This window comes from Trueperella sp. LYQ143, from assembly GCF_046599595.1.
Lineage (GTDB): Bacteria > Actinomycetota > Actinomycetes > Actinomycetales > Actinomycetaceae > Trueperella.
Window position 1 is genome coordinate 1 of the sequence record NZ_JBKIWR010000004.1, and the last position, 57,671, is coordinate 57,671.

Annotated in this window: 56 protein-coding genes and 2 tRNA genes (1 of these 58 running past the window's edge); 11 read left to right on the top strand and 47 right to left on the bottom strand. The window is 53.6% G+C overall.

Annotated features, from left to right (window positions below; translation table 11 throughout):
* Nucleotides 1-469: 469 nt before the first annotated feature.
* Nucleotides 470-1,939, bottom strand: a complete 1,470-nt coding sequence (rpsA, locus tag ACLHIL_RS02455; RefSeq protein ID WP_411296364.1) for a 30S ribosomal protein S1 — start codon at nucleotides 1,937-1,939, stop codon at nucleotides 470-472.
* Nucleotides 1,940-2,147: 208 nt separating this feature from the next.
* A complete protein-coding gene (gene polA / locus ACLHIL_RS02460; RefSeq protein WP_411296365.1) occupies nucleotides 2,148-4,889 on the bottom strand; it encodes a DNA polymerase I in 2,742 nt (913 codons plus the stop codon).
* A 45-nt stretch (nucleotides 4,890-4,934) separates the two neighbouring features.
* On the opposite strand from polA, the gene ACLHIL_RS02465 reads away from it, so the two are divergent.
* Nucleotides 4,935-5,309, top strand: coding sequence for a PaaI family thioesterase (locus ACLHIL_RS02465; RefSeq protein WP_411296366.1), 375 nt, complete (start codon nucleotides 4,935-4,937; stop codon nucleotides 5,307-5,309).
* 176 nt (nucleotides 5,310-5,485) lie between these two features.
* Here the strand turns inward: ACLHIL_RS02465 and ACLHIL_RS02470 are convergent, their stop codons facing one another.
* The 10 genes from ACLHIL_RS02470 to hisF all read right to left on the bottom strand — a co-directional run bounded on the left by ACLHIL_RS02470 (nucleotide 5,486) and on the right by hisF (nucleotide 14,754).
* Complete coding sequence (locus tag ACLHIL_RS02470) at nucleotides 5,486-6,115, bottom strand: ANTAR domain-containing response regulator (protein WP_411296367.1); 630 nt, start codon at nucleotides 6,113-6,115, stop codon at nucleotides 5,486-5,488.
* Between the two features lie 199 nt (nucleotides 6,116-6,314).
* Nucleotides 6,315-6,396: transfer RNA gene (locus ACLHIL_RS02475), tRNA-Leu, on the bottom strand.
* 136 nt (nucleotides 6,397-6,532) lie between these two features.
* Complete coding sequence (gene pyk / locus ACLHIL_RS02480; protein WP_411296368.1) at nucleotides 6,533-7,960, bottom strand: pyruvate kinase; 1,428 nt, start codon at nucleotides 7,958-7,960, stop codon at nucleotides 6,533-6,535.
* Between the two features lie 38 nt (nucleotides 7,961-7,998).
* Nucleotides 7,999-8,997, bottom strand: coding sequence for a prolipoprotein diacylglyceryl transferase (gene lgt / locus ACLHIL_RS02485; RefSeq protein ID WP_411296369.1), 999 nt, complete (start codon nucleotides 8,995-8,997; stop codon nucleotides 7,999-8,001).
* On the bottom strand, nucleotides 8,998-9,837 hold the full coding sequence (gene trpA / locus ACLHIL_RS02490; protein ID WP_411296370.1) for a tryptophan synthase subunit alpha: 840 nt from the start codon (nucleotides 9,835-9,837) through the stop codon (nucleotides 8,998-9,000).
* Nucleotides 9,834-11,060 carry a tryptophan synthase subunit beta gene (gene trpB / locus ACLHIL_RS02495; protein WP_411296371.1) on the bottom strand — a complete coding sequence of 409 codons (1,227 nt, stop codon included), beginning with the start codon at nucleotides 11,058-11,060 and terminating at the stop codon, nucleotides 9,834-9,836. Before trpB ends, trpA begins: the two co-directional genes overlap by 4 nt.
* Before the next feature lie 104 nt (nucleotides 11,061-11,164).
* Nucleotides 11,165-11,977 carry an indole-3-glycerol phosphate synthase TrpC gene (trpC, locus tag ACLHIL_RS02500; protein WP_411296372.1) on the bottom strand — a complete coding sequence of 271 codons (813 nt, stop codon included), beginning with the start codon at nucleotides 11,975-11,977 and terminating at the stop codon, nucleotides 11,165-11,167.
* A 25-nt stretch (nucleotides 11,978-12,002) separates the two neighbouring features.
* Nucleotides 12,003-13,538 carry a chorismate-binding protein gene (locus ACLHIL_RS02505; RefSeq protein ID WP_411296373.1) on the bottom strand — a complete coding sequence of 512 codons (1,536 nt, stop codon included), beginning with the start codon at nucleotides 13,536-13,538 and terminating at the stop codon, nucleotides 12,003-12,005.
* Between the two features lie 30 nt (nucleotides 13,539-13,568).
* A complete protein-coding gene (hisI, locus tag ACLHIL_RS02510; protein WP_411296374.1) occupies nucleotides 13,569-13,994 on the bottom strand; it encodes a phosphoribosyl-AMP cyclohydrolase in 426 nt (141 codons plus the stop codon).
* A complete protein-coding gene (gene hisF / locus ACLHIL_RS02515) occupies nucleotides 13,987-14,754 on the bottom strand; it encodes an imidazole glycerol phosphate synthase subunit HisF (protein WP_411296375.1) in 768 nt (255 codons plus the stop codon). Before hisF ends, hisI begins: the two co-directional genes overlap by 8 nt.
* 57 nt (nucleotides 14,755-14,811) lie before the next feature.
* On the opposite strand from hisF, the gene ACLHIL_RS02520 reads away from it, so the two are divergent.
* Entirely contained in the window at nucleotides 14,812-15,480 is a 669-nt protein-coding gene (locus tag ACLHIL_RS02520) for a uridine kinase (protein ID WP_411296376.1), read from the top strand.
* A 284-nt stretch (nucleotides 15,481-15,764) separates the two neighbouring features.
* Here ACLHIL_RS02520 and ACLHIL_RS02525 read toward each other — a convergent pair whose 3' ends face one another.
* From ACLHIL_RS02525 to ACLHIL_RS02550, 6 genes are all read right to left on the bottom strand, one after another.
* Nucleotides 15,765-16,637, bottom strand: a complete 873-nt coding sequence (locus ACLHIL_RS02525) for an FKBP-type peptidyl-prolyl cis-trans isomerase (RefSeq protein WP_411296377.1) — start codon at nucleotides 16,635-16,637, stop codon at nucleotides 15,765-15,767.
* Nucleotides 16,634-18,019: a Pup--protein ligase gene (pafA, locus tag ACLHIL_RS02530; RefSeq protein ID WP_411296378.1), complete on the bottom strand. Its 1,386-nt coding sequence runs from the start codon at nucleotides 18,017-18,019 to the stop codon at nucleotides 16,634-16,636. Before pafA ends, ACLHIL_RS02525 begins: the two co-directional genes overlap by 4 nt.
* A complete protein-coding gene (locus tag ACLHIL_RS02535) occupies nucleotides 18,016-18,201 on the bottom strand; it encodes a ubiquitin-like protein Pup (protein ID WP_411296379.1) in 186 nt (61 codons plus the stop codon). The genes pafA and ACLHIL_RS02535 overlap by 4 nt, the downstream gene beginning before the upstream one ends.
* Nucleotides 18,202-18,305: 104 nt before the next feature.
* Nucleotides 18,306-19,988, bottom strand: coding sequence for a depupylase/deamidase Dop (gene dop / locus ACLHIL_RS02540; protein ID WP_411296380.1), 1,683 nt, complete (start codon nucleotides 19,986-19,988; stop codon nucleotides 18,306-18,308).
* A complete protein-coding gene (gene arc, locus ACLHIL_RS02545; RefSeq protein ID WP_411296381.1) occupies nucleotides 19,985-21,730 on the bottom strand; it encodes a proteasome ATPase in 1,746 nt (581 codons plus the stop codon). Before arc ends, dop begins: the two co-directional genes overlap by 4 nt.
* Nucleotides 21,714-23,030 carry a tRNA (adenine-N1)-methyltransferase gene (locus ACLHIL_RS02550; RefSeq protein ID WP_411296382.1) on the bottom strand — a complete coding sequence of 439 codons (1,317 nt, stop codon included), beginning with the start codon at nucleotides 23,028-23,030 and terminating at the stop codon, nucleotides 21,714-21,716. Before ACLHIL_RS02550 ends, arc begins: the two co-directional genes overlap by 17 nt.
* A 50-nt stretch (nucleotides 23,031-23,080) precedes the next feature.
* On the opposite strand from ACLHIL_RS02550, the gene ACLHIL_RS02555 reads away from it, so the two are divergent.
* Nucleotides 23,081-23,959 carry a RecB family exonuclease gene (locus tag ACLHIL_RS02555; RefSeq protein ID WP_411296383.1) on the top strand — a complete coding sequence of 293 codons (879 nt, stop codon included), beginning with the start codon at nucleotides 23,081-23,083 and terminating at the stop codon, nucleotides 23,957-23,959.
* On the opposite strand, the gene ACLHIL_RS02560 is transcribed toward ACLHIL_RS02555, so the two are convergent.
* Nucleotides 23,939-24,589, bottom strand: a complete 651-nt coding sequence (locus ACLHIL_RS02560; protein ID WP_411296384.1) for an HAD family hydrolase — start codon at nucleotides 24,587-24,589, stop codon at nucleotides 23,939-23,941. The genes ACLHIL_RS02555 and ACLHIL_RS02560 overlap by 21 nt on opposite strands.
* Before the next feature lie 218 nt (nucleotides 24,590-24,807).
* A complete protein-coding gene (locus tag ACLHIL_RS02565; RefSeq protein WP_411296385.1) occupies nucleotides 24,808-25,650 on the bottom strand; it encodes an undecaprenyl-diphosphate phosphatase in 843 nt (280 codons plus the stop codon).
* A gap of 51 nt (nucleotides 25,651-25,701) precedes the next feature.
* Here ACLHIL_RS02565 and ACLHIL_RS02570 point away from each other — a divergent pair, with 51 nt between their 5' ends.
* A complete protein-coding gene (locus tag ACLHIL_RS02570) occupies nucleotides 25,702-26,646 on the top strand; it encodes an aldo/keto reductase (protein ID WP_411296386.1) in 945 nt (314 codons plus the stop codon).
* Between the two features lie 329 nt (nucleotides 26,647-26,975).
* Here the strand turns inward: ACLHIL_RS02570 and ACLHIL_RS02575 are convergent, their stop codons facing one another.
* The 6 genes from ACLHIL_RS02575 to ACLHIL_RS02600 form a co-directional block, all read right to left on the bottom strand.
* Complete coding sequence (locus ACLHIL_RS02575) at nucleotides 26,976-27,350, bottom strand: hypothetical protein (protein WP_411296387.1); 375 nt, start codon at nucleotides 27,348-27,350, stop codon at nucleotides 26,976-26,978.
* Between the two features lie 48 nt (nucleotides 27,351-27,398).
* Nucleotides 27,399-28,736 (bottom strand): M20/M25/M40 family metallo-hydrolase, encoded by a 1,338-nt coding sequence (locus tag ACLHIL_RS02580; protein ID WP_411296388.1) that lies wholly within the window; start codon nucleotides 28,734-28,736, stop codon nucleotides 27,399-27,401.
* A gap of 66 nt (nucleotides 28,737-28,802) precedes the next feature.
* On the bottom strand, nucleotides 28,803-30,005 hold the full coding sequence (locus ACLHIL_RS02585; protein WP_411296389.1) for a glutamate--cysteine ligase: 1,203 nt from the start codon (nucleotides 30,003-30,005) through the stop codon (nucleotides 28,803-28,805).
* 121 nt (nucleotides 30,006-30,126) lie between these two features.
* Nucleotides 30,127-30,861: a glutamine amidotransferase-related protein gene (locus ACLHIL_RS02590; protein ID WP_411296390.1), complete on the bottom strand. Its 735-nt coding sequence runs from the start codon at nucleotides 30,859-30,861 to the stop codon at nucleotides 30,127-30,129.
* On the bottom strand, nucleotides 30,858-31,742 hold the full coding sequence (aroE, locus tag ACLHIL_RS02595) for a shikimate dehydrogenase (RefSeq protein ID WP_411296391.1): 885 nt from the start codon (nucleotides 31,740-31,742) through the stop codon (nucleotides 30,858-30,860). The genes ACLHIL_RS02590 and aroE overlap by 4 nt, the downstream gene beginning before the upstream one ends.
* A 197-nt stretch (nucleotides 31,743-31,939) precedes the next feature.
* A tRNA-Leu gene (locus ACLHIL_RS02600) sits at nucleotides 31,940-32,025 on the bottom strand.
* Between the two features lie 154 nt (nucleotides 32,026-32,179).
* On the opposite strand from ACLHIL_RS02600, the gene ACLHIL_RS02605 reads away from it, so the two are divergent.
* Nucleotides 32,180-32,842 (top strand): hypothetical protein, encoded by a 663-nt coding sequence (locus ACLHIL_RS02605; protein ID WP_411296392.1) that lies wholly within the window; start codon nucleotides 32,180-32,182, stop codon nucleotides 32,840-32,842.
* 48 nt (nucleotides 32,843-32,890) lie between these two features.
* On the opposite strand, the gene ACLHIL_RS02610 is transcribed toward ACLHIL_RS02605, so the two are convergent.
* The 3 genes from ACLHIL_RS02610 to ACLHIL_RS02620 form a co-directional block, all read right to left on the bottom strand.
* Nucleotides 32,891-33,637 (bottom strand): hypothetical protein, encoded by a 747-nt coding sequence (locus tag ACLHIL_RS02610; RefSeq protein WP_411296393.1) that lies wholly within the window; start codon nucleotides 33,635-33,637, stop codon nucleotides 32,891-32,893.
* Nucleotides 33,638-33,803: 166 nt separating this feature from the next.
* Nucleotides 33,804-34,262, bottom strand: a complete 459-nt coding sequence (locus tag ACLHIL_RS02615) for a hypothetical protein (RefSeq protein WP_411296394.1) — start codon at nucleotides 34,260-34,262, stop codon at nucleotides 33,804-33,806.
* A gap of 19 nt (nucleotides 34,263-34,281) precedes the next feature.
* On the bottom strand, nucleotides 34,282-35,496 hold the full coding sequence (locus ACLHIL_RS02620; protein WP_411296395.1) for an MFS transporter: 1,215 nt from the start codon (nucleotides 35,494-35,496) through the stop codon (nucleotides 34,282-34,284).
* 372 nt (nucleotides 35,497-35,868) lie between these two features.
* Between ACLHIL_RS02620 and ACLHIL_RS02625 the strand changes: the two genes are divergently transcribed.
* From ACLHIL_RS02625 to ACLHIL_RS02635, 3 genes are all read left to right on the top strand, one after another.
* On the top strand, nucleotides 35,869-36,399 hold the full coding sequence (locus tag ACLHIL_RS02625) for a YbhB/YbcL family Raf kinase inhibitor-like protein (protein WP_411296396.1): 531 nt from the start codon (nucleotides 35,869-35,871) through the stop codon (nucleotides 36,397-36,399).
* Between the two features lie 150 nt (nucleotides 36,400-36,549).
* On the top strand, nucleotides 36,550-37,026 hold the full coding sequence (locus ACLHIL_RS02630; RefSeq protein ID WP_411296397.1) for a tRNA (cytidine(34)-2'-O)-methyltransferase: 477 nt from the start codon (nucleotides 36,550-36,552) through the stop codon (nucleotides 37,024-37,026).
* A gap of 196 nt (nucleotides 37,027-37,222) precedes the next feature.
* Complete coding sequence (locus tag ACLHIL_RS02635; RefSeq protein WP_411296398.1) at nucleotides 37,223-37,522, top strand: helix-turn-helix domain-containing protein; 300 nt, start codon at nucleotides 37,223-37,225, stop codon at nucleotides 37,520-37,522.
* Between the two features lie 82 nt (nucleotides 37,523-37,604).
* Here the strand turns inward: ACLHIL_RS02635 and ACLHIL_RS02640 are convergent, their stop codons facing one another.
* The 5 genes from ACLHIL_RS02640 to glgA all read right to left on the bottom strand — a co-directional run bounded on the left by ACLHIL_RS02640 (nucleotide 37,605) and on the right by glgA (nucleotide 42,133).
* Nucleotides 37,605-38,426 (bottom strand): TrmH family RNA methyltransferase, encoded by an 822-nt coding sequence (locus ACLHIL_RS02640; protein ID WP_411296399.1) that lies wholly within the window; start codon nucleotides 38,424-38,426, stop codon nucleotides 37,605-37,607.
* Nucleotides 38,423-39,475, bottom strand: coding sequence for an SPFH domain-containing protein (locus ACLHIL_RS02645; RefSeq protein WP_411296400.1), 1,053 nt, complete (start codon nucleotides 39,473-39,475; stop codon nucleotides 38,423-38,425). Before ACLHIL_RS02645 ends, ACLHIL_RS02640 begins: the two co-directional genes overlap by 4 nt.
* A gap of 86 nt (nucleotides 39,476-39,561) precedes the next feature.
* A complete protein-coding gene (locus ACLHIL_RS02650; protein ID WP_411296401.1) occupies nucleotides 39,562-40,002 on the bottom strand; it encodes an NfeD family protein in 441 nt (146 codons plus the stop codon).
* A gap of 88 nt (nucleotides 40,003-40,090) precedes the next feature.
* Nucleotides 40,091-40,879 (bottom strand): ABC transporter ATP-binding protein, encoded by a 789-nt coding sequence (locus tag ACLHIL_RS02655; protein WP_411296402.1) that lies wholly within the window; start codon nucleotides 40,877-40,879, stop codon nucleotides 40,091-40,093.
* A gap of 24 nt (nucleotides 40,880-40,903) precedes the next feature.
* Entirely contained in the window at nucleotides 40,904-42,133 is a 1,230-nt protein-coding gene (gene glgA, locus ACLHIL_RS02660) for a glycogen synthase (protein WP_411296403.1), read from the bottom strand.
* A gap of 111 nt (nucleotides 42,134-42,244) precedes the next feature.
* On the opposite strand from glgA, the gene glgC reads away from it, so the two are divergent.
* A complete protein-coding gene (glgC, locus tag ACLHIL_RS02665; RefSeq protein WP_411296404.1) occupies nucleotides 42,245-43,492 on the top strand; it encodes a glucose-1-phosphate adenylyltransferase in 1,248 nt (415 codons plus the stop codon).
* Between the two features lie 76 nt (nucleotides 43,493-43,568).
* Nucleotides 43,569-44,705, top strand: coding sequence for a phosphoserine phosphatase SerB (gene serB, locus ACLHIL_RS02670; protein ID WP_411296405.1), 1,137 nt, complete (start codon nucleotides 43,569-43,571; stop codon nucleotides 44,703-44,705).
* Between the two features lie 10 nt (nucleotides 44,706-44,715).
* Here the strand turns inward: serB and ACLHIL_RS02675 are convergent, their stop codons facing one another.
* Nucleotides 44,716-45,387 (bottom strand): SixA phosphatase family protein, encoded by a 672-nt coding sequence (locus tag ACLHIL_RS02675; protein ID WP_411296406.1) that lies wholly within the window; start codon nucleotides 45,385-45,387, stop codon nucleotides 44,716-44,718.
* 9 nt (nucleotides 45,388-45,396) lie between these two features.
* Nucleotides 45,397-47,013: an ABC-F family ATP-binding cassette domain-containing protein gene (locus tag ACLHIL_RS02680; RefSeq protein ID WP_411296407.1), complete on the bottom strand. Its 1,617-nt coding sequence runs from the start codon at nucleotides 47,011-47,013 to the stop codon at nucleotides 45,397-45,399.
* 104 nt (nucleotides 47,014-47,117) lie between these two features.
* On the opposite strand from ACLHIL_RS02680, the gene ACLHIL_RS02685 reads away from it, so the two are divergent.
* Complete coding sequence (locus ACLHIL_RS02685) at nucleotides 47,118-47,993, top strand: neutral zinc metallopeptidase (RefSeq protein ID WP_411296408.1); 876 nt, start codon at nucleotides 47,118-47,120, stop codon at nucleotides 47,991-47,993.
* Nucleotides 47,994-48,179: 186 nt separating this feature from the next.
* On the opposite strand, the gene ACLHIL_RS02690 is transcribed toward ACLHIL_RS02685, so the two are convergent.
* From ACLHIL_RS02690 to ACLHIL_RS02740, 11 genes are all read right to left on the bottom strand, one after another.
* Nucleotides 48,180-48,503, bottom strand: coding sequence for a metal-sulfur cluster assembly factor (locus ACLHIL_RS02690; RefSeq protein WP_411296409.1), 324 nt, complete (start codon nucleotides 48,501-48,503; stop codon nucleotides 48,180-48,182).
* Nucleotides 48,500-48,985 (bottom strand): Fe-S cluster assembly sulfur transfer protein SufU, encoded by a 486-nt coding sequence (gene sufU, locus ACLHIL_RS02695; protein ID WP_411296410.1) that lies wholly within the window; start codon nucleotides 48,983-48,985, stop codon nucleotides 48,500-48,502. Before sufU ends, ACLHIL_RS02690 begins: the two co-directional genes overlap by 4 nt.
* A complete protein-coding gene (locus ACLHIL_RS02700) occupies nucleotides 48,982-50,292 on the bottom strand; it encodes an aminotransferase class V-fold PLP-dependent enzyme (protein WP_411296411.1) in 1,311 nt (436 codons plus the stop codon). Before ACLHIL_RS02700 ends, sufU begins: the two co-directional genes overlap by 4 nt.
* A gap of 4 nt (nucleotides 50,293-50,296) precedes the next feature.
* Nucleotides 50,297-51,055, bottom strand: coding sequence for a Fe-S cluster assembly ATPase SufC (gene sufC / locus ACLHIL_RS02705; protein WP_411296412.1), 759 nt, complete (start codon nucleotides 51,053-51,055; stop codon nucleotides 50,297-50,299).
* 31 nt (nucleotides 51,056-51,086) lie between these two features.
* Nucleotides 51,087-51,419, bottom strand: a complete 333-nt coding sequence (locus tag ACLHIL_RS02710; RefSeq protein WP_411296413.1) for a Rieske (2Fe-2S) protein — start codon at nucleotides 51,417-51,419, stop codon at nucleotides 51,087-51,089.
* The gene (gene sufD / locus ACLHIL_RS02715; protein ID WP_411296414.1) at nucleotides 51,412-52,551 is read right to left on the bottom strand and encodes a Fe-S cluster assembly protein SufD; all 1,140 of its coding nucleotides are present in this window, start codon (nucleotides 52,549-52,551) and stop codon (nucleotides 51,412-51,414) included. The genes ACLHIL_RS02710 and sufD overlap by 8 nt, the downstream gene beginning before the upstream one ends.
* Nucleotides 52,551-53,990 carry a Fe-S cluster assembly protein SufB gene (gene sufB, locus ACLHIL_RS02720; RefSeq protein WP_411296415.1) on the bottom strand — a complete coding sequence of 480 codons (1,440 nt, stop codon included), beginning with the start codon at nucleotides 53,988-53,990 and terminating at the stop codon, nucleotides 52,551-52,553. The genes sufD and sufB overlap by 1 nt, the downstream gene beginning before the upstream one ends.
* Nucleotides 53,990-54,733 (bottom strand): helix-turn-helix transcriptional regulator, encoded by a 744-nt coding sequence (locus ACLHIL_RS02725; RefSeq protein ID WP_411296416.1) that lies wholly within the window; start codon nucleotides 54,731-54,733, stop codon nucleotides 53,990-53,992. Before ACLHIL_RS02725 ends, sufB begins: the two co-directional genes overlap by 1 nt.
* A 384-nt stretch (nucleotides 54,734-55,117) precedes the next feature.
* Nucleotides 55,118-55,777 carry an NUDIX domain-containing protein gene (locus ACLHIL_RS02730; RefSeq protein WP_411296417.1) on the bottom strand — a complete coding sequence of 220 codons (660 nt, stop codon included), beginning with the start codon at nucleotides 55,775-55,777 and terminating at the stop codon, nucleotides 55,118-55,120.
* A gap of 5 nt (nucleotides 55,778-55,782) precedes the next feature.
* Nucleotides 55,783-57,372, bottom strand: coding sequence for a murein biosynthesis integral membrane protein MurJ (murJ, locus tag ACLHIL_RS02735; protein ID WP_411296418.1), 1,590 nt, complete (start codon nucleotides 57,370-57,372; stop codon nucleotides 55,783-55,785).
* A 6-nt stretch (nucleotides 57,373-57,378) separates the two neighbouring features.
* Nucleotides 57,379-57,671, bottom strand: the 3' portion of a protein-coding gene (locus ACLHIL_RS02740; RefSeq protein ID WP_411296419.1) for a hypothetical protein. 529 nt of this gene lie beyond the right edge of the window; the window shows 293 of its 822 coding nt (coding positions 530-822); its start codon lies beyond the right edge, outside the window; the stop codon is at nucleotides 57,379-57,381.

The window sequence follows — 57,671 nt, forward strand, 5'->3', positions numbered from 1 at the left end:
TTTGTTTTTTGGACCCCCCAATTGGAAAACCCCCCCCCCCCTCAAGAGAAAGGGGGGGGGGGGGGGGGGGTGTTTTCCCCCCCCCCCCCCCCCCTCGCCATACTGAGGTAACCATGCACACATAACATAGCTCAGCCAGCAGACACCCGATAGACGTGTAACGCGGCGCTGCCGCCCCCGCGCTGCGATCACAATAGCGCATAACTGCGGTTTTACTGCGTGTACTATAACTTATTGCCACGCCGATACATCGTTTTTATCCGTATTTACGCCTCACCATACGCCTTATTCGTCGTTAGGCTCGCGCGATCCGCCTATTTCTTCTTAGTTTTACAGTGATCGCAGTTCCGCGCCCTGTGGAATTACGCAGAGATATTGCGGAACTGAAAAAGAGAGCACATACAATGACGGGGAGCGAAAATTGTCTCCGCTCCCCGTCATTAGCGCTGTTTCACAACAGCGTTCAAAATTAGTTACCCGTCAGCTTCTCCCGCAATGCGGCAAGGGCTTCATCGGAGGCAAGCATACCGCTCGCTTCGTTGCCCGAGGAGTAAGAAGCCGGCGTCTCCTCAGCAGCGGCTTCTGCACCTTCACCGGCGGCAGCAGCTTCGGCGTCTGCCTCAAGGTGGGCGGCAACCTGAGCCTTGTGAGCAATCCAGCGCTCCTCAGCCTTGGCGTACTCCGCTTCCCAGGCAGCCTGCTGCTCCTCGTAGCCCTCAAGCCACTGGTTGGACTCAGGATCAAAGCCCTCAGGATACTTGTAGTTGCCTTCTTCGTCGTACTCAGCCGTCATACCGTACAAGGACGGATCGAAATCGGTCGAGTTCGGATCGACACCCTCATTAGCCTGCTTGAGGGAGAGGGAAATCCGACGGCGCTCCAGATCAATATCAATGATCTTGACGAATACTTCATCGCCGACCTTGGCAACCTGCTCAGGCAGCTCGATGTGACGATGCGCCAATTCGGAGATGTGAACCAAGCCCTCAATGCCGTCTTCAACACGCACAAACGCACCGAAAGGAACGAGCTTGGTAACCTTACCCGGCACAACTTCACCGATACGGTGGGTGCGGGCGAAGGTCTGCCACGGATCTTCCTGGGTAGCCTTCAAGGACAGCGAAACACGCTCGCGATCCATATCGACGTCGAGAACCTCAACCGTGACCGGCTGGCCAACCTCAACCACCTCAGACGGGTGATCGATGTGCTTCCACGACAGCTCGGAGACGTGAACCAGACCGTCAACGCCGCCAAGATCAACGAACGCACCGAAGTTAACGATCGAGGAAACAACACCCTCACGAACCTGGTTCTTCTGCAAGGTATCCAAGAAGTGAGCGCGAATCTCGGACTGGCTCTGCTCTAGCCATGCACGACGCGAGAGCACAACATTGTTGCGGTTCTTATCCAGTTCAATGATCTTGGCCTGTAATTCCCGACCGACGTATGGCTGCAGATCGCGAACCCGACGCATCTCAACCAAAGATGCCGGTAAGAATCCACGCAAGCCAATGTCAAGGATAAGACCACCCTTAACAACTTCAATGACCGAGCCAGTGACAACGCCGTCGGCGTCCTTGACTTCTTCGATCTTATCCCAGGCCCGCTCATACTGAGCACGCTTCTTGGATAGCTGGAGGCGGCCTTCCTTATCTTCTTTCTGCAGGACGAGCGCCTCGATTTGGTCACCAACTTCGACGACATCATCAGGGTCAATGTCGTGCTTGATGGAAAGTTCCTTAGAGAGGATAACGCCTTCGGTCTTATAACCGATATCGAGCAGGACCTCATCCTGATCGACTTTTACAACGGTGCCTTCGACGATATCGCCATCGTTGAAGTACTTGATGGTCTTGTCAACAGCGGCAATCAAATCTTCTTCAGAGCCGATGTCGTTGATAGCGACCTCAGGAGAGGTCTGATTGTTGATGGTCATAGAGTTGGTGACTCCAGATTGTGTACTAGTTCGGACAATTACGTGGTGCCCACGGTATGCGCGATGCGCACGAGCGATGCACCAAAAGCCAAGTTTACGGGCAAGACGTACTCTGGAGCAAGCGTGAAACAGCGACGCACATCGCATTTTTCCGCGCAGATCCGCCGCTATCTAACCGAGCTATCCGACCAAACAGCCTAGGCACTCCTTAATGTGCGGCCGCTCGCCAATTTCGCCCAATTCCAACCGAAACTTCTAAGGGCACCCGCAACTCAACCGCATTTCCCATTTCAGCGCGAACTAACGCCTCCAACTCCTGAGCCTCTGCCGCCACAACTTCAAACACTAATTCGTCGTGGACTTGCAATAACATTCGCGAAGCCATTGCCCGCTGCGTCATCGCCTCATCGACTCGAATCATAGCCAACTTGATAATGTCAGCCGCCGAGCCTTGAATCGGGGCATTTAAGGCCCGCCGCTCCGCCGTCTCCCGCTCCATACGATTCATACTCGTCAGTTCTGGCAAGTACCTGCGCCGCCCGGTAATCGTCGCCGTGAAACCGTCCTGACGTGCCTGCTCAACTACTTCATGCAGGTAATCTCGAATCCGACCAAAACGAGTGAAATAATCCGCCATAAGACGCTCAGCTTCCGGCACTGAGATATGCAACTGGCTCGAGAGCCCATACGCTGATAAACCATACGCCAGACCATAGCTCACCGCTTTAATATGCGAACGTTGCTGAGACGTCACTTCTTCTGGCGGAACATTAAAGATTCGCGAAGCGACGTACCTATGCAGATCCACCCCATCGCGAAATGCCGCAATAAGTTCCTCATCACCAGAGAAATGTGCCATGAGACGCATCTCAATCTGCGAATAATCCGCCGTCATCAGATAGTCAAATTCCTGCCCCGGAACAAAAACCTCCCGGACCTGCAAACCCTCCTCAGTGCGGGCATGGATATTCTGTAAATTCGGATCAGTGGACGACAGCCGACCCGTTTCCGTCACCGCCTGCTGATAGGTGGTATGAATGCGTTTATCGGACTCCACCGCACGGCGCAAACCGTCAATGGACTGCCGCAATTTAATTGCGTCCCGATGTAGCAGCAACGCCGATAGGAATTCCTGACCTGCCACAGATTTATCGTCCTCACGGAGCGCAATTTTCCGCAGCAAATCGCCCAACGCAGCAGCGTTTGTGGTGTATCCAGACTTTGTCTTTTTCGTCTTGGGCAACTCAAGCCGCTCGAAAAGCACCTCTTGCAATTGTTTCGGGCTAGATAGATTAACTGAATCATCACCAATTGCGTCCCACGCCCGACGTTGCGCATCTTCAACATGCACATTGAATGTTTCATACAGCGATTCGAGTACCGCCTCATCAACTGCGATTCCTCGATCTTCCATCTGGGCAAGTAACTGCGCCGTCACCAACTCCAAAGAAGCGAGATCTACAGCGTCAATCGCGGCTAAAGCCCGCTGGCAATACCCGTAAAGCGGATGCAATACCGCTGCTCGCTCTGCAGCCCCCTGATAGGAGTTTCCGGTTAGGCTAAAAAGCTGATCGGATTCATCTGCCGTCAGCTCAATACCCAGATAACGGCTCGCCAGATTCTCCAAAGAATAATCGCGCTGTGAAGGTGCCAAAACGTATGCCGCTAACTCAATATCCGCGATCATTCCCGCAAGGTCATATCCCACCCCATGCCAGGCATGCCACAGCCCTTTCGTTGCATGCCCGATTTTTGGCGTATCGCCGACGAGGAACTCTCGCAAAGTCTCCTCATCCTCCGGCGATAAACTCGCTCGATCCGCACAGAACACCACTTTATCTGCCCCCGCGATCGCCACCGTATCAACATTGCCCTTCCGTGGGCGTTGCTGACCAGTGGCGTACAGCCCATACGGGGCAGGATGTTCTGCTAAGAATTGTGCCAGCGCAACCTGCCCACCTGTAAGAATCTGAGCGATCAGCTCCTCTTTATCTGCGGTTAGGTCATCGCGCTCGTTACCCGATTCCCCGTCGAGGGCATCCGAAATGCCTTCGGAAGAATCCGCCGATAGCGCAAACGGAAACTCGCTCAGGACGCGCCGTTGCAAACCAACAAATTCGTATTCACTAAAGACGCGACGAACCTGCGCTGGCCCACCCCCAGATATGCGAAGCTCCGCCAGATCGTCTACCAAGGGTAAATCGCAAACTAACGCATTGAGCTCGCGATTGCGCCGGACAAGTTCGACATTCGCATGTAAATTTGCCCCAGCCTTACCAGAAATCTCCTCGCAATGATCCAGCAGAGCAGCTAAGGAACCATAGTGATTGAGCCATTTTGCGGCAGTCTTTGGCCCCCACAAGGGCACACCGGGGATGTTATCCGCGTCCTCTCCCACTAACGCCGCCATATCGGGATACATCTGCGGGGTAACGCCGGTTTTTTCTAAAACAGCTTTTGCGTCCATAGGGATTAAGGTCGTCCCGGATTTGGGATACATCAGCGTAATATGCTCACCTACCAGTTGGAAGGCATCGCGATCACCGGAGGCGATAACGACATTCATCCCCGCGGCACACGCTTGGGTCGATAACGTCGCAACAATATCGTCAGCTTCGTAATCCGGGTAGCTGAACCATTTAATACCCAGACTCTCCAGAACATGCTGAATACCCTCAATTTGGCCACTGAACTCTACCGGAGTAGCACTTCGACCAGCCTTATACTGCGGATATTCTCGGGTCCGGAACGTCCCTCCTGGAAGATCAAAGGCAACTGCCACGTGATCCGGTCGGTGATCCTTCATTAACCGCAACAAGGTCATAGTGAAGCCATGAATAGCGTTGGTGTACTGCCCGCGGGTGGTGCGAAAATTCGGCGCAGCCAGGGCATAGAAGGATCGGAAGGCCATAGAATGACCATCAATGAGAAGCAGCGTATTCGTTGTCACGCCCCTAGCCTATCGCGTCTGAGGAACACCGAGTAGGCTACAGCTATGGAGCAATGGACGACATTAGAGCAAACACTGGGTATTTTGATAGAAAAATCTGACGACGTTGAGTGTGTCATTTCTATGTCAACAACGGCAGCGCGCCAGCCCTTCGGGGTATTGCATGGCGGAGCAAATGGCGTGCTCGTCGAACATGCCGGCTCTATTCTCGCTAATTCCCGCGCGCCTGAGGGGCGCATCGCCATGGGTACGGAATTATCCGTCACGCAACTTGCCGCAAATGCCACGCCTCTGGCCCGAGCACACGCCCAAGTAATCCATCAAGGGCGCTCATCAATATGCCTGAGCATTAACGTTACCGACGCTAACGGCACAATCACTGCAGTTGGGCGTTTAACCTGTGTATTTGTCGCAGCCTAGCCTTCCATAAGAACAACACCTGCCCCCGCACGCTCTCTCGTCCTGTGCCCAGATAGCCGAGAAACGTCAATCTGGGCACAGCAACATACCTGGTAAGTACAGACCAAGCTACAGCAAATAGCCGGCAGGAGTGCAACAGCGGTTCCGCGAGGCTCTCCTACGCCGGCAGATAGGGATTATTCTTCTCCCCCGACCTGCTCAACAACTGCGTCAGCAACTTCCCGCATCGTTAAGCGACGATCCATTGAGGTCTTTTGAATCCAGCGGAATGCCTCTGGCTCCGTTAATCCCATCTTCTCTTGCAACAGACCTTTCGCCCGATCCACCCGCTTGCGCGTCTCAAACTGTTCGGTCAAGGAAGCAACCTCTGCTTCCAGTGAGGCAATCTCACGCGAACGTGACAGTGCGATTTCTACTGCTGGAATGAGATCTTCCGGGGTAAAGGGCTTAACGACATACGCTAATGCTCGGGCATCGCGCGCCCGTTCAACCAGTTCTTTTTGGGAAAAGGCCGTCAACATAACAATGGCAACTTGACGTTCTGCAAGAATAGCTTGCGCTGCCGAAATGCCATCCAAACCAGGCATCTTAATATCCATCACGATTAGATCAGGATCGTGCTCCTGGGCCAGCTCAATAGCCTCTTCGCCGGTAGCGCCTTCGCCTACCACGGTATAGCCGGCCTCCTGCAAGGTTTCGACAATATCTAACCGAATAAGCGTTTCATCCTCGACGACTAGCGCACGCACCGCCGCCCGGTCATCATCGCTGGTATCAAAAACCGCGCCTGCGATCAGATCACTCATTCGTTCCTCCGAGCTCTTTCGCTAAACCGCCATCGGTTAGCTTTACACCCTATTAACTATAAACTGACGAACACTTTACCGCGATAGGATATCCACAGTCTGCAAGACTTCTTGCACGGCGATCTCCATCACGGGGAATTTCCTCAACGCACATGAAACGTTAGTGCGGAATATCCGCAGTAACGCAGCAATGAAAAAGTGCTCCCGGCGGGATTCGAACCCGCACACCCGGAGGCACCGCATTTTGAGTGCGGCGTGTCTACCAGTTCCACCACAGGAGCAGCGCGTACCATCCTACATGCTGCACGAGAATTAATCATCTCCACATCGCAGCCACAAGTAGGACCATCATCACATTAACCGTGACGATCTGGTACGTTGCCGAGGTTTTCCACCAAAATAGCGAAACCGCGCTCCTTAGCGTTCGCCAGAAAACATCTCGCCCATCTTGTGAATACGAATCGTATTCGTCGATCCCACCTGCCCCGGAGGCATACCAGAGACGATGACAACGCGATCCCCGTCCACAGCTAGCTCCCGTTCATGCAAGATAACATCCACCTGCTCCACCATGTGATCGGTATGAGCAACTTCCGGCGTGATGATGGACTGTATTCCCCAGGTCAGCGCTAGCTGCTGGCGCACATCTGCCGAAGGAGTGAACACTAACAGTGGAATACGGGCACGCAACCGAGCCATCCGTCGTGCCGTCTGCCCAGAAGCAGTGAAGACCGCTAAATACTTCACGCCGAGTGCTTCGCCAATATCCATTGCCGAGCGAGTAATGACGCCGTTGCGCGTGCGGTGAAGATTGCCGATCTTCGGGATAGATTGCAGCCCGTGCTCTTCTGTGAACTCAATAATCGAGGCCATAGTGCGCACACATTCAACCGGATACGCTCCGACCGACGTCTCTCCAGAGAGCATCACCGCATCTGCGCCATCCAAAATCGCATTCGCACAATCTGAAGTCTCAGCTCGCGTCGGAGTGGGTGAAGAAATCATAGATTCCAGCACCTGGGTTGCCACAATCACTGGCTTAGCAGAACGACGGGCAATCATGATCGCTCGCTTTTGCACCAATGGCACCTGCTGCAGCGGCAATTCCACCCCGAGATCACCGCGGGCGACCATAATGCCATCGAAAGCATCGACGATCTCATCTAAAACAGTGATCGCCTGCGGCTTTTCGATCTTGGCAATTACCGGAATCCGGCGGCCAACCGCGTCCATAATCGCATGGACGTCCTTCACATCATCTGCCGAACGCACAAAGGACAATGCGCACACATCAACGCCGACGTTTAACGCCCACTCTAAATCAACCTTATCCTTTTCTGACAAGGCCGGAACGGACACCGCCACACCGGGCAGATTTACCCCTTTGTTATTGGATACCGTCCCGCCGATGAGAACTTCCGTGCGCACCTGCGGCCCAGTAACTGAAAGAACTCGAACCCGGACCTTACCATCATCAATCAAGATAATATCGCCCGGCTTGCAATCTCCCGGTAGCCCCTTAAAGGTCGTGGAGACAAGCTCTTTATCGCCGGGGACGTCCTCGGCTGTGATCGTAAAAATATCTCCCTGTTCCAACAGCACCGGCCCTGATTCAAATGTTCCCAGACGAATCTTCGGACCTTGCAAATCGACGAGCACCGCAACAGCTTCACCAAGCTCGTCAGCCGCCTCACGCACCCACTGAATACGCTTTTCATGCTCGTCATGGGAGCCATGTGAGGCATTAATGCGGGCAACATTCATGCCTGCTTTTACCAGTTCAACGATACGCTCTTTAGAGTCAACAGCCGGACCAAGAGTACATACGATCTTCGCTCTACGCATAGCACCACCATACCTGACCAGCTCGTAGGGAGTGAAAACTAGTGCTTGGTTTCATCGCGATCATCTCCCGCATTACCTGTGGATAGCGCTGAATTACCAGCTATCTCCTTGCCGTCGATTTCAGTTTCTACATCCGATTCCGCGTCAGATACCTCGTCATCTTCAAGCAGCTCGTCAGCCATTGTTTGCTTTTGGTTTTCTGCCGCCTGGCGAAGATAGATCCCTTTGGCTTGCGGATGCTGACGCAGATACCGAGTACGGCACACCAACCCAATCACGGCCGCACAGAAGACCAGAATCGACACCCATACATTCAACCGCAATCCCCAAAAGATATGGGCCGTATCAATCCGTAAATTCTCGATCCATACCCGCCCTAAGGTGTATAGCGCGATATAGACGTACACTAATTGACCGCCACACAGATGGAATTTCTTCTCCAGAGTCAAGATCACCAGCACCGCTGCTAAGCACCACAGCGACTCATACAAGAACGTGGGATGAAAAGTCGTTCCTGGCGAATACCCCGCAGGCAGATGGACCGCATCAATGCGCAAGCCCCACGGAAGATCAGTTGGCCGCCCGAATAACTCCTGATTAAACCAGTTCCCAAAACGACCAATCGCTTGAGCCAGCAATAAACCAGGGACAACCGCATCACCAAGCGGGCTAAATCGTAAGCCACGCCGACGCATCGTGATATACCCAGCTAATGCCCCGCCTGCAACAGCACCCCAGATTCCAATCCCGCCTTGCCAAACGTAGAACGCGCGAATTGGCTCTCCTCCAGGGCCAAAATACGGATCCGGAGTAGTGATAACGTGATAGATTCGCGCACCGACAATCCCCCAAAGGACCATCCAGACGGCAACATCTACCACCACGTTTTGTGGCCCACCCTTTTTTCTATACCGACGATCTGCCCAAAACGTCGCAATAATAATTCCGAGGATAATCACCAAAGCATAGAAGCGGAGACTCAGTGGCCCCACGGTGATTTCATGGATCGGCGGAGATGGGAGAGCCTGAAACATCATTCAGTTTCCTTTGGTAGTCGTCACAGCTACATCACCACGCAAGACATGCGCACCACTGGCAATCTCGGCAGCAATCCGTTCAATAGTATCCAAGGCAGTAGGGGTGTCGCCATCGTGGTCAATTAACGTGCGCACAAGCGCTGAACCAACAATCACTCCGTCTGCATACTGCGCAACATCACGGGCCTGATCGGCATTTGATACCCCAATTCCTAGGCATACATTGCGCGCTCCGGCGCGGCGCGTGCGCGCAACGAGATCTTCGGCGCCGCTAGCTACGCGATCCTGTACACCCGTAACCCCCATGCGGGAAGCCGCATACACAAAACCGCGAGTATGCCCGACCGTATATGCCAATCGTTCATCCGTTGATGAGGGGGCAACCAAGAAGATTCGCTCCAGGCCGTAATCATCCGAAGCCGCAATCCATTCAGCCGCCTCATCGGGTACTAAATCCGGAGTAATCAGACCGGCCCCTCCGGCATTCGCCAAATCCCGAGCATAACGTTCAATACCATAGCGGAATATCGGATTGTAGTAGCTCATAATAACGACTGCTGCCCCAGTATTCGCAACTGCTTCAACTGCCCGAAACATATCTGCCTGACGCACACCTCGAGCCAACGCAGCCGTTGTAGCCTGTTGAATGATTGCCCCGTCCATCGTCGGATCAGAATAGGGCATCCCTAATTCAACAATATCTACCCCCGCATCAACGATCCGACGAGCAGCCGCAATAGAATCAGAGACGGAGGGGAAACCCACCGGCAAATAACCAATAAATGCCGCTTGACCAGCTTTCCGGCGTTCGTCAATAACCTGTGCGGTATAGCGCGTCATCGCTCCTCCCCCTGAGAATGATTACCCAAATCGAAATACTCCATTGCCGTGTACATATCTTTATCGCCTCGCCCTGATAAACACACCGCAATCGTCGGCTGCTGGCCAGATTCGGCTGCCTGACACCCCACTTTCATGGCAACAGCTAGCGCGTGAGCAGATTCAATCGCCGGAATGATTCCCTCGCTACGCGCCAAAGCACGGAACGCCGTCATCGCCTCAGCATCTGTAACAGGCCAATACTCCGCTCGCCCGCTAGCAGCCAACCAGGCATGTTCTGGGCCCACCCCTGGATAATCTAAGCCTGCCGAAATCGAAACTGACTCAATCGTTTGCCCGTCATCGTCTTGAAGTAAATATGTTTTTGCCCCGTGCAATACGCCAATCTCGCCCTGGGTAATAGAAGCAGCGTGGCGTCCACTTTCTGCTCCTTCTCCTCCGGCTTCCGCACCGATCAGTCGCACGGTTGGATCATCAAGGAAGGCGTTAAACATCCCAATCGCGTTGGAGCCACCCCCGATACAAGCAGTAACAACATCCGGTAGCTCACCTGTTATATCAAGGATCTGTGCTCGCGCTTCCTCACCAATGATTTTCTGTAAATCACGGACCAACGTCGGGAAAGGATGCGGGCCAGCGGCTGTACCGAAAATATAGTTAGTGGTATCGACATTCGTTACCCAATCGCGGAAAGCCTCATTAATGGCGTCTTTTAAGGTGCATGACCCCGAATCAACTGCGACGACATTCGTTCCTAATAACTGCATTCGGGCAACATTCAATGACTGGCGTTGGACGTCTTTCGCCCCCATATAGATCGTACATTCCAAGCCCAACAAAGCCGCCGCTGTTGCCGTCGCGACTCCATGCTGACCCGCACCCGTCTCGGCAATAACTCGTTTCTTCCCCAGGGAACGGGTGAGGAGAGCCTGACCCAAAACATTGTTGATTTTGTGCGATCCGGTATGGTTGAGATCTTCTCGCTTTAGAAAAACCCGCGCGCCTGCACAATACTGCTCACCGAATCTCTCCGCCTGCGTCACAATTGAGGGGCGCCCGGAATAGCTCCGATGCAGATGGTCAAGCTCCGTGATGAAATTCGGATCGTCTTTGAGCGCTTCCCATCCGTTTTCTAGATCTGTTAACGCTTTTTTGAGGGCTTCTGGGACAAAACATCCCCCAAAAACATCAAAGTATGGACCATGTGCTTTGGAAAACAGCATTATGCCTTCTTCTTTTTATTGCGGTGAGACGGAATAGCCGACGCTACGTTCAATCTATAGCAACACGTTTATGCCGTCTTCTTCATCGTATGCATCTGGTGTTACTAAATCGAATCCAGCGAGGGATGCTGCCCGGCGGCAACCATATCCCGCACTGCCTGCAAGGGATCGCGATGGGTGACGAGGGCCTCTCCCATGAGAACCGCATCGGCTCCAGCTCGGGCATAGTTCAACACATCCTGCGGATGGGCTACTCCAGACTCCGCCACCCGAACGACATGGGAAGGAACAATATCAATCACCTGATCGAAAACCCGCATATCGACGTCTAAGGTCTTCAAATTCCGCGCATTGATCCCCACAACCTGAGCTCCAGCATCTAAGGCTCGCACGGCCTCTTCCCTGCTGTGGGCCTCCACCAATGCCGTCATGCCTAGTGAATGAGTGCGCTCGATAAGAGAGGTCAACACTGTTTGTTCTAAGGCGGCAACAATCAGGAGAACCAGATCTGCACCATGCGCCCGAGCTTCCCAGATCTGATACGGCGTAACAATAAAATCCTTACGCAATATTGGAATATCGACGGCGCGCCGCACGGCATCCAGATCGTGAAGCGATCCACCGAAACGGCGCTCTTCCGTCAACACCGAAATCACCGCAGCCCCGCCCTGCTCGTACAATGCGGCGAGCTGAGCGGGATCCGGAATATCTGCCAAAGCCCCCTTTGACGGGCTCTTTCGCTTCACTTCCGCAATAATCTGAACGCTGCGATGTTCGGCAGGCTTTAATGCGGCCAGAGCATGACGGGCTTGCGGCTGACGAGCCACGATTTCTTTGAGCATATCAAGGCTTACCGCAGCTTCTCGCACCGCAAGATCCTGACGAACCCCAGCAATGATGTCGTCTAATACCGTCATGTCTCTCACCTCATATATTGACAAACTAGCTGGCCGGACCAGATAACCGAGCGGCTAGCTCAATGGCCTTTAGAACTGCTCCAGCTTTATTCTGCGTTTCGTTGTATTCATAATCGGCATGCGACTGTGCAACAACACCGGCACCGGCCTGCACTTGAGCATGGTTCCCGGTAATAATCGCAGTGCGAATCGTAATTGCCAAATCCGTATTACCGGAGAAATCAAAGTAGCCCGTAACGCCGCCGAAGATTCCCCGCAGTGCTGGCTCAAGTTCGTCAATCATCTCAATGGCACGTTCCTTTGGCGCGCCGGAAAGCGTTCCCGCTGGGAATGTTGCCTGCAAGGCTTGCGGAATCGTCACATCCTCACGCAAGGTTCCCGTCACCGTTGAGGTCAAATGAATGACGTGCGAAAGCACCTTGATTGCTCGGCGATCCACAACCTCAATCGTGGCTGGATCACAGATTAGACCTAAATCATGCTCCGACAGTTCCACCAACAGTTCATGTTCATGGACTTCTTTCGGATCAGCCTGCAGATCAGCAATAACTGCTGCGTCTTGCCGTGGATCGGCGGGGCGCGGGCGCGTTCCTCCGATGGGGAAGGTCATCACCTGTCGATCCTTCACCCGCAAAAGCGTCTCCGGTGAAGAACCGACGAGCGTAAATGAGCCCTCGTGATCATCTGGCAAAACGACATAGAACATGTACGGGCTGGGGTTAATGGAACGTAAAACTCGATATACGTCCACAGGATCTGCCGGGCATTCGACATCGGCACGTTGCGCAATAACCACTTGGGTAGCTTCACCGGCATTGATGTAATGCACGGTCTGTTCAATTGCCCGAGCAAATTCTTCTTTCGTCACTCGCCACTGCGGCTTTGGCCCCGACGCATCGCCATCTACTACCGCAGGGTGGATCGTCTGAGCCGTATTCAACTGCTGGCGCATAGCCTCAATACGGGAAAGCGCATCTGCCCAGGCTTCCTCAATACCCGCTGCAGTGCCGTTGCGGTTGATCGCGTTGGCAATTAGCCATACACAGTTGTCCTTATGATCGACGGCAACAAGATCGTCAACTAAGGTGAGTACAGCTTCTGGCGTTTGATATTCCTTTACTGCCTCCCGACGCAACTCTGGATTCCATTCGTAGAGCACATCCCAGCCGATCGTTCCCACTAAGCCGCCGGTTAATGGCGGCAGATCTGCAATCGGCTCAGAGGACAACACATCCAGTGCAGATTGGAGCAGCTCCAAGGTGCTACCTTCACGGGTAATCCCCTCCGGCACATCTCCGTACCACCGGCTCACTCCGTCGCGAGTCACCATCCAGGCACGCGCTGCCACACCGATAAAGGACCATCGGGACCAACCATCTCGCTCTGCGCTCTCCAACATAAAAGTGCCTGGTTGTGACAGTGCCAAAGTCCGGTACAAGCTCACCGGCGAGGCATCATCAACGAGAACTTTCATAGCGACGGGAACAACGCGCCGAGTCGCTCCTAACTCAAGGAACTCCTCACGCGGAGGATAAATCTCCCCCCATTGACGATTGTTCACTGCGGTTTTCTCCTTATCTATTCGCTATGGCTATACCATATGGTGCTCGGTGGTCACGGGTAATGCTCCACCGGCGTCGAAACATCGCCACGTGCCGGTATGGCATGCGGCATCAATCTGCGTGACCGTCAACAAGATAACATCTCCATCACAGTCTAATTCCGCAGAATGAACAAGCTGGATAGCTCCTGAGGTGTCGCCTTTGCGCCAATACTGCTGACGAGAACGCGACCAATACCAGGCGCGTCCAGTTGATAGCGTCCGAGCGAGAGCAATTTCATCCATCCACCCCACCATGAGAACATCCCGGCTGCGCCGATCCTGAACAACAGCCGGCACTAAACCGTCATCGGTAAAGCGGATACGTGCCCGAATCTCATCAGAAAGAGTATCGACGCCTTCGGTGTCTAACCCCGAGGGCGTATTCGTACTCGCTGGCACGGTGTTCTTATTCACCCAAAACCTCGAAGCCAGCCGCCCGCAGAGCAGCTTTGACCTCAGCAACCGTCACAACCCCGAAGTGGAATACCGAGGCCGCGAGTACCGCATCAGCACCAGCTTGGGCAGCCGAAACAAAATCCGCAACACATCCGGCACCGCCCGAAGCAATGATCGGAGCGCTGATAATCTTCCGAGCTTTTTCAAGTAATTCAATGTCATAGCCGGTGGTCATGCCGTCGGCATCCATTGAGTTGAGGAGGACTTCCCCGGCGCCGCGTTCCACAGCTTCAACTGCCCATTCGAGAGCATCCCGCCCCAGCCCTTGTGTGCCTCCATTGATCGTCACTTCAAATCCTGAAGGGCACCCTGGCGCGCGGCGTGCATCTACCGATAACATGATTGCTTGCGGGCCAAATTCCTCAGCGATTTCGGTTAGCACCTCGGGGCGAAGCAACGCCGAGGTATTGATGCCAATCTTTGACGCGCCAGCCTCCATCAGTTCACGGACATCTTCTACATTGCGAACCCCGCCCCCGACGGTGAACGGGACCGTCACCACCTGTGCGGTACGCCGGACGACCTCACGCATGGTTGCGCGCCCCTCAACAGAGGCAGAAATATCCAGGAAACCCAGTTCGTCAGCACCCATCTCACAGTAACGTTTGGCGAGCTCTACTGGATCTCCGACGTCTTTAATATCGGCGAAATTCACGCCTTTTACTACCCGCCCGTCTTTTGTATCAAGACAAGGAATAACTCGAATACCAGCCCCCATCAGCCCTCCCCTAAGTTGAAGTTTCGCTTCATGGTAACAACAACTAAGGTACAGACCATGGGGTCTATCCACAGTGTGAACGCTAGGGGATCACGGCAGCAGATCATTGCTAAAGTCTGTGCAGCTGCCGCCGAACACTCACTTTTTATTATTGGGATTGACGGACGCTCCGGTGCTGGAAAAACCACCTTGGCCCATGAGATCGCACAACAGTTGCTCAGTGAACTCAATGCGGAGGAAGCTACCCACAATCGTGCCGAATCCCCCGTAGCTTCCTGTTCGGTTCCCTCGCCGCCCGCTATTGTCACTATCGAAGTTGAAGATTATATTCGGGGCTGGGATCGTCTCGTTGCCGATATTCCGTATCTGGCAGTTCTCCTCGCTGAGCTGCGCCAAAACGGATACGTCTGGGCGCGCCCGTGGGATTGGCAGGCTAACCGCCCTGGGCCGCTGCGTCGTCTGCCGCAATACGGGTATGCGCAGCGCATTATTGTGGTTGGCAGTGGAGCAATATCGGCCCACCTTTCCACGCTGCTCGATTGCAGAATATGGCTAGAGGCCAGTAGCGATCTTCGCCAGAGCCGAGTGCGCTACCGCGATGCCTACGATTGGTCAGCGTATTGGCAGGTATGGGCGCAGGCAGAAGAACAGCTACGCGCTGAGTCTGCTTCAGATGCGCGTGCAGATTATGTGCTGCACACCGATGAGCCGGAAACACTGCCGTAATCACAATCAGGTTGGACCTTTACTTTTCCCTCCCTGGTGCAAATATAAAGGAAATTGCTACCGCTTTCCCCCTCCCCTATATGCGGTCCTATCGCCTCGTATTTTCCTGTTATGCGTGATTCCTTTTCCCCTCTCATGGCGAGAATAATTACTGCTGCCAGCTATAAAAACAGATATAGCCCAGCTAGCACAGATATGAAGATATGAGAAGAGAGATGAAATCTGGAGAGGAAAAGCGCAAACACCCAAGGCTCACCCATCGCTGCTCTCTCGGTGTACGTAATTCAGTCTGCCGCTGCAGGTGCTGCCGCCAAAATATCGACGACAAGGGCGCGATCTCCGCCTCCTTGAGCTAATCGCGACGGAATCGCCACCACTATTCGACTCCCGACGCGCGCATCCAGTAAAGCATCGCGCAAACCAGGGAACACTTCTGGCATGTTCAGTAACGCCGGTTTCCCTTGCTGCCAGGTATTTTCTCGAACCTGACCGTTTGCATCTGCGAGGACGTAATTGACGACAACAGCATCATTTTCACCAATTTGTGCGCCCTTACCTGTGATGACGGAGTTGTAGACCAATTCAGAAACAGGCCCGCCACCCGCTGTAATCGTCGGTATGCCAGAGACAATATCCACCGCTGGCATACCATCATGCGCCGGAATCGCTGCATGCTCCTGGGGCAACGAGGTTGGCAAAATATCAATGACGCTCACAACAGCGCTGTATTCACTTTCAGGTTCCGTGACGATCAGCCGACTTCCTTCTCGCTGCCCGATAACGTCAGAATAAAACCGCGAAAGCGCATTTGGCGTTGCAAAATTGACGATTAACGTACGCCCATGCTCTTCGGGGGTTGCGCGTGCCGTAACGTGAAAAGCCGTCAGGGATAACACCACCGGAGATTTTTCTGTAATCTCGCGCCCTTGCCCCGAACGATCAACCGCCAGCGAACGCGTCCCCGGCGTTGAGTGCTCATCGAAATGTGGTTTTCCGCTGAGCGTCAGCACCGGAGTTTGCCCCAATTCCCCGGAAGTCGTCATGACAAAATCCTGCGGGGAATGTTGCAGCCGGTAGCTCACCGTCGATCCAACGAAGCCTAACCACAGCCCTAGGATGATTCCACCGATATAGAGCACGATACGCCGACGATTCATGAATCAATACCTGCAATCAACTCATCAACTCGTGAATCGGCAAAACACAGTGGATCAGGGAGCAAAACACCTCGTGATCCCTCATCCTCTAGTAACCGCAGGTTCAACCAATCCACCAGATAATCGCGACGCCGATCCATCGCAGCGGCAACAAAATCGCCGCGCAACTTCGCCCGAGTGGTTTGCGGAGGAATTGTACGGGCTTGTTCTATTCGCTCTACCGGAACAATCATGTGGAGTGCGCCGCTGGCTTCCAACCGTTGCCGAAGCCCATAAGGCGTAATATCGTGCCAGGCCAGATCGAGACGGGCAACCCGCGGATCATCCCAACTCACGCCCGAACGCTCACAATAGCGTTGCAGAGTGTAGCGTTTAGCAACCCAGTCAATTTCCCGTACCAGGCTCTGCACATCACCGGATTCCATAGCATTGAGCGCCCGCGCCCACAGATCAAAAACATAACGGCGCGTCGCATCGAGCTGGTCAAACCAGCCGTGGCGCTGATAATGCGTGACAACGACCTGGTATATTTCCCGCTGAATATCCAGAGCCGACATTGCGCCAGAATGAGCCAGCGGCAGCGGCTGCCTCCCCGACAGATCTGTGCAGACCGTGCGGATCGCCTGCACAGGATCGGCTAACGTACACTCCGGCACGGCGGCTCCCGATTCCAGTACATTGAGCACGGCTTCCGTCATGCCAATTTTTAATGCGAGCGTCGCCTGGCACATGGAGGAATCCCCCACGATGACGTGCATTCGACGATAGCGTTCCGCGTCAGCATGCGGCTCATCGCGGGTATTAATCATCGGGCGCGTGCGGGTAGAGGCCGCCGAAATCGCATCGTCCATGTGGTCTGCGCGCTGGGATAACGCGAAATGCATACCAGTATCATCCTGGCGCAGATACCCATTACCGACGAGAAGCTGCCGAGTAACGAAAAACGGGATCAGGGCATCGATCCGAGAACGAAAATCTCGCCGACGCCGCAGCAAATAATTTTCATGACATCCGAAGGCATTGCCATAAGAATCTCGATTATTCTTCAGTAAGTGGATACGCCCAGCAATCCCCTCATGTGCTAGCTGGGTATTAGCTTGCTCAGCAAGATGAGCAAAAATCGCATCCCCAGCCCGATCATTCGCAATCAGATCAGCAATATCATCACACTCAGCCGTGGCATACTCCGGGTGCGCTCCCACATCGAGATATAGACGCGAGCCGTTGGGTAAAAACGTACTTGTGGAGTGGGTATGTGCCACTACCGAAGCAAAGAGCCGATGCGCGCTTTCCTCCGCATCTAACGGAGCTTCACTACCCGAGGTCGACGCACAAAAGATTCCGTACTCGGTTTCCACTCCAATGACGCGACGCGGGATCACTGGCCGCCCTTTTGAACAAACCCCTGCACAAAAGACGTCGCATTTTCTTCCAAGATGGCATCGATATCGTCAAGAACATCGTCAACGTTGAATACCGTAGCTGCCACCGCTGGAGTCGGTACGTCATTATTTTCCGATTCCTCTTCACGCCGACGGACCTGACGAAACTGTTGTTCGGACATGCGCTCCCTTCCTTCTGGTGGCTACTCTAGTACACCTGGATCGCGGCTAACAGAGAACCGGATATGGGGATTATTCACATCCGTTTCGCCTCGTGAATTACAGATCACCGCTGCTCGCGAACTGCGGCCAATATATCGGCTAACGCCCCCTCCTCAAGGACGCACCCCAGCCGATCAGCACAATATGCGGCTGGATCAGCCATTGCCACTCGGAGTAAATCGGTACCGTCGTCAACCGTCACGCTATCCCATCCGGCGCATTGCACCTGCTTTGCAAATCGACGGATGAGCCCTCCTCGCAGGTATGCCCGCGTAGATGACGGAGCATAACGCACCGCATGGTCAACCTCAGAGGTGCTCACGATGCGTTCTACCTGACCAGCGGCCTCCAACCGAGCCACGATGGAGCGTTCTGGCCGTAAATCATGCCATTGCAAATCGCAGGCACGCAGCTTATCGTGATCCCACGATCCGCCTAGACGCTGACGTAGCGATTCCAGAACCTGATATTTGGCAATCCATTCCACCCGTCGGGCCGCCCGCATCATATCTGTGCGCAGATCATCTAAAACTTCTTGCCATATCTGGAGCACCTGTGCGGTTTCTTCATCGTTCATCCCATGCCGTTCCACATGCTCACGTGCCGCATCGAGATAAATCTGTTGAATGGCGATGGCACTCTGAGAGCGCCCATCAAACATATCCACTTCCCGACGAAGTTGCGGATCATGCGAGATTTCCCAGGTGGCTCGCACCGGATCATTGAGCAAGATGCTATCCCACTCCAGCGGAATCTCTCCCGATTCAATCAGGGAAATGACGAGTGACGTCGTACCCACCTTAAGGAGATTCGAGATGTCAAACTGATTGGCGTCTCCCCCGATAACGTGCAAGCGGCGCCACCGAGCGTGCGCATGCGGCTCATCGCGAGTATTGATAATCGGACGATTAAAAGTGGTTTCCAAACCGACATCATTTTCGACGAAATCGGCCCGCTGCGAAATCTGAAAACCGGCATATTCACTGCGTTGCCCTAAACCAACCCGACCCGTTCCACACAGAATCGGACGGGTGACGAAAAAGGCGGTGAGGTAGCGGATAACGTCCGTGAAATCCGCATGACGTTCCATCAAATAATTCTCATGGCAGCCGTAAGCGGCGCCTTTACTGTCGGTATTGTTCTTATACACCACGAGGTGGTGACCTTGCTCCTCGGCACATTTCATGGCATGACGGGCAATGACTTCACCAGCCCGGTCCCACAGCACAGCTTCGCGCGCGCTGGCCACTTCCGGCGCAGAATACTCGGGATGAGCGTGATCCACATAGAATCGGGCGCCGTTGGTTAAGACGGCATTGGCTGGGCGAATCAGTGCCTGTTGCGCTGGTGTTGGACGCGGCATCCGGCAGATGACGCCCTCGGTATCTGGCGCGCTCGCGATCGGATCATCAGTGAGTTGTGATGGATGTGCGCTGGCGCGATCTAAGCGATACCCACGGGCATCACATAGAGGATCTTCACTGCGATAATCCCAGGGAATTGCCCCTGCCCTACCGCTGGCGCTTCCAGCTTGAGCGTAGGCCTGCACCAACTGGGTTGACCATACAATCGGGTTATTCATTCCGCTTGGTTCACGCCCTGGTGCTTTGTGATTCTCCGCATGGCCGCGAGCATGTATAACAGTTGAGGAATTCGGCATCGGAGTAGCGGTTAGCGAAGATGACTCACGATCTTCTCGGCAGATTCCAAACTCAGTTTCTAAGCCCATAATGCGATGAACACTCATGACTGCTCCCGTTCAGCTTCCGAGGGATATTCTCCAACGTTTTCCCCTGGCACATCCCCTAACGCCGCTTGCTGTTCCTCCTGTGATGGCGAGCTGAGGATCTCACTACTTGCGCAGATCGGGCGCACATTTGCTACCGGCCACGGTGTATGCCGACCATGAATACGCGCCCACTCTTGCGGATTGGTGAGCTGGGTTATTTCGTCATTTTGTTTTACTTCATCGTAAATTGCAGCCCGTATATGCGTCATCGAAATTCCCCGCTGACCGCTTTGTAAGAAATCCTTAATCGCATATTTCTTTGCCCGATCCACAATGGCAGCAAGCATGGCTCCCGATACGAAATCACATACGTAAAGCCTTTCGCGCTGGCCATTTACATAGGTCAACTCCACGAACTCCATTTGTGTTGTGCGTTCAAAAAGCATATCCACAGCTTCGCGTGCCATAGTTTCTACCGCTGCCGCCGCCGATCCACAGCGGTTAATCTCTGCCAGGTGAATAGGCAAATCGGGAGTGAGGTACTTCAGGATAATCTCTCGTGCGCCGGATCGCGTCGGGCGATCAATGCGGATCTTGGCATCGAAACGACCCGGACGTAAAATCGCCGGATCGATCATATCTTCTCGATTCGACGCCCCAATGACGATCACGTTATCCAGCTGTTCGACTCCATCAATTTCCGTCAATAGCTGAGGAACGATGGTTGTTTCGACGTCCGACGAAACTCCCGAGCCACGGGTACGGAATAAGGCTTCCATTTCATCAAAGAAGATCACGACCGGAATACCGCTAGCCGCTCGATCGCGCGCGCGGGCAAAGATTTGGCGAATCTGCCGCTCGGTTTCTCCGACGTATTTATCCAGCAATTGTGGACCTTTGATATTGAAGAAATACGAACGCGGCTGGTGGGCATATCGCGATAGTTGCGTTTTACTCTTTGCTGGATCCTCCGACGCTGCCGCTTGATTACGCTGTGCGACTTTTTCGGCGATAGAGGTCGCCACCGCCTTGGCGATAAGGGTTTTTCCAGTACCAGGCGGGCCGTAAAGTAGCACCCCTTTCGGAGGTTTAAGACCGTGTTCGCGATAGAGTTGCGGATGTTCAAAAGGCAATTCGATACTGTCGCGAATCTGCTCAATTTGAGCATCTAATCCACCAATATCAGCGTAGGTAACATCGGGAATTTCCTCTAATAGCAGGTGTTCCACATCTGGTCGTTCCACATGCTCAAGGACGTATCCTGCTTTCATATCCGCCAGTACGGTATCTCCGAGCCGCACGCCACGATCCATTAACCGACCCGATAACCGCATGACGCGCTCATCGTCAGCCCCATAGCGCACAACCACCCGCTCGGAATCAATAACTAACGCCACTGTGGCAAGGCTTCCGATACGATCGTAGGATTGCGTGCCGATCACCACTAATGACTCGTTCAAAATGAGTTCTTGACCAGGACGGATAGATCCTAGGTCGATTAAATGCGAAACAGCGAGAATCATCTGCCGCCCATTGACCATCGCTAAAATTTCCCGACGGTCATGGTTGGCACTGATGAAGGTTGCAATCGATCCAGGCGGTTGGGATAGCCGTTCTACTTGAGCATTCAGGTCAGTGATGCGTTGGCGCGCTTCTTGTAAACCACGGCTGAGACGTTCGTTTTTCTCTAAAACCGAACTCAGGGTTGCACGCAACGAAAATATCTCGCCGTTTTCCAGTGAATCAGTGTGCTCCGTCATGGGCATCCTCTCCCTGTGCTGGATATGGCTCGGTTACTGTTACTGTTTCAGTTTCTGGGCGTATTGTTTGCTTGGCACTTGCCGACACATCATCGCATTGTGAGGTAGCGAGCCGAGAAGGCACAGACGAAGAATCAGGAGAACAACAGCCCGGATCATAGGATTGTTCAGTTTCCCATGAGCGTTCTTTAGCTGCTTCCTGGCGGGCGGCCGCTCGCTGGGCATAGCGTTGCATATCACGTTCACGCAGTTCCGCTGCAATCCGTTCATCCATCGCACGCGCGTTTTCACCAGGCGCCGACGTTCCACTTATCTCCACATCCGCACGATGGGCAATATCTCGACGGATTTTACGCAGCTTGCGCTGTGCGATCTCTCGCTCATTCATCTCCTGAGCTGAATTCTCACTCCAGGATAGGGCCTCACTATGTGCTGCTGGCGCCGGCCGCCGACTCGGAATTAACGGGTAAGAATTACGCGCAATTCTGCGGGCAAACACCAAAAAGCCAGTGTGAGCGACCATCGAATGATTTGGGCGAACTGCAAGACCATCCAAATGCCAGGTGCGCACCATCGATTCCAGTGCTTCCGGTTCGGTAAAGGCCTGAGAATCTCGCAGCATTTCCACAAATCGCGATAGTTGCGTCGTCGTTGTTACATATCCAATAATGACTCCGCCGCTGCGCAATGCCTGAGCAGCCGCAGTGATACATTCCCACGGAGCGAGCATATCTAAAATGACATGATCGAGGCTTTCCTGCTCCATTTCAGATAACACGTCATTTGCATCGCCGATGCAGAGCTGCCACGGAGGGCACTGCGGTCCATACCATGAGAGCACATTTGCTTGAGCAATCTCAGCAAATTCGGGGCGGCGCTCCACTGAGGTCACCTGGCCACTTTCACCCACGGCGGCAAGCAGGGATAAGGTCAGACCCCCTGAGCCCACTCCGGCTTCCAGGACGCGCGCCCCAGGGAAAATATCGCCATGTTGAATGATCTGCCCTGCGTCTTTCGGGTAAATCGGAGTAGCTCCGCGTGGCATAGACAACACATAGTCGCATACCAAGGGGCGCATTAACTGCAAGCTGTGACCAGATTGCGTCACCAGTATTGTCCCCTCAGGTTGCCCAATAACCTCGCGATGATAAAAGTTTCCTCGGGTGGATTGGAAGTAACCATCTGTGGTCAACATCGTGGTGTACTTGCGACCTTTAATATCAGTGATCTGCACTCGCTCACCGGCACGAAATGGACCGCGGCGACGTTCTGCCCCATACGGGTGTGGATAAGTACTCATCACTGCTATCTTACCGACCGCATCTTCACAACCGCGGGTATGGTGAGAGAATGAGTTCACATGCTGCTATTTCACCGAGTCGGGCAAGCGACTTTCGTACCTGCCCTTTGAAGTTTCGCCTGCGGAGTATTGATCGCATTACCGAAAAGCCCACTCCTGAGATGTTGCGCGGGACGCTAGTACACTCCGTCCTGGAACACATCTTTGATGCGTGCCCTGAACAGCGCACTGAAGATCACGCCCAATCCTTACTCCTTCCCCGTTGGCAGGCCCACCAACAACGCCACCCCAAGGACGCAGAGATCTTTTCCTCACAAGCAGACATTGACTCATGGATTGAATCAGCTCGCCCACTAATAAGCCGATATTTCACTCTTGAGCAGCCACAGTATCTCCAACCTCATGCCCGAGAATCTTTCGTCAATGCCGTACTACCTTCAGGATTGGCGATACGCGGAATTATTGATCGTCTCGATATTGCTCCCAATGGGGCGATTCGCGTCATCGATTATAAAACTGGTCGTTCTCCACGCCCAGAATACCAGCGCAGCGCCATTTTCCAGATGTGTTTTTATGCTGCTGCGCTCGTCTTTTCTGGCAAGGATCTGCCGGCTCGCACGCAACTGTTATATCTCGGGGATGGGCGCACCCTCACCTACGATCCGCATAGCGATGACGTTAAGGCCATCGAATCAGAGATCAACACACTGTGGGCGCAGATCCGAGCCAGGCTAGATAATGGGCACTTTGAAGCGCGGCGCAACCCATTATGCCAATGGTGCGATTTCCAAGCGATATGCCCTGAATTCGGGGGGCAGCCGCCGCAAATGAGTGAGCAGGGCGCCGCCTATTTACTGACGGCAGAGATCTCCACCTCCTCAGCCCAGCACAATGCGCACGGCGATAGCTCAGCCCATCAGTTGATGTAATTTTTCTTCGTCCACCTGCGTCAGGGATGAGATCAGTTGGACGCCGGGCAACTGCGGGAGTTTTACATGAAGTGGAACTCCTACCGCCCGCCCACCAGAGGCATGGGCTGCTGTTAACCCAGGAATCGAATCTTCGAAGATCAGGCAGCGGGAAATATCCACTCCGAGGCGTTGAGCTGCACAGCGATACGGCTCAGGATCAGGTTTACCGGCTAGTCCTTCATCACCAGTAACACAGACGGTTAGCGCTCCCTGAGGGCTATTGGCTAAGGTCAAATCGGCAAACGAACGGAATGACGATGTAACTAGCGCGCTGGGGATCTGCAGTTCGACCAACAAGGTCAGGAGTTCTTGGGCACCAGGCCGCCACGGCATTCCTCGCCGACGCCCAAGTTCGGCAACCTTATCGGTAAGCAGCGTCCCTAACTGAGCTGGGCTGATCTCTAACTGCAATGCCTGACACAAATATCGGGTGGAATCCGTCAGAGACATCCCAATAATTGCTGTCTCATCGCCTCGTTTCCACGGGCGATCTAGGGCAGCAAAGACCTCTTCTTCAGCAGCAAACCACAGCTCTTCTGAGTCAGTGAGGGTACCGTCCATATCGAAAAGGACAGCCTGGGGCAACATATCTCTCGTCTCCTTATCAATAGAAATAAGCGCGGTCAACGCATGAATAGCTAGGTGCGAAAGCACGGGCGCAAGCTATCACCCGGCTCGCAGGGATTTAACTCATCCGCTCTCCCGAGATGCCATTCGTGTACCGTTTACTTGAGCCACCGTCACTCATTGTGCGTTATACGCAATACATCGTCGGCTATGCATCTCAGCATGTGGTAATTTCCCCATTAATACGCATTTATCAACCCGGTCCCTAAGAGGGCAATAACGGTAGCTGCCAGAACAAAACGATAAACCACGAAGATCGCGTAAGAACGAGTCTCTACGAAACGCAGGAATCCTACTATCACAGCAAACCCCACAATAAAGGCTGTAACAGTAGCGACTAATGTTGGTATCCCACCAACCTGTGGCCCCGTCCCGTCATCAGATAAAAGCCGGTAGAAACCAGACCCCATAATAGCTGGAATCGCCAACAAGAAAGAAATTCGCGCCGCCGCGGATCGAGTGTACCCCAAAGCCAAGCCGACGGTGATCGTCCCGCCAGAGCGCGAGACCCCTGGGATCAACGCCATCGACTGCGCAAAACCTAAAACCACGCCATCGCGTACAGACATCTGCTCCAGCGGAATCGCCCGACGCCCCAGCCGATCAGCTACGCCAAGCAAAACCGCGAAGATAGCGAGCATAGCGGCTGTTATATACAAATTGCGGAATACGGAGTCGATCTTTTCCTCCAGCAATAATCCCAGAACGACAATCGGAATCGTCCCGAAAATAACGATCCAACCTAGGCGCACATCCGGATTGGCTGACGGAACTCGCCGCGGCGGTGAAACCACCGGCAATGAGCGAAACCACGCGCTAATAATGCGCACAATATCGCGCCAAAAATACAGCACAACAGCCGTCTCAGTGCCGATTTGAGTCACAGCCGTAAAAGTCACTCCCGGATCGCCTAAGGATGGAAACAACTCCCCAACAATACGCAAATGTGCCGACGATGAGATCGGGAGAAACTCCGTCAATCCTTGAACGATTCCTAACACAATGGCTTCAAAAATACCCACCCGCCTAGCCTAACCCCGCGATTTTTCTCCTCGTGCATTAGGCTCTGGGATATGAAGCACATCTTTCTCGGACACAGCGGTCTACAAATCGGCCATATCGGCATGGGGACTCTCACCTGGGGGCGAGATACCGAATCCAGCGACGCCCACCGGATGGTCGCCAACCTACTCGATCATGGCGGAAATGCCATCGACATCTCTGCCGTATATGGAGACGGTTTAGCACTTACCGTATTAGGCAGCGTCCTTGACGGCGCAGTAGACCGTTCAGAACTGTGCATCATCGGCCATGTCGGCACCTTCTTTCGTACAGATAGCGGAGCAGTTCGATGCAACACCGGGCGCGGCGCGCTGATGGCATCGGTAGAACAGATGCTTGAGCAATTGAATACCAGCTATCTCGATGTGGTCAGTGTCGCCGGTATAGACCACCACACTCGATTCGAAGAAACCATTGAATCCCTCATCGCCATCGTTTCGGCCGGAAAAGCCCGATATATCAGCCTGAGTAACTTCCCCGCATGGCAAGTAGCCCGTTACGCCCAATACTTCACTGACCACCACGCCCCCATCTTGGCCGGCATCGGAACAGAATTTTCGGTTCTTGATCGGCATGCAGATCGGGATCTCACCGACGTCTGCGAGGAGTTTGGACTTGGAATATGCGCATATTCGCCGCTGGCCGGCGGGGTATTAACCGGCAAATATCGGCACACCATTCCTCCTACCTCACGGGCAGCAACAGAGCACCTGCGCTCAAGCGTGGAACGGCATCTTGAGGATAAACCGCGAAGAACCGTCGAAGCTATTGCCAAAGCTGCGGACGGGCTCGGGCGCACCCCCGCAGATATTGCACTAGCGTGGCTACTATCGCGCCCACAGGTCGCGTGCGCCTTCGTCGGAGCTCGCACCCACGCCCAATTCGATCAAATCCTCGAACTCGATATCTGCGAGCTTCCCGAGCCCGTACACCGCGCAATCTCAGATATTTCTTAGCCACTTCTCTTCGCAGCGCAGCCGCTTACCTCCTAGCCGCCGCAGAACGTAGCGAGCAGGCGTTATCCCCAATGACGAGAGCCATAGCTTTGGGGTGCAGCGGATCTTTGGGGTGCAGCGAATCTTTACTGCCCCCCCTAAAGCACATCGGCTGGAAATATCCACGTCGGTGTCAACGTAGCAAAAGGCCTCGGTGGCTACAATCTCAATAGCCACCGAGGCACGGCGCATATCCTTGGGAGATCCTGACCTGCAATCGCGATTAGCGATTGCCAGATTTCGCAGTTTTACGTTCTAATGACCACCGTCAGGACGACAACTCCGAGCTATTAGTCGTCTTCCTCGTCATCCTCATCGTCATATTCATCATCGAAATCATCGTCATACTCGTCAAAGTCATCATCATCGAGGTCATCATCGTCCTCGTCGTCCTCATCCTCATCGTCATATTCATCATCGAAATCATCGTCATACTCGTCGAGGTCGTCATCGTCCTCGTCATACCCGTCATAGGTATCTAAGGGACATTCGACGTGATACGTCGTGAACATAACATCGTCATAGAGGGTGTACTGGTCAGCGAGTTGCTCGCTGAGTGCAGCAAGTAACTCGCCACCATCCGGGCCATGCTGCTTAGCCGCCGTATGAAAATCGCGTAGCGCTGCAATGAGCGCTTCCAATTCGTAATCCGCTGCGTCCGCCATAGCTAGAAGCCTAGCCCACGACACGGGCAATAGGAAACCGTTAAGCGCCTATACCTGCTCAATAAATTCTCGCAACACTCGACACCCAAAATATAACGAGTCCACCGGAATACGTTCATCAACCCCGTGGAACATTGCTGGGAAGTCAAAATCCGGGGGAACTTGCACCGGAGCAAAGCCATATCCAGCAATGCCAAGACGCGCAAGAGCTTTATTATCTGTTCCAGCAGACAAAAGATACGGCAAGACTCGCGCGCCTGGATCACAGGCCTGCACAGCATGAACCATCGCATCCATAAAACTGCCCGACATTGGCATCTCGATACCGGCAGAATCATGCAACGTTCGTACCTGACACCCTGCAGCCAGCTCGCGAATTCGCGCATCGACTGCCTGCTCAGTACCGGGAATGGCTCGCACATCAACCGTGCCCACAGCATGCTGCGGAATCACATTTGCCATATAGCCACCATGAAGTTGCGTCAGATTAGCACCCGTGCGCAACGTGGCCGCTACATACGCCTGCGCCGGCCCTAAGGCCGCAACGATGGCTCCAATGCTTTCCTCATCCTGCGGATCAAAAGGCAATCCTGCCAATTCTGCCGTCTGTTCAAGCAAAGTGCGCACCGCTGGCCGTAGAACCAAAGGCCATTGTTCATTTCCAATTGCCGACATCGCATGCGCCAAAGCCGCAACTGCATTATCCGTATTGACTTGCGAACCGTGCCCAGCCGTTCCTTCCGCTCGCAATTCATACCACGTCAACGCTTTCTCTCCCGTTTGCACGAGATAAACACGGGTGCCATTGACGTAGGTGTTATATCCACCCACCTCAGAAATGGCATGGGTTGCTCCGGCAAACAGTTCCGGATGCTCAGATACCAGCCACTGCGCCCCCATCTTGCCGCCCGCTTCCTCGTCGGCAAAAAATCCAATGACGAGATCCCGCGGCGGAACCCAGCCAGTGCGCGCAATATCCCGCACAACCGCCAAGATCATTGCATCCATATTCTTCATATCAACCGCGCCGCGCCCCCAGAGCATACCGTCGCGAACGACACCCCCGAAAGGATCCACCGACCAATCCTCCGCACGCGCCGGAACAACGTCAAGATGCCCGTGAATGACCACCGCGCCACGCCGCTGCCCCGTCTGCGGATCACTCTCCACTTCCCGAAAACGCCCAGGTATGCGCACGATCACGGATTCGCGCCCAGGTTTTGGCGCATATATCTGCGGGGTCAAACCCACTTCAGTCAATAAATCCATCACATAGTGAGCCGCCGGTGTTTCGATCTGCTCACGCCCGTCATTGGAGGTGTCATATCGAATAAGCTGCTGGGCGATCTCCAGAACCTCTGAATAATCCTCATTCGTCTTCGTCATAACTCCACGACTCTCTTTTCTCGCTACGCACAACATGCCACGTATTGCCGCAATTTTTCATCATCATTATTGAACGTCACTGTAAGCATGCGGCGTTCGCGAATCAACAGCAGCAATTCCCTGCGTCCCGTAATACCGCGGATCTAGCGGCTTACCCGCTTTCATTTCGGCAATCATGAAATCCACAATTGCCTCTCGGAGATTGTCATACTTTTCTCCAGCCTGAAGTAGACGTTTATAGGGCGGATTGAGCTCTAACACAGTGTGAACCGTATGCAGATCATCGGCACAACCAAGATCCTGAGCAATCGGAGTTAACTGCTCTACCATCGCAAGAATCGTCTCACGTACAGGCTCTTGATTGCCGAAGTCATCCAAAATAAGCACGGCATCCATACCATAACGGGCTGCCCGCCATTTATTTTCATCGACGTACCACGGCGGCAGCGTTGGCAGGCTATGACCAGCGTCTAACTCACGAGAGAAATATTCGACGAGGCATTGGCAAAGGGCGGCAATCATGCGTACTTCAGTAATATTCGTTGCCGCGTCACACATTCTAAATTCCAGCGTCCCGTACTTAGGCGAGGGGCGAATATCCCAACGGACCTCATCGAAATGAGAGATCACGCCAGTTTTCATCATGTCTTCCGAGTAAGCAACGAGCTCTTCCCAGGTATCGAACTGATGCGGAGTGCCAGCCGTCGGGAGCTGTTGGAAAACCATTGCCCGATTATCCACATAGCCGGTAGCTTTCCCGTTCCAGAATGGCGACGAGGCCGTCAGGGCTTGAAGCTGAGCAAAACGGGTTAAACATGCGTTAAGAATGGGAAGCACTTTGGTTCGGTCATCAATTCCGACGTGGACGTGCGTTCCAAATAGCAGCATTTGACGGCCCCAGTATCGGGTACGGTTCACTAACTCGGCATAGCGCTCAGAATCAGTAACCCGTTGATAGACCGGATTGGCAAAAGGATGCGTCCCCGAGGAGGCCACCGTAATGCGCATTGGCGCAAGAATCGGCTCAAGAATATCTATTCCGCGTTGCAGATCATCCGCGCAGCCAGCAACTGTCTGATGTGGACGCGAAACCAATTCAACGGTATTGAGCAACATTTCCCCGTGAATAATCGACGTATCGCGTTCTAATTTACGGGTAAGCGCCAAGATGTAGTCGGCGGCTTGGCGTAGGTCATTGGAATCTTTATCAATGAGCTGCAATTCCCATTCGATACCCAGGGTTGACCGTGGTGATGACGCAAATTCCATTGTCATTCCTTACCTTTCTCATGGGAGGGGACGGGAGTTCTTCCCCCATCACATAACCGAAACAAAGACGGGCGTCGTGCCGTATCTAGCGGCTAGATCCCTCCGACATACACCTCGCAGGCTAGTGTTGCCGGTAGCGCTCAACGAAACTTCGGATGAGCGTTTTACCTGCGGAATAATCCCGACCACCGCATTGCCGACGAACCGCATCGAGTTGACCAGGCCTAAAGTATTTCGACCCGTTGTAATAATCCAAGCGCAAATCTAATCCGGCTTCATCAATCTCAGGATGGAATTGCACCCCGTAGACGTTATCCCCATAGCGAATTGCCTGAACTGGGCACATATCGGACTCTGCCAACACGACAAAGGGAGCACACTGAGGAGCGATTGCTTCAGCATGCCCGACGATAGCGGTAAAACGCTGTGGCAGAACAGCGAAAACTGGATCTTTTTCACCGGCAGGTGTGCGCCGAATATCTACCGCTCCTAGTTTTTCAAAATGATCTTTCGTCAGCGGAATATTTCGCGAGATAGCCAGCGACTGGTGACCATAACAGATTCCTAGATACGGGAAATCTGCTGCGAGAATACGCTCGTTGAGTGCAAATAGACTTTCTTCCGTAGCCAATTGTTCCGGCGTTTTTGCCTGTGGATCATCAAAGAAACCATATTGCGAACCAGAAACGATCACTCCAGCAAACTCTGCCAGATCAAGGTGCGGGCGTTCGTCAAGGAAAAAATGACGCAGATCCCCAGCAGCTAACCCGGCGCTGCGAGCAACAACTGCATACTCATCGGCACGAATGGCAGCCGCCGTCGCTGGACGCGCGGCAAGAAAAGCAAAGGGTTTCATTCTGCTTCCTCCCGAAATAAGACCGCTTCTACCACGTCACGAGGCATATCCACCCCGAACCATAGCTGCTCGCATAGCGCTGCTTGTTCGATCAACATGTGCAAGCCTTCAACAGTCTGTGCGCCGCGTTCGTGAGCGGCCTGCAAAAGTGCGGTTTGCCGTGGATAATACACCGCGTCAGCCACAATATGCTGTGGGGTAATCACCGCTGGATGTATCGGAGAAATTCCTGCCATCTTCCCCATCCCCACACTCGTCGCGTTAATAATGATGGCAGATTGCTCGCACGCGTAGGCAACTTGCTCATGATGTGCGGAGTCAATCAGTGAGATCTCGGTATCACAATGCTCACGCAATTGTTCAATCGCCGCCCGTAAATACGGGCGGTCCTCAATATCGCGGTTAATAACAAAGATATGACGCGCACCGTCCAAGGCCGCTTGCGTCCAAATAGCACGCGCGGCGCCTCCGACGCCCAGGACCACGATATTCGTATCCTCGATCTGTGCCCCGCGGCGGCGAAGTGCATTGAGCATTCCTGCTCCGTCGGTGTTATCACCCCACAGCTCCCCATCACGCAAAGTAAATGTATTTATTGCCTGCATGAGAGTGGCAACCATAGAGACGTGATCCATCAGCGGCATCGCAGCAGTTTTGTGCGGCATAGTTAGATTGCCTCCGCGATACCCCAATGCCCGAATTCCAGCAAAAGCTGCCGATAATTCCGGAGTATCGAGCTCATGCACCACGTACACCGCGTCAATGCCTAACGCAGCAAAAGCGACGCTGTGCAAGAGCGGAGATTTCGAATGTCGGGCAGGCATGCCGATAAGGGCAAGCAACTGCGTATGACCGCTCGTTATCAAAGAGGGATGTGTCATGGGGGTATTCTTGCATGACTGGCTCAGCTAACGTTGTGGCGTTCTCTATGCGAAAACGTCTTTTCGGAGCACTTCACGGCACATTCAGCGGCATATCGCAGGCATATTCCCATCTCGTCTCGCAGCTTATGCACCGCACATACGCCACGAGAAAAACAAAAGCACTCTGTGGAAAAGATCCACAGAGTGCCTATTCGTGCGCGGAGGGGGACTTGAACCCCCACCCACTAATACGTGGACTAGCACCTCAAGCTAGCGCGTCTGCCTATTCCGCCACCCGCGCGGTGACGTTGCGAGAGCAACAGGTAAAAATGTATCACTGCCCGCCGAACCTTTCCACTTTCACCACTTGCCCTGGGATGTGATTTGAGTTATGCCTCATGTTTATCCATCGGACGGCTTTCTGCCATGTTTGGAAAAGAGGGTAGATTATTCCTATGGAAAAACGCGACTGTGAACAGGCTGCACCTACAGGGCAAACCCAGGATACAAACGAAAATACCGCGTCATGCGCTTATACACCGCCCTATACCAATGCCACTCCTAGCAAGGGCGGCATTGCTGGTGCCGATAGCAGCATTCCTTCATGCGCATGCTCTTCCCAGAGCCTCGCTGATAACGCTGATTCACACGCGGAACTCCCCCAACGTTTCGGAGATCCCACCCGCCCGGAGGAGCTAGTGCGGATCTTCCACCGCACGTATGGGTTACCTATCGTTGATGATGGCCCCAATGCGGATCGGGAGCGTATTCACATGCGGCTGAGCCTAATTGCCGAAGAATTCGCCGAGCTCGTTGGAGCGGCCTATGGTCAGGCGGCACGCCAGCATATAGAAACAGCTTTCCAGCAAGCCCGCGCTAGCGATGATAACACCCGCGATACAGTGGAAATTGCCGACGCATTGGGTGATCTGATCTACGTCATCTACGGCATGGCTCTGGAATTAGGTATTCCGATGGCGAAAGTCCTTGATGAGATCCAAGGATCAAATATGTCGAAATTAGATTCCGACGGAAAACCCATCTACCGAGCAGACGGCAAAGTCCTCAAAGGTCCGAATTTTTACCCGCCAAATATTGCCCGCGTGCTCGGCTATTAACCTCGGGAAGGCCAGATACGTTAAGCCAGTAAGCTACGCCGACGTATCTTATCTATTAGAAACACCAGTCATAGTGGAAAAGGCGCTCCGCCGACCACTTGTTAAGATCGTCAAGACCATCCCGAACAGCATCATTGCCACCGCATCCAGTAGCACCCACTGCCCCAAACCACGGCTTGCCCCAGCGTCATACAGCGGAGTAAAACTCGAACCAAACACCATGAATACCGCAACGCCGCTTAAACTTAACGTCGCAATAAGCTGGCCAAGTATGGTCAGCCACATAGCAGGCCTATTTCGTTGAATAATCGCTACGGCAACAATCACTCCCGCTATTGCTAGCACCAAGGACCAGATAAAGCTGGAGCGCATCAAAGATGTTGGCTCAAAAACTGGCGAGGCAAAGATCGATCCTTCGATAGGCTTCCCACTCGTCCAATCAAACAAGCCATGACCATCAAAAAACGGGAGCGCACAGGCAGCAGCAAATACTAGATACCCAACCGAGCTGACCAGCAATCCCAGCACCACCCGAATCGGCATGCGGGGTGTCTTAGGCGAAAACAATGAGTTTCCCGCAGACCACCCGTATCCCGAAGCTGCACCGAAAACCGAATTCGCGGGCAGTGTGGGCGCATTCGATGGAACAGTGTAGTGTGAGGGGCCATACGAGCGCGGCGCTGAATACTGCGCGGCAGTATTGCCGGAAACATAGGAATTTCCAGAGAGATACCCATCTGGCGTGGGCATCGCCGACTGCTGCCCCTCCTGATGTGGAACAAATGAATTATTCATCGATGCGACCATGGTGAGTCCTCTCTGCCATAACCACTGGTACGCAGCCTCTCAGCTTTCTCTCATTGTATAGAGGTTTGTATGACGTTTAGCTCTACCAAAGAAAGTATTTCATTTCCGCTGCTGCCAGCGAGCACTCGATCTCGGTATCTAGAAAAGCAAAACCTCACTCACCGTCATCTATGATTTCTGCGTCTTCAATATCATCTTTCAACGTTGCTGCCAGAATCTTTGCCGATAATTCATCGATGCGCTGTTCAATAATCCGCTTTTGTTCCTTGCGCTGTTTCGTCGGCATCGTTGCGATAATCGGCAGTGACGAATGCAGTGAATCCAATTCACGTCGCCATGATGCCGTTTCTTCTGCTGCCGATGCGGTACGCGCAGCAGCATATAAATACGCCGCTTGATCTCGTAATACGCGAATACGATCGGCAAGCTGATTATTTACTTTTGCGCGTTGGCCCGACGCAGAAAACATGCCAAAACGCGATGTCAGCTTCTGAAAAAGCGCTGGATTATCAGCTAAAAGCCGCTGCAGTTGCGGCCCATAGTTGCGGATCACGCTGTAGACAACAGGACCGGCTGTAGTAGCTAACCGCAGCAATGTGCGAAACCGCCTCACCGTTTTCCCTTTCTGTATCCTATTTTTCTTTCTCTTTACGAGAGCCTAGCGCAGATTCTTCGCTTCGCACAGCGCTCGCTATCACCGCCAGAGCGATAAGACATCCAGCTATCAGGGCTAATACCGCTGGCCAACGGCCAATATCCCAACAGTGACCAAAGAGAATTCCCCCAAGAGAAGAACCAACATAATAGCACATGAGGTATATTCCAGACCCACGGCCCGGATATGGATGCAGGCCTGCCGCCCGCCCAGAACTGAGCGCGTGCATTCCAAAAAATCCCGAACAGAGCACGAAAAGCCCCACCCACAACGTCACGATATTTGTTGGAATAGTTAATCCTACCCCGACTGCCATCGTCACAACGCCGAATAACATTACTGGACGCAGCCCCCAACGCATGACCAATGCGCCCGCCTTAGCAGAAGACAATGTGCCTGCAAGGTACGACAAAAACAGCATTGACGTCACTGAGGTTCCCAATCGCCACGGCGGCTCAGCAACGCGATAGACCAATACCGTATATATGCCGACGAACATTCCCATGCCGATTAGACCATAAGCATAAGCTAATATTCGTTGCCGGCGTTGAGCTGGCGAATCTGGACGCACTGACAATGATGCTTCCCGTCTCATTCCCGCTGACTGTGGCAAGGTACTATGAAAAATTCCGCCTAAAGCCGTAGCAAATAGCGCCACAGCAGCCACGCCGATCCGCCAGCTTGTGAACGTCTCACTCATAATGCCGCTCAACAGCCGCCCAGACATTCCGCCGACTGTTGTTCCAGCGATATACAAACCAGAGACTCGGGCAATAGCAGCAGCTTCAATATGCCGCCCCACCCAAGCTAAAGCGGCAGCAATCGGCCCAGCTAAGGTCACTCCTTGTACGGCACGAACTACAATGAGCGCCCACCACGTATGTAATAACGGAAAGACTAAACATAAGGCGACACTGCCAAACAGCCCGCCAATAATAATCTTCCGTTCTCCTATCCGTGCACTGAGTTGCCCCCACATCAGGACGCACAGGGCCAATCCCGTCATTGTTGCAGACATCAACCACGCAGATTGCGATGCCGTTACCCGGAATTCACCACCAATTGTGTGCAGCAGGGGCTGCGGCGCATAAAGCAAAGAAAAAGCGCTGATTCCTAAACAAAATAAGGACACCAGCGCATAGCGGTACTCCCGACTACCGCGTCGGATACGACCATCACTGATAGCGTCCACCTACCGGACTATACTCGTTGCCACGCTAGCTCATCTATAGCTATCCGCCATGTTTCCTACTCACTGCCGCAAAACTGCGCAAAATACCGGAAAAATACCAGGACTCCCCCTCCGATATGCGGCGCTTATATTCACATCATCAGAGTAACGCACGCACTACAGATAGCATCGCGACCCGCATATCTTTACGCCACTGCCACCTCTTGCGCACTCATTGCGCATTACCCTCCACCCCGAGATACCGAGACACGCTTTCTATCACCTACAGACAATCTCCTGCCTCGTCTTTCTACTGGATATATACCCGCTCCCGGATAGCCATTCTTTTTCTATAACCCATCGCACCTGCGGCAGATGGCATATGCTGAGAGCATGGATTTACAACGCCCTATCGCCCCGGATCCGTATGCGATTCTTCCCCAGGTTCCGTCATTCACTGTGACCAGCTCGACGTTAATAGACGGTCACACTATGCCACAACAGCATCTTGGCTTTACCGAAAACATCTCGCCGGATTTAGTTTGGAGCGGTTTCCCACCGGAGACTCAAGGATTTATCGTCACCTGTTTTGATCCCGATGCCCCAACACCATCTGGATACTGGCATTGGACGGTTATTGACTTATCTGCAGATACCACCAGCCTGGAGTTAGACGCCGGAAAATCTGATATTTTTCTTCCCGGCGCTGCCAGCCATGTGCGAAATGATGCGAATGAGTTTGCATATTTCGGAGCGGCTCCCCCTGCTGGCGACCATCCACATCGCTATATCTTTGCAGTACACGCTCTTGATATTCCCTCATTAGAGGTTGATCCACAGGAAGTCACTCCCACGACGATTGCGTTCCTCAGCCTCTTCCACACCATTGCCCGAGCAACTCTTACCGTGACCTATCAGCGTTAAGATATTCAACGTATTAGTTAGCTAGCTGAGTCGTAAGTGACGCCCCGCTGGCTAACACGTAATTATGCTGCTAGCTAGCGGGTGCGCGATCGCCTTTTCTCGTGCGCGCACATCTCGATTGAGCATCCATCGATTTGCTAAAATCCTTGGGTGCTCGATTTTATTTTCCATGAACCTTGTATCCCTGGAAATACCGGAAACGCTATCCGGCTTGCCGCATGTACTGGCGCGCGCCTGCATCTGATTGAACCTCTCGGGTTTTCACTTGACGATGCACATTTGCGCCGAGCTGGATTGGATTATCACGATCTTGCCGACGTAGTTATCCACCCATCCTGGCAAGCCGCAAAAGCATATTTCGGTGCCGAGCAACGAATCTTTGCTTTTACTGGTCATACGTATAACAATTTTGCCGAGGAAACATATCGCAATGATGACGTATTCCTCTTTGGCACCGAGCCGACCGGACTCCCACAAGACGTTCTTGACGATCCGCGTATTACAAAAAAGGTTCGTATTCCGATGCTCCCTGGGCGGCGTTCCCTTAATCTAGCAAATTCTGCTGCGATTGCCGTCTACGAAGCATGGCGTCAGCTCAGTTTTTCCGATGCAGCCGACTTTTCCTAATAGCCGCTTGCCAATATGGCTCAAAGATTCCAACACTCCCCAGGTCTTTGCTCCGCTCGCACAGCTTCCCCGCTAAGCTCAATTTCGATATACGTACCCTTCAACCTCACCACACATATCGAGGGAACGAATGGATACTCATTTATGCCGTGTATACACGGCCGACTTATGCGGGGTAAACACGGAAACTAATACTGTGAACGAACATTCTGCTGCCGAGCGTGCGCTCGCAACCACTTTTGCTCGGACGCTGGTCCAGCGCCGTCACGAACGCGGTCTGACTCAAGAACAAGTCGCATTACATGCTGGCATTGACCGCAACCACTATCAGCTCATGGAACATGCGCGGTCAGATCGACGGACGAACAATCCACTAAATCCGCGATTATCCACCCTGATCAAACTTGCTCGGGTATTCGACTGCAGCGTCCCAGACTTACTTGAAGCAGCCTTGCGTGACTACAACGCCGAAGTTGCCCGCTCGCACATCGGATAGTATTTCCGTCTCCTCATTATTGATGTGCACAGTCGGTAGCTCGGGGTGGGGCGTACACTTATTTGCTACGCCGCACCCCGAGTTATCGAACCCGTAGTTCCCATGCAGCTACCGCACCAGCTGCAGCCACGTTCAAAGAATCAACCCCACCAGCCATCGGGATACGAACGGCGTAATCCGCCTGTGAGATCGTCGCGGGAGCCAGCCCATCGCCCTCACTGCCGAGGATAAGAGCCACCTTTGAATCTGGCGTATCAATTATCTGTGAGAACTCCGCCAAGGTTAAGGCATCCTCTCGAAGCGCCAATGACGCAGTAATCCACCCATGATCCCGCAATATTTCCATTGAATGAGGCCAATGCTCAATGCGGGTCCACGGAATTTGGAACACCGTTCCCATTGAAACCTTGACAGAACGCCGGTACAGCGGATCACAACAATGATCTGTAACCAGCACTCCGTCACAGCCTAAGGCAGCCGCAGAACGGAAGATAGCCCCGACGTTCGTATGATTAACCAAGTCTTCTAAGATAAACAGCCGACGTGCCGCGGGGTGCGCACGGAGAAAATCGCTTGCAGAAGGCAACTGCGGACGATACATCGACGCCAAAGCACCGCGATGAACCCGATACCCCGTGAGCTCCTGCAACAGCTCCTGCGCCACGATAAAAACGGGAACATCCGGCCACTGCTCAACAACATCGCGCATGCCGGCCAACCACCGCGGAGCCATCACAAAGGCTCGCGGGTGATGGCCGGCAGCTAAGGCGCGACGAATAACTTTATCGCTTTCCGCCAGGAACAATCCTCGCTCAGTTTCCAGCTTACGCCGCAAGGCAGTATCCGTGAGCTGGGTAAAATCAGCCAGCCGAGGATCAGCCAGCGAATCAAGTTCTACAATCACCCGTTAGTATCCGAGTCTCCCGCTTCAGAGGTGGCACGATCGGCTTCTCCACGCGCATCGGCTAAGGCTTCGTCAATATCCTTCAACGTCGTATTAGCCAGGGAATTCGCAATATGATCGCCTTCCGCCCCAAAATCTACCGTAATCGGCTCGCCATCACTCGGCTCACCTTGACCCGTGAAGCCCTTAGTAACTGCATTGAGAGCGGCAGTAAGCTCCGTGGGGACAATCCACAACTTCGAAGAGGCCGAATTAGCAATCTGTGGCAACATCTTCAAATACTCGTAGCTAAGCAACTTAGGATCTGCGTTACCGCGATGAATAGCATCAAAGACCTGCAAAATTGCTCGTGACTCACCTTGAGCTTCCAAGATCGCCGACTGAGCGGTACCTTCCGCACGCAAAATCGCCGACTGCTTCTCACCTTCCGCCTTCAAGATTGCTGACTGCTTAACACCTTCCGCAGTCAAAATAGCCGCACGGCGATCACGCTCTGCTTTCATTTGCTGTTCCATTGCCGATTGGACGGTTGCCGGCGGATCAATCGCCTTCAGCTCAACGCGGGACACTCGGATTCCCCAACGCCCCGTAGCTTCATCCAAGACAACCCGCAACTGGCTATTAATCTGATCACGCCCCGTCAGAGCCTGCTCCATATCCATCGCGCCAATGATGTTACGCAACGTCGTCACAGCTAACTGCTCAATGGCTGACATAGGGTTAGCGATCTCGTAGGTTGCTGCCTCCGGTTGAGTAATTTGGAAATAGATAACGGTGTCGATATTGACCACGATATTATCGGCAGTAATCACCGGCTGAGGAGGGAAAGGCACAACCTGCTCACGCATATCAATACGCTGCCGAACAGAATCAAAAAACGGTATCAGGAAATGCAAACCTGGTCGTAGTGTCTTGTTATATTTTCCAAGACGTTCAATGATGACGGTAAATCCTTGATGTACCTGGATTACCGAACGAGCGATTGCAACAATGGCAAACAAGGCTAAAATGCCGAGCAAAACCCACAGCACTACATCCTGAGGTTCCATCGCATACCCACTTTCTCTATCGCGGTATTTCCCTCTAGCGTCTCTACCATTCTCGTGCGGTAGCTGAAGTTACCGCCGTTCCTCAGCTATAAGCGAGAGATAATCTCCTTAGGACGAACAACAGCATGCACCCCGCTAATGGACTCCACCATCACCTCTTGCCCAGAAGCAATTGATCCCTCAGCGCTGCGCGCACTCCACACTTCACCACTAATACGAACCTGACCAGCATCTTCAGTAATATCTGTAACCGCAACGCCGCTTTGCCCGACCATCGCATACACATTCGATTCACCATGTGAAGAATCATTGACGTGACGCTTCGCCCAGGGGCGAACGAATCCGATTCCTAAAGCGGCTACCACCGCAAAAACAATTACCTGGATGGCTAATCCGTCGGGCCATAAAAGAGAGACACACAAGGCTGCTGCGGTACCACTTGCCAACATGGCAAACAGAAAATCAACGCTAAGCGTTTCGATGATTAACAAGACGATCGTAATGATCGCCCAAATTTGCCAAGCCATATCGCTCTCCCGTATAGCCGAGATCACTACTATTAACTCGGCTCGTCATATCCATATTTTTTCTCTTACTAGCCTGATTCTACCGCATCTACGGCGTAGCAGGATAGATCACAAAGCGCCCATCTCGGTGTTCAAGCTGCACCGGAACCTCGAAAACCTCGCTCAATTCCGCCGAAGTTAACACCTCGCCCATAGTGCCACTGGCATGGACCCGCCCTTCTTTCATCAGCATCGCATGCGTGAAGCCCGCCGGAATCTCCTCAACATGATGGCTAATAAGGACGATAACTGGTGCGAACCGGCCATGAGCAAGCTGGGACAACGAACGCATCAAATGCTCACGACCCCCCAAATCCAGCCCAGATGCCGGTTCATCCAAAATAAGAATCTCCGGATCCGGCATCAAGGCCCGCGCAATCCCAACACGCTTACGTTCCCCTGAAGAGAGCGTCCCCCAACGCCGCTGCGCAATATGATCGACGCCTAACGCTGCCAACAACTCATGCGCGCGTGCATCATCTTCCTCATCGTACTGTTCACGCCAGGTGCCGATAACCCCATACGCCGCCGAACGCACCACATCTAATACTCTCTCCCGCTCATGAATCCGCTGATCCAATGCCGAGGACGCGAAACCCACCAAGGGCAACAACTGAGTAATATCTGTGTGGCCAATATCGTGCCCGATGATGGATACCTGGCCAGTAGTCGGGAACAACCGCCCAGCAATCATCCGCATTAGAGTGGTCTTCCCGGCCCCATTTGGCCCGAGAATTACCCAACGTTGCCCCTCATCAACAGACCAATCAACATGATCGACGATCGCACGCCCATCGCGCACAACCGTTACATCCCGAACGTCTAACACTCGTGTCATGCATTCATCCCTAACCGTTGCATCTCAGCGGGCCGAGTTCGCCTGCTCCAGCACATGCGAATAGAAATCCATCGTCTTTACCGCAATTGACTCCCAGGAGAAGTGCTCCTCTACCCGACGCCGGCCAGCCAAGCCCATCTGCTTAGCACGCTGCGGATCTGCCACCATATCCGCTAATGCATGACCCAAATCCGCTTCAAACTTCTCCGGATCTAACGGGGTACCCGTCCCGTCCTGCTTTTGTTCAATGGGAACCAGCGTGCCCGTCACACCATCATCAATACAGTCAGGAATACCGCCAGTAGCCGTACCTACCACCGGCAAATTCACCGCCATCGCTTCCAAATTCACGATACCGAGCGGTTCATACACCGACGGGGTAACAAAGGTCGTAGAACACGCCTCCAAAGCCAAAATCTGCTTATGCGATAGATGCTCGTCAATCCAAACCACACCTTCGCGACCAGCCTGCAAATCACTGACCAATCCCCGAGTTTCTTCAAGAATCTGCGGAGTATCCGGCGCTCCCGCACAGAGAATCACCTGCACATCGCGCGGCACATAATGCAAAGCTCGCAACAGATGCGGTACCCCTTTTTGCCGGGTGATACGACCGACGAACATAATCGTCGGCACATCTGGATCCAACCCAAAGGAGCGGAAGTAATCGCGTGCTGCCTGCCATTGCTCATCCGTTTGCGGCGCTTTCCACTGCACAAGATCAATACCGTTGTGGATAACCCGAACGCGCTGCGGATCGACCTGCGGATAGGCCCGCAAAATATCATCGCGCATCCCATGTGAAACTGCGACGATACCGTCTGCCGCCTCGTATGCCGTCTTTTCAATCCACGATGACACGGCATAGCCGCCCCCGAGCTGTTCGCGTTTCCACGGGCGCAAAGGTTCCAAAGAATGAGCGGAAATCACATGCGGGATCCCATGCAAAAGATGCGAAATATGCCCAGCCATATTGGCATACCAAGTATGCGAATGGACGATATCTGCCCCCGCCGTCTTATCTGCCATCAGCAAATCCACCCCGAGGGTCGCCAGCGTCGCATTCGACTGCGCCAATTGCGGCAGATCAGAATAACCATGCACCCAGCTATCGTTTCCCTCGCGTGGCCCATCAAAGGCATGGACCTGCACATCGGCATGCCGCGCCAAGACTTTTGCCAGCTCTGTCACGTGAACACCAGCACCCCCATACACATGCGGCGGGTACTCGCGGGTGAGCAGATCGACTCTCATGATGGTCCTTTCTTCAAAATGGCAACCGTTATACCTACACCTTAACCCGCTTTGCGTCTCGAATTTGACGAAAGACACATATTTAATCGCTAAAACAGTTAGGCTAATTTTATGAGATCGAATCCACGTGTACTTGCAATCGTCCTGGCCGGCGGTGAAGGTAAGCGCCTGATGCCCCTCACCCAGGATCGCGCCAAACCAGCAGTGCCTTTCGGAGGCACTTACCGCCTTATCGACTTTTCTTTGTCGAACATCGTCAACTCCGGCTACCTCAAAGTTGTGGTGTTGACCCAGTACAAGTCCCATTCCCTTGATCGCCATATCTCGAAAACCTGGCGCATGTCCTCACTGTTAGGTAACTACGTCTCACCCGTACCAGCCCAGCAGCGCGTATCAAAGTCATGGTTCTCTGGATCTGCCGACGCAATCTTCCAATCCCTCAACATTTTGGATGACGAACGCCCGGACATCGTGCTCATCACCGGAGCGGATAACATCTACCGGATGGACTTTTCGCAGATGGTCCAACAGCACATCGACGAAGGCGTGTCTATGACGATTTCGGGGATTCGCCAGCCGAAATCCCTATCAACATCCTTCGGAGTGATCGCGACCGACCCCAACAACCAAAAACGCGTCGTGGAATTCCTTGAAAAGCCAAGCGAATGTGAAGGGCTACCAGACTCTCCCGAGGAGATTCTGGCCTCAATGGGGAACTACGTTATCAGTGCTGATCAGCTCTACGAAGCTCTCCATGAAGACGCCGTCAATCCGGCCTCCAAGCACGATATGGGCGGCGATATCGTCCCGATGTTCGTCAACAACGGCGACTGCGGAGTGTATGACTTCACCTTCAATGACGTCCCCGGATCTACCGACCGCGATCGGAATTACTGGCGAGACGTCGGTACAATCGACATGTTCCACGAGGCCAACATCGACTTGATCTCAGTCAATCCGATCTTCAACCTCTACAACGATAAATGGCCGCTATACACCGGATACACCGGATTACCGCCGGCAAAATTCGTGCATGGCTACCATCAGCGTATCGGGCACGCCCTAGACTCCATCATCTCCCCCGGCGTCATTGTTTCCGGCGGTGAGGTCATCGGTTCGGTGCTTTCCCCCAATGTCCGCGTGAACTCGTGGTCCTCTGTGCGTGACTCGGTCCTCTTTGACGGAGTCAACGTCGGACGCAATGCCACCGTCTCACGGGCAATCGTCGATAAATACGTACAAATCGACGAGGGAGCGCAGCTCGGTATCGATCATGACCACGATCGCGCTCGCGGGTTCTACGTATCTGAAGCCGGAATTGTGGTCGTGCCAAAGGGTATGCGCGTTACCCGCGACTAACCGAACTGAGCCGTCGCCTAACCGACGTCGCTATGGCGCAGATCTGCACCAGCTAATAACAACGAGGTATCAACACGTGATCTTTCGGTTCTCCCTGGTAGCAGATCATCCCATCCCGCACACATTAATAGCGCATGTGCGGAGGTTGCTTGCTAGGGCAGCAAGCAACCTCCGCGAGCGTCCAGTTCGCGCCCATGATTTAGATGCGTACACCTGGTGTGGCGAGCTGGTTGGCAGTGCGCAAATTGATCGGGCATATCCGTCAGATATTATGCCCGATCTAACCGAACTCACCCGCCCTGCTCAATCCAGCAATTCACATTCTTCGACTGACCTATCTGCACCTCATTTTCCTTCAATGGCCCCACCTGCTGCTAGGTCCTGTGTTTGTGATAATTCCACCGCTATTCATTCTTTCGATCCCGATGCCCTCACCGACGAGAGCATTGCCCCTGCCAATAGCTGTTCCCCGTCATCTGCCACCGATCTTTACGTTCAGCTACGTGCCCTATCACAATGCGCTAACGTCAATTGCGCATGGCTCAGTGGCGAACTCGCCCAATACGGTCCACGAGCCATCATCACCGACGTCGATGCCACATTTATCACTACCGAAGTCATCGAAATGCTGGCACAACACGCAGGCAGCTACGAACTCGTACAAGACATCACCCGACAAGCCATGTCTGGCGAGATGGATTTCCGGCAGTCCCTCAATGCCCGAGTGGCAACGCTCAGCGGATTACCACGTCAGGTATTCGACGATATACTTCACGATATTCGCCCCACATCCGGCGCTGACCAGTTAGTTCACGCCGTCCACCAACGCGACGGCTACTTTGGTTTAGTCTCTGGCGGATTTGATGAAATTGTTGGTCCGCTGGCACAACGCTTCCAGATTGACGCTTTCCTTGCTAACCATCTCGAGATACACCAAGGCAAACTAACCGGAAGAGTTACCGGCCCCGTCGTCGATGCCGAAGCCAAAGTTGCCGCTCTCCTCCGATGGTGTTCCCACTGGGGTATCCGCCCCGAACAGGTGGTATGCGTCGGAGATGGAGCAAATGATCTGCCAATGATGGCCGCCGCAGGAGCCGGCATCGCCTTTTGCGGAAAACCCCTCGTCACTCGCTACGCCGACGCTGCAGTAAATATCCCCCGCCTTGACGCAGTTGCTGCCCTCCTTGGCTGGGATCTCTCTGATGATGACTAATTCCTAACGCTCAATAGCTGCTAGGCTGGCATCCCCCTACGAATCTCCCTACCCGTGCACCGACAACCCGCAGATCATCGCACTCAAATATCGCACAGGTGGCCGTAGAAAAACCACGCCCTAACACCATATTTCGCGGAGCGTTCCCCGCCTTTGCGCTTCGCTGTTGGCGCGCATCCCCGTCGGCCAAAACCGCACAATCACCGGAACCGACCTGCCCACAATCCCCGTGATCTGACGAGGATTGGCGAGACTCCAGCGCCACGCCACCACTCATTGCGTTACTGGCCGTATCCGCATCCGCCACCACGCCATCCCAGGTAGCGAAAGCAGCGGCAGACATCGTTGGCTCATGACCGATAACCAGCATAGTAGCTGCCTGTGGATTGGCAAGAACATGGGCATAATCGCATACCGCCTGCCAAACATCTGCCACACCCCCACCATAAAGCTGCGAAAGATAGTACACCTCAGCCCCCGAACAACCAGCAGCATGTAACTGGCGATACGTCTCCTGGGTGCGCTGCGCATCCGAAACTAATACGCAATCAATCGGCCCATACTCAGCCAACTGAATTGCCACCTGTCGAGCCTGCCGCCGACCAATATCCGTCAACCCTCGACCATGATCGTTCCATCCATGCGTAGCTTGTGCATGGCGCATAAACATCAGGCGTGCCATGAGCTCATCCTAAGCTAGGCAGATCAGCTCCTGGTAATCTTCCGACCACAAATCCTCATCACCATCGGGAAGCAACAGCACTCGATCCGGATTCAAGGCACGTACCGCACCCTCATCATGCGTTACCAGCACCACCGCACCCGTATATCGGCGCAACGCCCCTAAAATTTTCTCTCGTGAAGCCGGATCAAGGTTATTCGTCGGCTCATCAAGTAACAACACGTTCGCCGCAGAAACCACGAGCGTTGCTAAAGCCAATCGCGTCTTTTCCCCGCCGGATAACACCCCCGCGGGTTTATCCACATCGTCACCAGTAAACAGAAACGAGCCCAGCACAGTGCGAACACCCGTATCATCCAAAGTATCAGGAGCAGCCCGACGCATATTCTCCATAACGGTTGCCTGCGGATCAATAAATTCGTGCTCCTGGGCATAGTACCCAAGTTTCAAACCGTGCCCCTGGTGGACAACCCCCGCATCTGGTGACTCCACCCCAGAAAGCAGACGCAAGAGCGTTGTTTTTCCGGCACCATTCAACCCAAGCACCACAACCCGAGAGCCGCGATCAATAGCGAGATCCACCCCAGCAAAAACCTCCAAAGACCCATAGGTCTTCGTTAATCCCTCAGCGCTAAGTGGTAACTTTCCACAGGGAGCCGGATCCGGAAAACGCAATTGAGCAATGCGCTCCTGCGTTCGATCCTCCTCCGTCTGCGCTAACAGACGTTCTGCCCGCCGATCCATATTCTGCGCCGCAACAGCTTTCGTAGCTTTATAACGCATTTTTTCTGCTTGAGCGTGTAACGCCGCCGCTTTCTTTTCCGCATTAGCACGCTCTCGGCGACGCCGACGCTCATCCGCATCACGCTGAAGTAAATAGCGCTCCCAATTCATCGAATAAATGTCAATTGTGTGCCGAATCGCATCGAAATACCACACCGTATTAACCGTCTCGCGCAATAGCTCCACATCATGAGAGACGATAACGCAGCCACCGGAATAACTGCGCAGCCATTCTCGCAACCACACGATTGAATCGTGATCCAAATGATTAGTCGGTTCATCTAGCAGCAGCGTTTGCGCGCCAGAAAACAGGACTCGCGCTAATTCAATTCGTCGCCGTTGCCCACCGGAAAGTGTTCCCAACTCTTGGTCAAGGACGCGCTCAGGTAACCCCAAAGCTGCCGTAATACGCGCCGCCTCCGCATGAGCTGCCCAGCCACCGGCTGCAGTGAACTCAGCATCGAGGCGAACATAGCGTTCCATCGCTTTATTTTGCTTAGGGCCAGTAAGATTCGACATCTCCCACTCAGCACGTTTAATGCGTCGAATCATCTGTTCGATACCACGGGCAGAAAGCACTCGTTCCCGAGCAATCTGCTGGGCGTCGGTCGCCCGAGGATCTTGTGGTAAATACCCGATAGTGTCACGACGATGAATTTGCCCGTCATATTCCACGACGTTATGTGCATTATCCTCGCGAGCAAACAGCCTGAGCAAGGTCGTCTTGCCTGCCCCATTGCGCCCAACCAAACCAATGCGTTTGCCACGATCAACGGTGAGCGTCACCGGATCTAAAAGCACTCGAGGGCCAATACGCATCTGAAAGTCTTGGGCGTGAATCACGCCCTATAGTGTAGCCGACAAAATACTCCTGTGCGTTCTCCTATCTGCGAAGATTCCGCTATATTTGCTGTACTTGCTTCCGATATGGTGAAAGGCATCGAGTAATGACCTTCAATGACAATGCTTCGTTAAACACATCTGGAGTTCGCCGCGGCGGTCGTGGGGCGGCCATCGGTGGCGGGCTGGGTGGTTTCGGATTAATCGGTGCGGTGCTGTACTTCATGCTCACCGGCCAAATTCCCGACTTTGGCCAATCCTATGAAGCTCCCGTTAATGCCCATGAAACTCCGCTATCGGAAATGTGCCGGACGGGTGCTGACGCCAATCACAACGTAGAGTGCCGCATGGTGGCCGGAATGAACTCCATCAACAACTTTTGGAATCAGCAACTCCCCCAAGAAACTGGCACCTCGAATCGGCAGCCAGAACTTGTGTTATACAGCGGATCGGTGCAAACCGCCTGCGGGCTTGGCACCTCCCAAACTGGGCCTTTCTTCTGTGGCGGCGATGATTCTATCTATATTGATGTTGCCTTCTTCGATCAGCTCAACCAGATGGGTGCGCGCAATGAAGAGCTTGCTCAACTCTATATTTTGGCCCACGAATATGGTCATCACATCCAACTCATGACCGGCATCTTGCAACGTATCGATCATCATTCCTCTGGTGAAGATTCCTCAATGGTTCGCTCCGAACTACAGGCCGATTGCCTTGCCGGAGCATGGATTCACAATGCGTCGCACACCGTTGATGAGCACGGCAATCAACTTATGAAAGCACCGACGGCCCAAGAGCTACAGGACGCACTTGCCGCAGCACAAGCCGTCGGAGATGATCGCATATACGAATCCGCAGGTATGCAAGCCAATCCGGATAACTTCTCACATGGATCCGCAGAAAAACGTATGGAGTGGCTCACCCGCGGAATGGAAAACGGCACCTTTGCCGCGTGTAACACCTGGGACGTCGCACACCCCTAAAATTATGCGCTACCAACCGGCAGTTACATGGGTATGCTTTCCCCCTCCCCAAAATAAGAAGCGCACAGCCCCGCGCCTGCCAAAATATCTCAGTAGCCAGGCGCGCATCAGCGAGATAGCTCCATGCGTATCACGCGATACATACACGTGTGGGCAGCAAGCCTAACATTGCTGCCCACACTGTGCTTAGACGTTGAACCCTAAAGCACGTAGCTGATCGCGCCCATCGTCCGTAATTCGCTCTGGCCCCCACGGTGGCAACCACACCCAGTTAATTCGGAAGTCGTCAGCCAAACCGGCAACCGCATGGCGAGCCTGTTCTTCGATAACGTCTGTCAAAGGGCACGCGGCAGAGGTTAACGTCATATCGGCGACGACCGTCCCGTCCTCAATCGTCACGCCATAAAGCAAACCCAAATCAACGATATTAATGCCAAGTTCTGGATCAATAACATCCCGCAAGGCTTCTTCAATATCAGCCACATTCGGGCTAGACACTGGCTGGGTCATTCCTCACTCCTTTCGGTGGATAGATTTATAGTACAAAGATCGTCAAGCGCCTGATCGGTCGCATCCCGCAATGCCATCCACCCTAATAGCGCACATTTAATTCGCATAGGGAACTTCGATACGCCATGAAAAGCACTCGCATCGGCCAAGAAATCTGCATCATGGTCACACAATGGCGCACCTTGGCTATCCATCATGGTACGGAATACCTCGTAGAGCTGCGCAAACTCCTCAAGGGTTTTCCCTTCCACAAGTTCCGTCATAATCGAAATTGACGCCTGAGAAATCGAACAGCCAGAACCATCCCAGCCAATCTGAGCAATTTTTCCATCCACAATTTTGACGTCCAGGGTCACTTGATCGCCGCACGTCGGATTCATCTGAAAGGATTCCCCATCCGGATCAGAAAGTCGCCCTTCTCCATAACGCTGCTGGGAAGCATCCAGAATGATCTCTTGATACATCTGTTCCATCTGGCTCATGATATTCCTCCTTCCCGAATAAAGAACGGTCGAACCGTCTCCAACGCGGATATAAATCTATCGACATCAGCCTCATTATTGTATGGGCCAAAAGAGAGCCGACACGAAGCCGTCACCCCGAAATGCTGATGAATCGGCTGCGCACAGTGATGCCCCACTCGAATCGCAATTCCACGCGCATCGAGAAGCTGACTGACATCATGCGGATGTACTGCGTCAACCACAAAGGAAATGACACCGACTCGCTCACTGCTATCAGTTGGCCCAAGAATACGCACACCCGGGATATTCTCCATCGCCGCCAATGCGCGCTGCGTTAAATGGACCTCGTGGGCGGCAATCGTATCCATGCCGATCCGCCCTAAATACTCTGCTGCCGCACCCATCGCCACAGCTTGAACCACAGGCTGAGTTCCAGCCTCAAAACGTGCCGGCACATCCGCATAGGTTGTGCGCTCCATTGTTACGAGTTGCACCATCGAACCGCCGACTAAAAACGGCGGCAAGATCTCCAATAGTTCACGGCGCCCATACAGCGCACCGATCCCCGTCGGGCCTAACATTTTATGCCCGGAAAAAGCTGCGAAATCCACGCCCAATTCCGCAAAATTCACAGGAATATGCGGCACCGATTGGCAGGCGTCCAAAACAGTTAATGCCCCCACCTCACGGGCCAGCGCGACCAGTTGTGCCACTGGAGAAACTGCCCCAGTCACATTAGAAATATGGGTCATGGCAACAACTTTTGTGTGCTCATCAATCACACCAGGACGGACCACCACACGGCCAGCTGCATCCAAATCAAACCAGCGAAGCTCCGCGCCAGTGCGGTAACACAGCTCCTGCCACGGCAACAGATTCGCATGATGTTCTGCTCGGGTGACGACGATATTGTCCCCCTGGCCGATCCGTCGGCAATCCTGCGCCGCAGTTATCTTTTCCCGCCGGCTGCGCCCACCGCGCACCACGCTCTGACCGCGCCCCCGCGAGAGGTTATCGAGGATATATGCCACCGAGTTCAGCGCTTCAGTAGAGTTTTTCGTCCATAAAATCTCATCAGGGCGGGCACCAACAAAATCGGCGACGCGCTGTCGCGCCTGCTCAAACGCCAGGGTCGCTTTCCCTGCCAGCTCATGCGCACCTCGTTTTACTGCACCATTTGCCTGAGCTATATGCTCATTCATCACATCAATGACGTACTGAGGCATCTGGGAGGTCGCCCCAGAATCGAGGTACACCAGCCGTTCCCCACTCTGCATGGTCATATCCAGAATGGGGAAATCGGCTCGCGGTGCAGGACTAAACATTTATTTATGCCGTTGCATTCTCGTAGCGCTCGTAACCTTCTGCTTCAAGACGATCTGCCAGCTCGGGCCCGCCTGATTCGGCGACCTTCCCGGCAACAAAGACATGCACATGATCCGGCTTGATGTATTTCAAGATACGCGTGTAATGGGTGATGAGCATAATGCCGTTGCCATTCGTCTCATGAACCCGATTGACCCCTTCAGATACTAACCGTAAAGCATCTACGTCCAGGCCGGAATCCGTTTCATCAAGGACGGCAAACTTCGGCTTAAGCAGTTCCATCTGCAGCACCTCTAGGCGCTTCTTCTCGCCACCAGAGAAACCGACGTTGACATCACGTTGCGCCCAGTCCTGCTCAACCTTGAAGTTCTTCATCGTCTCGTTCAGGTCCTTGACCCATTCCCGCAACTTAGGAGCGGTTCCATCAATCGCGGCCTTCGCCGAACGCAAGAAGTTCGTAACCGTCACACCCTGAACTTCAACGGGATACTGCATTGCTAAGAACAGTCCAGCCTTAGCACGCTCATCCGGCGATAGTTCAACAATATCCTCGCCATCAAGCAGGATCTGACCATCAGTGATCTCGTAGTCAGGATGACCAGCAATTGCATACGCCAATGTGGACTTTCCCGAGCCATTTGGCCCCATGATGGCGTGGATCTCGCCATGTTCGATTGTCAGATTCACGCCCTTAAGAATCTCCTTAGGACCTTCCGGCGTTTCGACTGACACGTGCAGATTCTTAATTTCCAAAGTAGACACGGTGTTTTTCTTTCTGTAATAGCTTCAAATATCAGGATGACGAAGAGAACGTGACGAGGATGCGATCATCGTCCACGCGAACTGGATAGGTAGGAACGGGTGAAGATGCCGGCGGATTGAGCGGTTGACCAGTCTCCACATTAAAGACCGACCCATGACGGCTACATTCCACCCCGCCATCTTCTACTTCACCGCATGAGAGCTTGACGCGCCCGTGCGAGCACCGATCCTCCAAGGCGTACCAGCGATCGTCGGCTGTTCGCACAATAGCCACTGCCACCGGCTGGCCCGCAACATCGACCGTAAAACCAGCTACAGTGCCGCAAGCAACATCATGAACCGAACATACCTGGACCTCAGTCATCAGCATGCCCCATCGTCAAATCCAGTTCCTTTTCAATGGAATCCATTAACGTCTTTTGTACTGATTCGACGCCAATTTGGTTGATGAGTTCCGCGAAGAATCCCCGAACCACCAAACGACGGGCTTGATCTTCTGGGATGCCGCGAGAACGCAAATAGAACAACTGCTCGTCATCGAAGCGACCCGTCGCGGAGGCATGCCCGGCTCCTTCAATTTCACCCGTCTCAATTTCCAGATTCGGGACGGAATCAGCGCGTGCCCCCTCAGTAAGGACCAAATTGCGATTCAGCTCGTAGGTATCTGTACCCTCCGCATGCGGGCGGATAAGCACGTCACCAATCCATACGGAGTGCGCGTCCTTTCCTTGAAGTGCGCCCTTATACGTGGCATTCGAGGTACAGTTCGGCTGATTGTGGTCCATGAACAGCCGGTTTTCAATGTGCTGCCCTTCGTCCACAAAGTATGCGCCCAACAGATTGACGTCGCCGCCTTCCCCGCGGAAATCGGCTGCCGTCGTCACCCGGATGAGATCGCCACCCAAGGAAACCACAATGTGTTTAACCTGCGCATCCTTGGAAACCTGCATACGATTCGAGGAGGTGTGTACCGCGTCGTCATCCCAGTTTTGGATTGTGACGAACGTCAGGTGTGCACCCTCACCCACTGAGATTTCGATACCTTCCGCAAGCTGCGCCGACCCGCGATGATCCAAAACGATAGTGGCCTGAGCGTTTGCCTGCACGTCAAAGAATATATGCAGCGGAGCAACCTGCGTGCGGTCCGTTCCAGTTACCGTGAGCGTCAGCTCCTCAGCCAATACGGCATCACGCGGAATGGTCACCACATACGCATGAGTGAAACTGTTCCATGACAGCGCGCCAACCCGATCTTCTGGCGCCAAAACGGTACCTAAGCGCTGATCCTCCCGCGAAACCTGCTCAACATATTGCGGATGAGAGGCCCTCACGCTCGGAGCAGTACCAGGGGCCTCCGATGCAAAGAATGCCGACATCCGCTCTAGCGGCGTAAAGCGCCATTCTTCTTCCGTTCCTTGCGGAACCGGATAATCCGCAAGCTCAAAGGACAAAGGGCGATCTGCCCGACTCGAAACAGGTTGTGAATTCATCGTCATTAGCCGACAGATCCTTCCATTTGAAGTGCGATAAGGCGGTTGAGCTCCAAAGCGTATTCCATCGGTAGCTCGCGCGCGATGGGCTCCACGAAACCGCGCACAATCATCGCCATTGCTTCCGTCTCTTCAATACCGCGGCTCATGAGGTAAAACAACTGATCGGCAGAGACTTTCGAAACGGTCGCCTCGTGCCCCATTTCCACGTCATCAACTCGAACGTCAACGTAGGGGTAGGTATCGGAACGAGAAATTTGATCGACGAGAAGCGCGTCGCACAGTACATTCGACTTCGAGTGGGCCGCATTCTCATTGACTTGGACTAGCCCACGGTAGGAGGCACGCCCACCAGATCGAGCCACCGATTTAGAAACGATAGACGAGTGGGTGTGCGGCGCCATGTGCACCATCTTCGAGCCGGTGTCCTGATGCTGACCTTCTCCAGCAAAGGCAATAGATAGCGTCTCTCCTCGAGCGTGGGGACCCATAAGATAGACCGCTGGATACTTCATCGTCACTTTCGATCCGATATTTCCATCGATCCATTCCATTGTGCCGCCCTCATCGACGATTGCCCGCTTAGTGACGAGGTTGTACACATTATTGGACCAGTTCTGAATGGTCGTGTATCGCACGGTGGCGTCTTTCTTAACAAAGATTTCCACCACTGCCGCATGCAAGGAATCTGAGGAATAAATCGGTGCCGTGCATCCTTCGACGTAATGTACCGACGAGCCTTCGTCAGCAATAATAAGGGTCCGCTCAAATTGCCCCATATTCTCCGTGTTAATCCGGAAATAGGCTTGCAAGGGGATCTCAACATGAACGCCCTTCGGGACGTAAATAAACGATCCGCCGGACCACACCGCAGAATTCAATGCGGCGAACTTGTTATCCCCAATAGGGATGGCTGTACCGAAGTACTCTTCAAAGATTTCCGGGTGTTCCTTCAATCCGGTATCGGTATCGAGGAAGATCACGCCTTGAGCTTCGAGATCTTCCCGGATCTTGTGGTAGACCACCTCAGATTCGTACTGAGCCGCAACACCGGCAACTAGACGCTGTTTTTCCGCTTCCGGAATACCTAAGCGGTCATACGTATTCTTGATTTCCGACGGCAGATCTTCCCAAGAATTAGCCATCTGCTCAGTAGAGCGCACAAAATACTTGATCTGGTCAAAGTCGATCTCCGATAGATCGGCTCCCCAGGTCGGCATAGGACGACGTTCAAATAAGGCCAGTGCTTTCAGACGCTTATTGAGCATCCACTCCGGTTCGCTCTTCAGTTCTGAGATCCGACGCACGACCTCTTCATTCAAACCCCGCTGGGCTTGTGCCGCAGCGGGATCCTCGTCATGCCAGCCATATTGGTAATGACCAATCGAGGCAATGGTCTCTTCCTGTGTTAGACCTTCGTTCATACCCGGTGCTGTTTGGGTCATCACTTTCCTTCCAAGGCGCCACGGGAACGTGGCGGTATTGCAGCGCCCTCGACAGAGTGCGCAGTGTTACGCGATCGATGTCGCAAGTTTCGCGGAAGCCCGAGCGGGACGTTCGTTGTACATACATGCCCACCATTGGCTAAGGTTGACAGCCGTTGAATAGGTACGCCGAGCAACCGTGCGAAAGCCTCCGTTTCGGCTTCGCAGAGTAAGGGGTATTCCTGGGCGATCTGATGGATCGGGCAGTGCCCCTGACAAATCTGGATAGCGAGAGCATTTGGACCACCGCGACGCAATGTTGCGACGTATCCATCACGATTGAGCGCGTCGGTCAGTGCTGCGGCTCGTTCGGCTGGAGTTGATCCCATAGAATCCAGAATCGGCCCATAGGTTGCCTCTAGTGCCTCGGCACGTGCCTGGATGAAGCGTTCTAGGCCTTCCTCCCCCATCGCGTCTCGCACGAAGCCTAATGCGTTTGACGCCAAGACGGAATATCCATGCCCTAACTGGCTTTGACCTTCAGCAGTTGCCACGTATTGACGTGAAGGGCGACCGCGACGAATCGGCCCTTTCGCTGGCCCGTCATATTCATCAATATACGCATTCTTGACGAGGACACCGAGATGTCGCCGGACTGCCGCTGGCGTCAGAACAAGGATTTTCGCGAGCTCTCCGGCGGTGATTGGCCCCCGCTCTACAATGAGCCGCAAGATCTGCTCATACGTCCCTTCGTCGCTCGACATCTCATCACCTCCGACTTAGGCAAAATCTATGTTGCTTTAATCAGTGTAGCAAGTTGATAGCCCCTGCGCCTCACTACAACTGGCGGGATCTCGCACAAGGCCTACTGATTAATAGGTCAGCACACTCTCAGCACAACACATTTTAATTGGAATCATTACAAATGAATCCTGCTAGCGCTCAGGAAAACACCGTCATCTGCTCCCAAAACTGACTACTATCAGCATATCTTTTTCATATTTTATTGGTGACGGACACCACCACGCCGTGCCTCCTGCCGACACGCAGAGAGCCGTCAGCGCCTGTACCCATCCACAATCCGAACCACCCAGCTCACTAGCTGTAGCGGCTGAGCCTCAGGCAGCAACCGCCTCAGTATGACTCTCTTACCCGTCAAGTTCACCCGTCACGTCAACACATCCAGCCAGACCGCGCTGTAGGGCAATACTTGCGGCAAGCACACCAGCTACCAGAGTTGGACTCCTAAGATCTGCAGCCATTACCGCCTCAAGCACCTGAGCGAGATTAACCCACTGCTGAGTCATCTCCGCTTCCTCTGCTTCCCGAACAAAGGACACCTCACACGGTTCCACATCAAAAGCGAGATACACCTGAAGATCCTCATTGGAACATCCCGGAGAAGTAACGAAAGCGACGGAACGATACCAGCGAGCCGCGCGATAACTCGTTTCCTCAGCGAGCTCGCGCGCCGCTGTACACACCGGATGTTCGCCCGCAATATCCTGCAAACCGGCTGGGATCTCCCACATTATCCGTTGTGGCGCATGGCGATACTGCCGGATAAGAAGAATCTCCCACATAGACGGATCGCGCTCATCTCGCTGTGCGTGCCCGCCTGGCAAGGTAACCGGCCGCAAGGCCACAATAGCTACTGCATCGTCATGATCCATCCACTGCCGCACTGCCGTATCGCCGGAAGCAAACCGGATCTCGTCATGGTAAATATCGAAAATCGCCCCGTGATATACCTGGTGACGCTCGCACACCACAACATGATCTAGGGCTGATTCATCGCGCAATGTCATGCCTGTTAGTCTATCGCGCTACCCCGTAACAGTGATATTGCACTTCTATCCCGACGTAACACCAGCACTGCCGCACCAATAATAATGAGCGCTCCGGCAAAAGCCCCCATAATCGCAGACGTTACCGTGCCACCAGCTAGCGTTAATATCTGATCGCTCACCCACCACGCAATCACACTAGCCACGATAACCACAGGAATTACCCGCGTTACTAGCCTGGCTACCCCAGCTAATGCCGCCTTGCCAAGCTGCCTGTACAGATGCCATAACATTGCGGCTGCCCCTAGGGTCATTCCCACCGATAAGGCGCCTCCCAGCCCAATGAGCACCGGAACCCGCCCGTGAATATGCGCAATATGAACAATTAGACCACCCAGCACGACGCTGAGCCATCCGATCGTATTGGCAATAACAACTCGTCGCGGCGCATGCGCCGCATAACACACTCGCGCCCCGTGATAGAGCAAACAGTATCCCAGCAATGCGGGAGCCATCGCACGCAAGGCAGTATCTAGCCCTAACATCGGCTGCCCCAGCTCAATCACAACTTGCGCAGGCTTGGCCAAAGCAAAGAGCAATCCCGCAGCCGTTATTCCCGCAATCAGTATCAACCGAGTAGAACGCGCCGTCAGCTCCGCCATACGCTGCACATCTGAACAGCGCGCAATTCGCGGAAAAACCACCGTCGCAATAGGAACGGCCAGCACTGCATACGGCACGAGAAACACCGCAAAAGCGTAATTCCATACAGCGTATGCCCCCGTCCCGCCATTAGCATTCGCCGTCACCATCATCACCACAATGGCAATCTGTTGGGCCATAATCGCGGCCAGGCCAGCGCCCGCAAGATGAATCGTTGCGCGCCCCGCTCCCTCAGGAAAACTCAAGGTCGGTCGCAAACAAACAAAGCGGCGCACCACGATCCACTGTGGTAGCGCAAAAAGCACGACACCACCCGTCGTTCCCCACCCTAATAACGCCACCTGCGACCAGGATAAATCAGCCGGATCAATAAACGTCGGAGCACATAAGGAATAGCCGATAAAAGTTGCTGTTACCGCGCATGATGACAGCAGCGGGCATAACGCCGGAAGCAGGAAATGCTGATAGGTATGGGATATGCCAGTGAAAACGACGGACAGCCCGTACAGCGGAATCTGCACAGCAAATACCCGCAAAAGATTCGTCGCTAACTGGTGAACACTCGGATCAGCGGCCGGAATAACTACTGAAATTATTGGTGCGGCAGCCACGGCGACAATCACAGCCAGAGGAATACCCGCGAGCAGCACCCAGGTTGCCATCGCTGAAGCAGCCCGATTCAGTCGCTGCTGCGACTCTGATTCATCCCCCATATAATGAGTCGGATGAGCGAGATAGCGCGACAAGACCGGAATAACAGCTCCGGCAAGAGCACCCCCAGCAGCCACCTCAAATAGCACATTCGGCACGGTATTGGCCGTATCGTATGCGGTGGCAACCAGCGAATCCGACATAGCCCAAGATTGAGCGAGTTTACGCAGCAGACCAAAAAACCGCGAAAGCAAGGTCAAAGCCGAAACGATGCCTGCCGCTCCGATCACGACCTTACGCATAGCGAGCTACCGCCCAAGCATGTCGAATTCCCGCAAAACGGGAGTCGATTCAATCAACTGAGAAAAAGACACCCGCTCTGCAGCAACGTTGACTCCTAACAAGACAGCTAAGGTCACGCAACGCACTGGCAGGGAACTGCGGGTCCATCCCATTCCTAGCTGCGCCCCAAGCACATTCGCCCCTAAATCGCCAAGCATGGTCCGTCCGAGGAGGTCTTCACCAATCCCTGCCGCCGCTGCCACCGCAGTATCCCGACCAACCTGCCCTCCCGTGGGCACACCAAGCAAAATAGCAACTT

Coding starts and splice junctions, on each gene's coding strand:
- ACLHIL_RS02550 (WP_411296382.1), bottom strand. CDS start 23,030: ATGAGTACTTATCCACACCCGTATGGGGCAGAACGTCGCCGCGGTCCA.
- ACLHIL_RS02650 (WP_411296401.1), bottom strand. CDS start 40,002: ATGGCTTGGCAAATTTGGGCGATCATTACGATCGTCTTGTTAATCATC.
- ACLHIL_RS02655 (WP_411296402.1), bottom strand. CDS start 40,879: ATGACACGAGTGTTAGACGTTCGGGATGTAACGGTTGTGCGCGATGGG.
- glgA (WP_411296403.1), bottom strand. CDS start 42,133: ATGAGAGTCGATCTGCTCACCCGCGAGTACCCGCCGCATGTGTATGGG.
- ACLHIL_RS02710 (WP_411296413.1), bottom strand. CDS start 51,419: ATGACTGAGGTCCAGGTATGTTCGGTTCATGATGTTGCTTGCGGCACT.
- ACLHIL_RS02520 (WP_411296376.1), top strand. CDS start 14,812: ATGGGGTCTATCCACAGTGTGAACGCTAGGGGATCACGGCAGCAGATC.
- ACLHIL_RS02675 (WP_411296406.1), bottom strand. CDS start 45,387: ATGGCACGCCTGATGTTTATGCGCCATGCACAAGCTACGCATGGATGG.
- ACLHIL_RS02555 (WP_411296383.1), top strand. CDS start 23,081: ATGAGTTCACATGCTGCTATTTCACCGAGTCGGGCAAGCGACTTTCGT.
- ACLHIL_RS02610 (WP_411296393.1), bottom strand. CDS start 33,637: ATGAATAATTCATTTGTTCCACATCAGGAGGGGCAGCAGTCGGCGATG.
- ACLHIL_RS02690 (WP_411296409.1), bottom strand. CDS start 48,503: ATGACCCAGCCAGTGTCTAGCCCGAATGTGGCTGATATTGAAGAAGCC.
- sufD (WP_411296414.1), bottom strand. CDS start 52,551: ATGACGATGAATTCACAACCTGTTTCGAGTCGGGCAGATCGCCCTTTG.
- ACLHIL_RS02625 (WP_411296396.1), top strand. CDS start 35,869: ATGGATTTACAACGCCCTATCGCCCCGGATCCGTATGCGATTCTTCCC.
- ACLHIL_RS02725 (WP_411296416.1), bottom strand. CDS start 54,733: ATGTCGAGCGACGAAGGGACGTATGAGCAGATCTTGCGGCTCATTGTA.
- ACLHIL_RS02580 (WP_411296388.1), bottom strand. CDS start 28,736: ATGACGAAGACGAATGAGGATTATTCAGAGGTTCTGGAGATCGCCCAG.
- murJ (WP_411296418.1), bottom strand. CDS start 57,372: ATGCGTAAGGTCGTGATCGGAGCGGCAGGCATCGTTTCGGCTTTGACC.
- ACLHIL_RS02570 (WP_411296386.1), top strand. CDS start 25,702: ATGAAGCACATCTTTCTCGGACACAGCGGTCTACAAATCGGCCATATC.
- trpC (WP_411296372.1), bottom strand. CDS start 11,977: ATGACGGTATTAGACGACATCATTGCTGGGGTTCGTCAGGATCTTGCG.
- ACLHIL_RS02605 (WP_411296392.1), top strand. CDS start 32,180: ATGGAAAAACGCGACTGTGAACAGGCTGCACCTACAGGGCAAACCCAG.
- ACLHIL_RS02575 (WP_411296387.1), bottom strand. CDS start 27,350: ATGGCGGACGCAGCGGATTACGAATTGGAAGCGCTCATTGCAGCGCTA.
- ACLHIL_RS02645 (WP_411296400.1), bottom strand. CDS start 39,475: ATGGAACCTCAGGATGTAGTGCTGTGGGTTTTGCTCGGCATTTTAGCC.
- glgC (WP_411296404.1), top strand. CDS start 42,245: ATGAGATCGAATCCACGTGTACTTGCAATCGTCCTGGCCGGCGGTGAA.
- aroE (WP_411296391.1), bottom strand. CDS start 31,742: ATGACACATCCCTCTTTGATAACGAGCGGTCATACGCAGTTGCTTGCC.
- ACLHIL_RS02525 (WP_411296377.1), bottom strand. CDS start 16,637: ATGAATCGTCGGCGTATCGTGCTCTATATCGGTGGAATCATCCTAGGG.
- lgt (WP_411296369.1), bottom strand. CDS start 8,997: ATGATGTTTCAGGCTCTCCCATCTCCGCCGATCCATGAAATCACCGTG.
- ACLHIL_RS02470 (WP_411296367.1), bottom strand. CDS start 6,115: ATGAGTGATCTGATCGCAGGCGCGGTTTTTGATACCAGCGATGATGAC.
- ACLHIL_RS02560 (WP_411296384.1), bottom strand. CDS start 24,589: ATGTTGCCCCAGGCTGTCCTTTTCGATATGGACGGTACCCTCACTGAC.
- sufU (WP_411296410.1), bottom strand. CDS start 48,985: ATGAGCCAGATGGAACAGATGTATCAAGAGATCATTCTGGATGCTTCC.
- ACLHIL_RS02465 (WP_411296366.1), top strand. CDS start 4,935: ATGGAGCAATGGACGACATTAGAGCAAACACTGGGTATTTTGATAGAA.
- hisF (WP_411296375.1), bottom strand. CDS start 14,754: ATGGGGGCTGGTATTCGAGTTATTCCTTGTCTTGATACAAAAGACGGG.
- trpA (WP_411296370.1), bottom strand. CDS start 9,837: ATGACGCGCTATACCGCACAGGTTATTGACGAACGCCGGAAAGCTGGT.
- ACLHIL_RS02535 (WP_411296379.1), bottom strand. CDS start 18,201: ATGTCCGAACAACAGTTTCGTCAGGTCCGTCGGCGTGAAGAGGAATCG.
- sufB (WP_411296415.1), bottom strand. CDS start 53,990: ATGACCCAAACAGCACCGGGTATGAACGAAGGTCTAACACAGGAAGAG.
- ACLHIL_RS02700 (WP_411296411.1), bottom strand. CDS start 50,292: ATGTTTAGTCCTGCACCGCGAGCCGATTTCCCCATTCTGGATATGACC.
- ACLHIL_RS02730 (WP_411296417.1), bottom strand. CDS start 55,777: ATGACATTGCGCGATGAATCAGCCCTAGATCATGTTGTGGTGTGCGAG.
- arc (WP_411296381.1), bottom strand. CDS start 21,730: ATGACGGAGCACACTGATTCACTGGAAAACGGCGAGATATTTTCGTTG.
- ACLHIL_RS02590 (WP_411296390.1), bottom strand. CDS start 30,861: ATGAAACCCTTTGCTTTTCTTGCCGCGCGTCCAGCGACGGCGGCTGCC.
- ACLHIL_RS02585 (WP_411296389.1), bottom strand. CDS start 30,005: ATGGAATTTGCGTCATCACCACGGTCAACCCTGGGTATCGAATGGGAA.
- pyk (WP_411296368.1), bottom strand. CDS start 7,960: ATGCGTAGAGCGAAGATCGTATGTACTCTTGGTCCGGCTGTTGACTCT.
- dop (WP_411296380.1), bottom strand. CDS start 19,988: ATGAGTGTTCATCGCATTATGGGCTTAGAAACTGAGTTTGGAATCTGC.
- rpsA (WP_411296364.1), bottom strand. CDS start 1,939: ATGACCATCAACAATCAGACCTCTCCTGAGGTCGCTATCAACGACATC.
- trpB (WP_411296371.1), bottom strand. CDS start 11,060: ATGCTGTTTTCCAAAGCACATGGTCCATACTTTGATGTTTTTGGGGGA.
- ACLHIL_RS02685 (WP_411296408.1), top strand. CDS start 47,118: ATGACCTTCAATGACAATGCTTCGTTAAACACATCTGGAGTTCGCCGC.